54 protein-coding genes (1 of these 54 running past the window's edge) are annotated in these 57671 nt (G+C 57.2%); 22 read left to right on the top strand and 32 right to left on the bottom strand.

Features of this window, described 5'->3' with window-relative positions:
* Both ACMWJS_RS10200 and xapA read right to left on the bottom strand, forming a co-directional pair.
* Positions 1–1062, bottom strand: partial view of a nucleoside permease gene (locus ACMWJS_RS10200; protein WP_223539336.1) — the 5' portion only. Its footprint begins 195 nt before the window's first position; 1062 of the gene's 1257 nt are visible here — the first part of the coding sequence; its start codon is at positions 1060–1062; the stop codon falls past the left edge of the window.
* Between the two features lie 51 nt (positions 1063–1113).
* Positions 1114–1938 carry a xanthosine phosphorylase gene (gene xapA / locus ACMWJS_RS10195; RefSeq protein ID WP_167211827.1) on the bottom strand — a complete coding sequence of 275 codons (825 nt, stop codon included), beginning with the start codon at positions 1936–1938 and terminating at the stop codon, positions 1114–1116.
* Between the two features lie 206 nt (positions 1939–2144).
* Here xapA and ACMWJS_RS10190 point away from each other — a divergent pair, with 206 nt between their 5' ends.
* The gene (locus ACMWJS_RS10190) at positions 2145–2483 is read left to right on the top strand and encodes a FlxA-like family protein (RefSeq protein ID WP_045909442.1); all 339 of its coding nucleotides are present in this window, start codon (positions 2145–2147) and stop codon (positions 2481–2483) included.
* On the opposite strand, the gene ACMWJS_RS10185 is transcribed toward ACMWJS_RS10190, so the two are convergent.
* Positions 2480–3415 (bottom strand): LysR family transcriptional regulator, encoded by a 936-nt coding sequence (locus ACMWJS_RS10185; protein ID WP_414747019.1) that lies wholly within the window; start codon positions 3413–3415, stop codon positions 2480–2482. The two genes, ACMWJS_RS10190 and ACMWJS_RS10185, sit on opposite strands and share 4 nt — an antisense overlap.
* Positions 3416–3504: 89 nt before the next feature.
* On the opposite strand from ACMWJS_RS10185, the gene ACMWJS_RS10180 reads away from it, so the two are divergent.
* Complete coding sequence (locus tag ACMWJS_RS10180; protein WP_045909444.1) at positions 3505–4500, top strand: bile acid:sodium symporter family protein; 996 nt, start codon at positions 3505–3507, stop codon at positions 4498–4500.
* Here ACMWJS_RS10180 and ACMWJS_RS10175 read toward each other — a convergent pair.
* The 3 genes from ACMWJS_RS10175 to zipA all read right to left on the bottom strand — a co-directional run bounded on the left by ACMWJS_RS10175 (position 4497) and on the right by zipA (position 7782).
* Complete coding sequence (locus ACMWJS_RS10175; RefSeq protein ID WP_003861328.1) at positions 4497–4712, bottom strand: DUF3820 family protein; 216 nt, start codon at positions 4710–4712, stop codon at positions 4497–4499. The two genes, ACMWJS_RS10180 and ACMWJS_RS10175, sit on opposite strands and share 4 nt — an antisense overlap.
* Position 4713: 1 nt before the next feature.
* Positions 4714–6729, bottom strand: coding sequence for an NAD-dependent DNA ligase LigA (gene ligA / locus ACMWJS_RS10170; protein WP_414747018.1), 2016 nt, complete (start codon positions 6727–6729; stop codon positions 4714–4716).
* Positions 6730–6798: 69 nt separating this feature from the next.
* Positions 6799–7782, bottom strand: coding sequence for a cell division protein ZipA (gene zipA / locus ACMWJS_RS10165; RefSeq protein ID WP_196346751.1), 984 nt, complete (start codon positions 7780–7782; stop codon positions 6799–6801).
* Positions 7783–8012: 230 nt separating this feature from the next.
* Here zipA and cysZ point away from each other — a divergent pair, with 230 nt between their 5' ends.
* The 5 genes from cysZ to crr all read left to right on the top strand — a co-directional run bounded on the left by cysZ (position 8013) and on the right by crr (position 12806).
* Positions 8013–8774, top strand: coding sequence for a sulfate transporter CysZ (gene cysZ / locus ACMWJS_RS10160; protein ID WP_048226154.1), 762 nt, complete (start codon positions 8013–8015; stop codon positions 8772–8774).
* Between the two features lie 163 nt (positions 8775–8937).
* Positions 8938–9909 (top strand): cysteine synthase A, encoded by a 972-nt coding sequence (gene cysK / locus ACMWJS_RS10155; protein WP_045909448.1) that lies wholly within the window; start codon positions 8938–8940, stop codon positions 9907–9909.
* 317 nt (positions 9910–10226) lie between these two features.
* The gene (ptsH, locus tag ACMWJS_RS10150; protein WP_045909449.1) at positions 10227–10484 is read left to right on the top strand and encodes a phosphocarrier protein Hpr; all 258 of its coding nucleotides are present in this window, start codon (positions 10227–10229) and stop codon (positions 10482–10484) included.
* A 44-nt stretch (positions 10485–10528) separates the two neighbouring features.
* Positions 10529–12256: a phosphoenolpyruvate-protein phosphotransferase PtsI gene (ptsI, locus tag ACMWJS_RS10145; protein WP_023332954.1), complete on the top strand. Its 1728-nt coding sequence runs from the start codon at positions 10529–10531 to the stop codon at positions 12254–12256.
* A 40-nt stretch (positions 12257–12296) separates the two neighbouring features.
* Positions 12297–12806 carry a PTS glucose transporter subunit IIA gene (gene crr / locus ACMWJS_RS10140; RefSeq protein WP_003861316.1) on the top strand — a complete coding sequence of 170 codons (510 nt, stop codon included), beginning with the start codon at positions 12297–12299 and terminating at the stop codon, positions 12804–12806.
* 44 nt (positions 12807–12850) lie between these two features.
* On the opposite strand, the gene pdxK is transcribed toward crr, so the two are convergent.
* The 10 genes from pdxK to ACMWJS_RS10090 all read right to left on the bottom strand — a co-directional run bounded on the left by pdxK (position 12851) and on the right by ACMWJS_RS10090 (position 21191).
* Entirely contained in the window at positions 12851–13687 is an 837-nt protein-coding gene (gene pdxK, locus ACMWJS_RS10135) for a pyridoxine/pyridoxal/pyridoxamine kinase (protein ID WP_048226156.1), read from the bottom strand.
* A gap of 5 nt (positions 13688–13692) precedes the next feature.
* On the bottom strand, positions 13693–14604 hold the full coding sequence (cysM, locus tag ACMWJS_RS10130) for a cysteine synthase CysM (RefSeq protein ID WP_414747017.1): 912 nt from the start codon (positions 14602–14604) through the stop codon (positions 13693–13695).
* Positions 14605–14717: 113 nt separating this feature from the next.
* Positions 14718–15812, bottom strand: coding sequence for a sulfate/thiosulfate ABC transporter ATP-binding protein CysA (gene cysA, locus ACMWJS_RS10125; RefSeq protein WP_008501607.1), 1095 nt, complete (start codon positions 15810–15812; stop codon positions 14718–14720).
* Positions 15802–16677 carry a sulfate/thiosulfate ABC transporter permease CysW gene (cysW, locus tag ACMWJS_RS10120; RefSeq protein ID WP_045909450.1) on the bottom strand — a complete coding sequence of 292 codons (876 nt, stop codon included), beginning with the start codon at positions 16675–16677 and terminating at the stop codon, positions 15802–15804. The genes cysA and cysW overlap by 11 nt, the downstream gene beginning before the upstream one ends.
* A complete protein-coding gene (gene cysT / locus ACMWJS_RS10115; protein WP_004123378.1) occupies positions 16677–17510 on the bottom strand; it encodes a sulfate/thiosulfate ABC transporter permease CysT in 834 nt (277 codons plus the stop codon). Before cysT ends, cysW begins: the two co-directional genes overlap by 1 nt.
* Positions 17510–18523, bottom strand: coding sequence for a sulfate ABC transporter substrate-binding protein (locus tag ACMWJS_RS10110; RefSeq protein WP_414747016.1), 1014 nt, complete (start codon positions 18521–18523; stop codon positions 17510–17512). The genes cysT and ACMWJS_RS10110 overlap by 1 nt, the downstream gene beginning before the upstream one ends.
* Before the next feature lie 175 nt (positions 18524–18698).
* Positions 18699–19598, bottom strand: a complete 900-nt coding sequence (locus ACMWJS_RS10105; protein WP_414747015.1) for a Dyp-type peroxidase — start codon at positions 19596–19598, stop codon at positions 18699–18701.
* A gap of 92 nt (positions 19599–19690) precedes the next feature.
* Entirely contained in the window at positions 19691–20266 is a 576-nt protein-coding gene (locus ACMWJS_RS10100) for an RpoE-regulated lipoprotein (protein ID WP_045909453.1), read from the bottom strand.
* Between the two features lie 63 nt (positions 20267–20329).
* A complete protein-coding gene (locus ACMWJS_RS10095; protein ID WP_334756028.1) occupies positions 20330–20779 on the bottom strand; it encodes a DUF2919 domain-containing protein in 450 nt (149 codons plus the stop codon).
* Positions 20766–21191, bottom strand: coding sequence for a GNAT family acetyltransferase (locus ACMWJS_RS10090; RefSeq protein ID WP_008501614.1), 426 nt, complete (start codon positions 21189–21191; stop codon positions 20766–20768). Before ACMWJS_RS10090 ends, ACMWJS_RS10095 begins: the two co-directional genes overlap by 14 nt.
* A 212-nt stretch (positions 21192–21403) precedes the next feature.
* Here ACMWJS_RS10090 and amiA point away from each other — a divergent pair, with 212 nt between their 5' ends.
* A complete protein-coding gene (gene amiA, locus ACMWJS_RS10085; protein ID WP_045325904.1) occupies positions 21404–22279 on the top strand; it encodes an N-acetylmuramoyl-L-alanine amidase AmiA in 876 nt (291 codons plus the stop codon).
* The gene (gene hemF, locus ACMWJS_RS10080; protein WP_045909456.1) at positions 22279–23178 is read left to right on the top strand and encodes an oxygen-dependent coproporphyrinogen oxidase; all 900 of its coding nucleotides are present in this window, start codon (positions 22279–22281) and stop codon (positions 23176–23178) included. Before amiA ends, hemF begins: the two co-directional genes overlap by 1 nt.
* A 79-nt stretch (positions 23179–23257) precedes the next feature.
* Here hemF and maeB read toward each other — a convergent pair whose 3' ends face one another.
* Entirely contained in the window at positions 23258–25537 is a 2280-nt protein-coding gene (gene maeB, locus ACMWJS_RS10075) for an NADP-dependent oxaloacetate-decarboxylating malate dehydrogenase (RefSeq protein ID WP_045406103.1), read from the bottom strand.
* A 289-nt stretch (positions 25538–25826) separates the two neighbouring features.
* On the opposite strand from maeB, the gene tal reads away from it, so the two are divergent.
* The gene (gene tal / locus ACMWJS_RS10070) at positions 25827–26777 is read left to right on the top strand and encodes a transaldolase (RefSeq protein WP_045909457.1); all 951 of its coding nucleotides are present in this window, start codon (positions 25827–25829) and stop codon (positions 26775–26777) included.
* Positions 26778–26796: 19 nt separating this feature from the next.
* The gene (tkt, locus tag ACMWJS_RS10065) at positions 26797–28785 is read left to right on the top strand and encodes a transketolase (RefSeq protein WP_414747014.1); all 1989 of its coding nucleotides are present in this window, start codon (positions 26797–26799) and stop codon (positions 28783–28785) included.
* A gap of 318 nt (positions 28786–29103) precedes the next feature.
* Here the strand turns inward: tkt and ACMWJS_RS10060 are convergent, their stop codons facing one another.
* The 3 genes from ACMWJS_RS10060 to aegA all read right to left on the bottom strand — a co-directional run bounded on the left by ACMWJS_RS10060 (position 29104) and on the right by aegA (position 32888).
* A complete protein-coding gene (locus tag ACMWJS_RS10060; protein ID WP_414747013.1) occupies positions 29104–30147 on the bottom strand; it encodes a DUF1176 domain-containing protein in 1044 nt (347 codons plus the stop codon).
* Between the two features lie 101 nt (positions 30148–30248).
* Positions 30249–30842 (bottom strand): GDP-mannose pyrophosphatase NudK, encoded by a 594-nt coding sequence (nudK, locus tag ACMWJS_RS10055; protein ID WP_048029618.1) that lies wholly within the window; start codon positions 30840–30842, stop codon positions 30249–30251.
* Positions 30843–30908: 66 nt separating this feature from the next.
* Entirely contained in the window at positions 30909–32888 is a 1980-nt protein-coding gene (aegA, locus tag ACMWJS_RS10050; protein ID WP_414747012.1) for a formate-dependent uric acid utilization protein AegA, read from the bottom strand.
* Between the two features lie 152 nt (positions 32889–33040).
* Between aegA and narQ the strand changes: the two genes are divergently transcribed.
* Together narQ and acrD are read left to right on the top strand one after the other, a co-directional pair.
* Positions 33041–34735, top strand: a complete 1695-nt coding sequence (gene narQ, locus ACMWJS_RS10045; protein WP_414747011.1) for a nitrate/nitrite two-component system sensor histidine kinase NarQ — start codon at positions 33041–33043, stop codon at positions 34733–34735.
* A gap of 142 nt (positions 34736–34877) precedes the next feature.
* Positions 34878–37991, top strand: coding sequence for a multidrug efflux RND transporter permease AcrD (gene acrD, locus ACMWJS_RS10040; RefSeq protein WP_008501624.1), 3114 nt, complete (start codon positions 34878–34880; stop codon positions 37989–37991).
* Positions 37992–38100: 109 nt separating this feature from the next.
* Here the strand turns inward: acrD and ypfM are convergent, their stop codons facing one another.
* Positions 38101–38160: a protein YpfM gene (gene ypfM, locus ACMWJS_RS10035; RefSeq protein ID WP_015572204.1), complete on the bottom strand. Its 60-nt coding sequence runs from the start codon at positions 38158–38160 to the stop codon at positions 38101–38103.
* Between the two features lie 387 nt (positions 38161–38547).
* On the opposite strand from ypfM, the gene ACMWJS_RS10030 reads away from it, so the two are divergent.
* The 3 genes from ACMWJS_RS10030 to ACMWJS_RS10020 are packed head-to-tail and all read left to right on the top strand — an operon-like array spanning position 38548 to position 40258.
* The gene (locus tag ACMWJS_RS10030; RefSeq protein ID WP_023294259.1) at positions 38548–38898 is read left to right on the top strand and encodes an ArsC family reductase; all 351 of its coding nucleotides are present in this window, start codon (positions 38548–38550) and stop codon (positions 38896–38898) included.
* 10 nt (positions 38899–38908) lie between these two features.
* The gene (dapE, locus tag ACMWJS_RS10025) at positions 38909–40036 is read left to right on the top strand and encodes a succinyl-diaminopimelate desuccinylase (protein ID WP_262781403.1); all 1128 of its coding nucleotides are present in this window, start codon (positions 38909–38911) and stop codon (positions 40034–40036) included.
* Positions 40037–40060: 24 nt separating this feature from the next.
* Positions 40061–40258, top strand: coding sequence for a YpfN family protein (locus ACMWJS_RS10020; RefSeq protein ID WP_008501627.1), 198 nt, complete (start codon positions 40061–40063; stop codon positions 40256–40258).
* A 38-nt stretch (positions 40259–40296) separates the two neighbouring features.
* On the opposite strand, the gene ypfH is transcribed toward ACMWJS_RS10020, so the two are convergent.
* The 6 genes from ypfH to dapA form a co-directional block, all read right to left on the bottom strand.
* Positions 40297–40992 carry an esterase gene (ypfH, locus tag ACMWJS_RS10015; RefSeq protein ID WP_045908585.1) on the bottom strand — a complete coding sequence of 232 codons (696 nt, stop codon included), beginning with the start codon at positions 40990–40992 and terminating at the stop codon, positions 40297–40299.
* Between the two features lie 73 nt (positions 40993–41065).
* Entirely contained in the window at positions 41066–43012 is a 1947-nt protein-coding gene (locus ACMWJS_RS10010) for a tRNA(Met) cytidine acetyltransferase TmcA (protein WP_414747010.1), read from the bottom strand.
* On the bottom strand, positions 43012–43878 hold the full coding sequence (locus ACMWJS_RS10005) for a neutral zinc metallopeptidase (RefSeq protein ID WP_126289279.1): 867 nt from the start codon (positions 43876–43878) through the stop codon (positions 43012–43014). Before ACMWJS_RS10005 ends, ACMWJS_RS10010 begins: the two co-directional genes overlap by 1 nt.
* A 120-nt stretch (positions 43879–43998) precedes the next feature.
* The gene (gene purC, locus ACMWJS_RS10000; RefSeq protein ID WP_008501631.1) at positions 43999–44712 is read right to left on the bottom strand and encodes a phosphoribosylaminoimidazolesuccinocarboxamide synthase; all 714 of its coding nucleotides are present in this window, start codon (positions 44710–44712) and stop codon (positions 43999–44001) included.
* Between the two features lie 109 nt (positions 44713–44821).
* A complete protein-coding gene (gene bamC, locus ACMWJS_RS09995) occupies positions 44822–45856 on the bottom strand; it encodes an outer membrane protein assembly factor BamC (RefSeq protein ID WP_048029613.1) in 1035 nt (344 codons plus the stop codon).
* A 16-nt stretch (positions 45857–45872) separates the two neighbouring features.
* Positions 45873–46751: a 4-hydroxy-tetrahydrodipicolinate synthase gene (gene dapA, locus ACMWJS_RS09990; RefSeq protein ID WP_008501633.1), complete on the bottom strand. Its 879-nt coding sequence runs from the start codon at positions 46749–46751 to the stop codon at positions 45873–45875.
* Positions 46752–46896: 145 nt separating this feature from the next.
* Here dapA and ACMWJS_RS09985 point away from each other — a divergent pair, with 145 nt between their 5' ends.
* Positions 46897–47466 carry a glycine cleavage system transcriptional repressor gene (locus ACMWJS_RS09985; RefSeq protein ID WP_023325845.1) on the top strand — a complete coding sequence of 190 codons (570 nt, stop codon included), beginning with the start codon at positions 46897–46899 and terminating at the stop codon, positions 47464–47466.
* On the top strand, positions 47466–47936 hold the full coding sequence (gene bcp / locus ACMWJS_RS09980; protein WP_008501635.1) for a thioredoxin-dependent thiol peroxidase: 471 nt from the start codon (positions 47466–47468) through the stop codon (positions 47934–47936). Before ACMWJS_RS09985 ends, bcp begins: the two co-directional genes overlap by 1 nt.
* Positions 47937–48019: 83 nt before the next feature.
* On the opposite strand, the gene ACMWJS_RS09975 is transcribed toward bcp, so the two are convergent.
* A complete protein-coding gene (locus ACMWJS_RS09975; protein WP_045908583.1) occupies positions 48020–49084 on the bottom strand; it encodes an AI-2E family transporter in 1065 nt (354 codons plus the stop codon).
* A 221-nt stretch (positions 49085–49305) separates the two neighbouring features.
* Between ACMWJS_RS09975 and bepA the strand changes: the two genes are divergently transcribed.
* Both bepA and arsC read left to right on the top strand, forming a co-directional pair.
* Entirely contained in the window at positions 49306–50769 is a 1464-nt protein-coding gene (gene bepA, locus ACMWJS_RS09970; RefSeq protein ID WP_045908582.1) for a beta-barrel assembly-enhancing protease, read from the top strand.
* Between the two features lie 18 nt (positions 50770–50787).
* Complete coding sequence (arsC, locus tag ACMWJS_RS09965) at positions 50788–51144, top strand: arsenate reductase (glutaredoxin) (protein WP_032675303.1); 357 nt, start codon at positions 50788–50790, stop codon at positions 51142–51144.
* Between the two features lie 84 nt (positions 51145–51228).
* On the opposite strand, the gene ACMWJS_RS09960 is transcribed toward arsC, so the two are convergent.
* The 4 genes from ACMWJS_RS09960 to ACMWJS_RS09945 all read right to left on the bottom strand — a co-directional run bounded on the left by ACMWJS_RS09960 (position 51229) and on the right by ACMWJS_RS09945 (position 55674).
* Entirely contained in the window at positions 51229–51930 is a 702-nt protein-coding gene (locus tag ACMWJS_RS09960) for a DnaA inactivator Hda (RefSeq protein ID WP_213014348.1), read from the bottom strand.
* Between the two features lie 95 nt (positions 51931–52025).
* Positions 52026–53315, bottom strand: a complete 1290-nt coding sequence (gene uraA / locus ACMWJS_RS09955) for a uracil permease (RefSeq protein ID WP_032675304.1) — start codon at positions 53313–53315, stop codon at positions 52026–52028.
* A gap of 86 nt (positions 53316–53401) precedes the next feature.
* On the bottom strand, positions 53402–54028 hold the full coding sequence (gene upp, locus ACMWJS_RS09950; RefSeq protein WP_008501641.1) for a uracil phosphoribosyltransferase: 627 nt from the start codon (positions 54026–54028) through the stop codon (positions 53402–53404).
* Positions 54029–54243: 215 nt separating this feature from the next.
* Positions 54244–55674 carry a 6-phospho-beta-glucosidase gene (locus ACMWJS_RS09945; protein ID WP_234084905.1) on the bottom strand — a complete coding sequence of 477 codons (1431 nt, stop codon included), beginning with the start codon at positions 55672–55674 and terminating at the stop codon, positions 54244–54246.
* A 266-nt stretch (positions 55675–55940) separates the two neighbouring features.
* On the opposite strand from ACMWJS_RS09945, the gene purM reads away from it, so the two are divergent.
* Both purM and purN read left to right on the top strand, forming a co-directional pair.
* A complete protein-coding gene (gene purM, locus ACMWJS_RS09940) occupies positions 55941–56978 on the top strand; it encodes a phosphoribosylformylglycinamidine cyclo-ligase (protein WP_025758936.1) in 1038 nt (345 codons plus the stop codon).
* Complete coding sequence (gene purN, locus ACMWJS_RS09935; RefSeq protein ID WP_021241814.1) at positions 56975–57616, top strand: phosphoribosylglycinamide formyltransferase; 642 nt, start codon at positions 56975–56977, stop codon at positions 57614–57616. The genes purM and purN overlap by 4 nt, the downstream gene beginning before the upstream one ends.
* Positions 57617–57671 lie beyond the last annotated feature (55 nt).

Here is a 57671-nt window from a genome sequence, read left to right as displayed (position 1 = left end):
GTTAACGGTTGTCATAAACAGCCCCTGTGCGCTGGCGCGGATATCGGCGCTCACCTCCTGTTCGACAAACACCGAGCCGGAAATATTGAAAAAGTCGAACGCGCAGCCGTAGACAATCATTGAGAGCATGAGCAGCACAAAGCCTGTTGCAGACGGATCGCCAAAGGCAAACAGCCCAAACCGCAGCATCCAGGCCACCATGCTCATCAGCATGACCGTTTTAATACCAAAGCGTCCGAGGAAGTACGGAATGGTCAGAATGAAGAACACTTCAGAGATTTGCGAAACGGAGAGCAAGATGGACGGATATTTGACGATAAAGCTATCGGCATACGCCGGATTACGCGCAAAATCATGCAGGAAGGGGCTGCCAAACGTGTTAGTTATCTGCAGCACGGCCCCCAGCAGCATCGCGAATAAAAAGAACACCGCCATGCGGGGCTGTTTAAACAGGACAAACGCATTGAGGCCCAGCTTGCTGGCCAGCGACGGAGACGTTTTTGTTTTCGCCACCGGAATGGCTGGCAATGTCAGAGAATAGAGCGCCAGCAGCACGGACGCGGCAGCCGCCATATAGAGCTGCAGGTTGCTCAGCTCTGCCCCCATCAGGCTTATGGTCCACATCGCGGCAATAAAGCCCACGGTGCCATACACCCGCACTCGCGGAAAATGGCTCACCGTATCCAGCCCTGCCCGTTCAAGACAGGAGTAAGAAATCGTATTCGACAGCGCAATCGTGGGCATAAAGGCCATCGCATTCACCAGCATGACCCAGAACATCAGGCCCGGCTCATTGACCTGTGCGGCATAGCAGAGCGCGACGGCGCAAACGAGATGACAAATCACGTAGGCGCGGTCTGCTCGCAGCCATTTGTCGGCAATAATTCCCACCAGCGAGGGCATAACAATCGCGGCAAGTCCTTTGGAGCTGTACACCATGCCCACGTCGGAGCCGGTAAAATGTAGGGTGTTAATCATGTAAGCGCCGAGGGTAACCAGCCAGCTCCCCCAGATAAAATATTGCATAAAGGACATCATCTTTAAGCGAGTCGTGATGCTCATAACCCATTCCTTATAGCAGTGTGGCCCTCACGGGCCACTTTATTGTTTTACTCAGGCAATATGGCGAAGAAAACCGCAGATAAGATTGATAAAGTTCTGGCGGGAAAGCTCAGCGGCAGCGAGGGTTTGTTCATGCGAGAGTTTGATATCGCCCAGCCCTTCCGCGAGATTGGTAATCGCAGAAACGGCCACGACCTTCAGGCCGCAGTGACGCGCGGAAATCACTTCCGGTACTACGGACATGCCCACCACATCGCCGCCGATAATTTGCATCATGCGGATCTCGGCCGCCGTCTCGAAGTTCGGACCGGGATAAGAAACAAACACCCCTTCATGGAGCGGGAAGCCGGCTTTCGTCGCCACGGTTTGCAGAATGGCGCGGTAATCCGCGTCGTAAGCATTGGCCAGCGAGAAGAAACGCTCGCCAAAGCGCTCATCGTTCAGCCCTACCATCGGCGTGCCCGGCATGGTGTTAATATGGTCGCTCAGAGCAACCAGGCTGCCTGGCTGAACGTCCGGGCGCAACGAGCCCGCCGCATTGGTGCTAAACAGCAGTTCGCACCCCAGCAGCTTAAAGGTACGGATCGCATCGGTCATGATGGCCATCCCTCGCCCCTCATAGAAATGGCCGCGCCCCTTCATGCAGGCAACCGGCACCCCGGCAAGATGCCCGAGCACCAGCTCCCCGGCATGGCCATGCACGGTGCTCACCGGGAAGCCAGGCAGCGTTTCGTAGCTCAGGGAAACGGCGTCATCAATCTGGTCGGCAAGGGCACCCAGGCCAGAGCCGAGAATAAACGCCACGCGAGGCGTGAAGTTCGGCTTAGCGGCGCGAATGATGTCGGCGCAGTACCACGGATTATTCGAGAGGGTCATAGAGGCTCCTTAAGGATGAAGATCGCGATGCGGGGATCGCATGACTTACGTCTTATATCCGCAGCCTGCCGGTGACATCCAATACACTTTCACCGCACCATCAATACTGATTGTGTATCGATGCAACTCCCTGCCAGATATGGCAGTTTTGCTCAAGCTAATCCCGTCGGTGCCGATACCTCTGTTTTATAACGCGAGGAAAAAGTATGACGACCATTCAGGCTTCAACCCAACAGATACAAACCAGCGGCGCGAGTGGCACTTCGAGCAGTAACGATATCTCTGCGCAAATCACCCGCATTCTCGACAAGATCAAAAAGCTGACCCAGCAGTTAAAAGAGCTGTCGAACAGCCCCATCAGCACCGATGAAAAGAAAAAGCAGCAGGAACTGATTCAGACCCAGATCAAAGTGCTGCAGGCGCAGCTCGCCGCGTTGCAGCGCCAGCAGGCCGAAGAGGCCCAGAAGAAGCAGGAACAAAAACTGGGCAAAGTGGAAGGCGTGAATAGCCCGTCAGACACTAATCAGATTGATATCTACATTTAATCTTCTGATGCGTTAAACAGTGGATCGCGTATGCGGGCCTCGGTTAATCGCTGTGCCTGGATACGCACCACTTCCCAGATAGCCTGCGCCGCCCCCGAGAGTGAACGATTTTTTCGCCGCACCAGCATTAGCTTTCGCTCGACAACGGGCGTCAACCGCTTCACGGCCAGTCGACTTCCCTGCGGCAGGGGAAGCGCCAGGGCGGGCAATACGCTGATGCCAATGCCGGCTTCCACCATAGGAAACAGCGTTGCCGGGTGACCAATCTCCTGCACGATTGCTGCCTTGACCCCCTGATCCACCAGCGCGGAATCAATCAAAGGACGGCTGCCCGAGGCATAATCCTGTAAAACCAGGTTCGCGCCCTGCAGTGACTGCCACCTGACCTCCAGTAACGCGGCCAGCGGATCGTCGTCACGGCAGAGCAGCAAAAAGGGCTCTGAAAGTACGCTTTCGCACTCCAGATCGCTCACCTGGCCGGGATCGATAACAATACCAAAATCGACATCTCCCTGGCGGATGCTCTCCAGCACCCACTGTTGCGGTCTGTCATGCAGCACAAAATCAATGTCCGGGTAGCGATGGCTTCCCTCGGCAATACACTGCGGGATAAGGTGCGCAGAGATCGTCTGGCTGGCCGCAACCCGCACGGTACCCGAAAGCTGCTGGCCCAGTCTCCCTACGTCTCTGAGCGTGCTGTTCAGCTCATCCAGCAGCCGTTCAAGGCGCAGAGCCAGCTGCTGTCCGGCTTCGGTCAACACCACTTCGCGCGTGGTACGATCGAGTAATCTTACCCCCGTCTGATTCTCCAGCTCTTTCACGCTGTGGCTGACCGCCGACTGGCTCAGGCCAATCATCTCCCCTGCCCGGCTAAAGCTGCGGGCATGGGCGACGGTGACGAAAATACGAAGCTGGCGTAAGGAATAATTCATCTGTTTAATTCATGAATGGATGCAATAAATCAATTTTATTTCTCAAATGGAAAAAAGCACAATAGCGACATCTGTTTTCAGGAGTCATTATGAAACTATTTCGTATTGTTGATCCGTTTACGCTCACCCTGGTGGTTACCGTTTTACTGGCCTCGTTCTTTCCCGCTCGCGGCGGGTTCGTCCCGTTCTTTGAAGGACTGACGACGGCCGCCATCGCGTTGCTGTTCTTTATGCACGGCGCAAAACTCTCCCGTGAAGCCATCATCGCGGGCGGTAGCCACTGGCGACTGCACCTCTGGGTGATGTGCAGCACGTTTATTCTGTTCCCGATCCTCGGGGTGCTGTTTGCCTGGTGGGCGCCGGTTAACGTCGACCCGGCGCTCTACACCGGCTTCCTGTATCTCTGTATTCTTCCGGCCACGGTGCAGTCCGCCATTGCCTTTACCTCTCTCGCGGGAGGGAACGTGGCGGCCGCGGTCTGCTCGGCATCAGCCTCCAGCCTGCTGGGGATTTTCGTCTCGCCGCTGCTGGTGGGCCTGCTGATGAACATGCACGGTGCGGAAGGTAACCTTGAGCAGGTGGGCAAAATCTGTCTGCAGCTGCTGCTGCCCTTTGTCCTGGGTCATCTCTCCCGTCCGTGGACCGGCGCATTTGTGGCGAAGCACAAAAAGTGGATCTCAAAAACCGACCAGACCTCGATTCTGCTGGTGGTTTACTCCGCCTTCAGCGAAGCGGTCGTGAACGGGATCTGGCACAAGGTGGGGGCAGGCTCGCTGCTGTTTATCGTGGTGGTCAGCATTGTCCTGCTGGCGATTGTAATAGCGGTAAACGTCTTTGTGGCACGCAAATGCGGCTTCAACAAAGCGGATGAAATTACGATTGTGTTCTGCGGTTCGAAGAAGAGCCTGGCGAACGGCATCCCGATGGCCAACATTCTGTTCCCGACCTCGGTGATTGGGATGATGGTGCTGCCGCTGATGATTTTCCATCAGATCCAGCTGATGGTCTGCGCGGTGCTGGCGCGTCGCTACAAACGCCAGACCGAAAAACTGGCGCAGGAAGCGACCCGCGCCGCGAAGGCTTAAGGACGTTTCAGGGGCTGCACCAGTTGGGTCAGCCCCTCGGTTTTGATCAGTAACGTTATCGCCATCAGCTCGCCCAGTCGCCCTGCCGGAAATTCATCCTTACGGGCAAACCACAGCAGATACTCCTCCGGCAAATCAATCAGCCTGCGGCCCTTGTATTTACCGAACGGCATCTCGGTATTGGCGATCTCAACGAGCTGCTCTTTCTCCACGTTACTCTCCTAACAGACGCATCATTTCCGCTTCGTCGATAACCTCAATGCCGAGCTCCTGAGCTTTCGCCAGCTTCGAACCCGCCGCTTCTCCGGCAATAACCAGGTCGGTTTTCTTCGACACGCTGCCCGCCACTTTTGCACCCAGCGCCACCAGACGGGCTTTGGCGTCGTCGCGTGAAAGCTGGCTCAGGCTACCGGTTAGCACCACGGTTTTACCGGCAAATGGGCTATCAATTTCTTCGGCGTTGACCACCACCGGCGCAGGCCATTTAATGCCCTCTTCCAGCAGCTTGCCGATGACCTCGCGGTTGCTCTCTTCGGCAAAGAAGTTAAAGACGTGCGTGGCGACGACGATGCCGACGTCCGGCACTTTCTGCAGCTCGTCGATGCTTGCCTTTTCCAGCGCCTCCAGCGTACCAAAGTATGCGGCTAAACCTGCCGCCGTCGCTTCGCCGACTTCGCGAATGCCCAGCGCGTACAGGAAGCGGGCGAAGGTGGTCTCTTTGGCGGCTTCCAGCGCGTTAACCACGTTCTGGGCTGACTTCGGCCCCATGCGATCCAGACCGGTCAATTTGCCCGCCGTGAGCCTGAACAGATCCGCTGGCGTATGGACATACTCTTTCTCAACCAGCTGATCGATAATCTTGTCACCCATGCCGTCCACGTCCATTGCGCGACGGGAAACGAAGTGCTTCAGTGACTCTTTACGCTGTGCGCCACAGATTAAGCCCCCCGTACAGCGCGCCACGGCTTCACCTTCCACACGCTCAACGTCCGAGCCACACACCGGGCAATGGGTTGGGAAGACAACCTCGCGCGTATCGTCAGGACGTTCTGACTCCACAACGTTAACCACCTGCGGGATCACGTCCCCCGCGCGGCGAATCACCACTTTGTCACCAATACGCAGGCCCAGGCGGTCGATTTCATCGGCGTTATGCAGCGTGGCGTTACTCACCAGCACGCCCGCCACCTGCACCGGCTCCAGACGGGCGACCGGGGTAATGGCCCCCGTACGTCCCACCTGGAACTCCACGTCGCGGACGAAGGTCATCTGCTCCTGAGCCGGGAACTTAAACGCCACCGCCCAGCGCGGCGCGCGCGCCACGAAGCCCAGCTGCTCCTGCAGCGCCAGTGAATTCACCTTGATGACCACGCCATCAATATCAAAGCCGAGCGTCGGACGATCCTCTTCCACCTTGTGGTAGAACGCCAGTACCGCTTCCGGCGAGTCGCAGAGCTGAACGCGGTTGCTCACCGGCAGTCCCCACGCCTTAAACTGCAGCAGACGCCCAAGATGGGTATCCGGCAGCTCGCCGCCCTCCAGAATACCGACACCGTAGCAGAAGAAAGTAAGCGGTCGCTTCGCAGTGATGCGAGGGTCAAGCTGACGCAGCGAGCCCGCCGCCGCGTTACGCGGGTTAGCAAACACTTTCCCGCCGGTGCGACGCGCCTCTTCGTTAATTTTCTCGAAGCCCGCCTGCGGCAGGAACACCTCGCCGCGCACTTCCAGACGCGCAGGAATGTTGTCACCCTGAAGCTTCAGCGGGATCGCGCGGATGGTACGCACGTTAGTGGTGATGTCTTCACCCGTCGTGCCGTCGCCACGCGTCGCGGCACGCACCAGCACGCCGTTTTCATAGAGAAGGCTGACGGCCAGGCCATCCAGCTTCAGCTCGCAGCACCAGGTGAGCGCGTCGCTGCTTTTCAGGCGATCCTGCACGCGCTTGTTAAACGCGAGGAAGCTCTCTTCATCGAAGACGTTATCCAGCGACAGCATTGGCACTTCATGCCGCACCTGGCTGAAGGCCCCCAGCGGCTCTGCGCCGACGCGCTGGGTGGGGGAATCCGGCGTGATGAGTTCTGGATGCTGCGCCTCTAATTCGCGCAGCTCGCGCATCAGGCGGTCATACTCCGCATCCGGGACTTCCGGTGCGTCCATAACATGATAGAGATATTCATGATGGCGAAGCGTGGTTCGCAGTTCAGTGAGTTGTTGTTCGATTGAGTCCATATCACACCATCAATGAGAAAAAACCCCCGACATGCGGGGGTTGAGGAGGAGTTGAAGTCAACGCGGCGATTACGCGTTAGCTTCCTTAACTTCGCGGATGCGGTCCTGATACTCGCGCAGTTTCTGCGGGGTCATCATTCGACGCTGATCGTCGAGCACCACACCACCGACTTCGTCAGCGATATGCTGAGCGGACTGCAGCATCAGCTTAAAGTTTTGCAGTTCGTCGCCATAAGACGGCACCTGCATAAAGATAGTGACGCCAGGCGTAACGAAATCACCGGTCATGTCCGGATCAAAGGTACCTGGGTTAACCATGTTGGCCAGGCTGAACAGCGCCGGGCCGCTACCGTCAGGACTCAGGTGACGATGGAAAATGTTCATATCGCCAAACTTGAAGCCTGCCTGTTGAATACTGTTGAGCAGAACGTCACCGTTGAGATGGCTACCGTGATGCGCGGCCACGTTCATGATGATCACCGCTTCTTTACGCTGCGGTTTTTCAACAACCGGTTCTGGCTCTGCTACGGGCTCAGGCTCAACGTGCGGGGCTGGCGCGGGCTGCGGCGCAGGTTGAACATGAACAGGCTGCTGCGGTTGTGGTACCGGCTGTGCAGGCTGCTGTTGCATGGGCTGCTGCAGCGGTTGCTGTTGAACCGGCTGTGGCGCAGCAGGCTGCTGATAGACAGGCTGTTGCGGCGGCTGGCGCACCGGTTCTTCCACAGGCTGCGGCGCTGGCTGGCGCGGCTGTGCAGAAGCATACGGCGGTTGATACTGGTGCTGCGAAGGACGAGGCGCTTCATGCTCCCCATGGCCTACGCCGGGCGCAGTATTGACCCGATGAACACGAACTTCACCCACGCCGTCGTCGTCGCTTCCATCGATGTCATCTTCACTGTCATCGTCGTCACGACTGGACTTCATGCGCTTCAGTGGGCGATCGCGAAACATCGAGGAACGCTCTTTACGGCTGGTCCAGAAACCATGTACCAGTAAAGCGATTATGGCGATCGCGCCAACAATGATTAATATCAGACGCAAATCCTGCATCATTATATTCTCTGTTGTTCTAACACCTTGCCACCACGGCAAACATTTACTCACTAAGAGTATTTGCCGTTTACGTCAAGTGCAAGTGTGTGCAGAGCATTCACAGCATAAAGATGAAGGAAATCGTGCTTTTTGCTGGTTTTTCGAACATTTCCGAACTGGTCATTGGTCCGTAAGTGGATAATATAGGCGGGCAATTCCACTGGTTGTGTAAAAAGGAGTACAGCCTGGCTATGGTTTCAACATCTTCTTCCCCCCCGCGCAGCGGCGTCTGGTATTTTTCTCAGGGCTGGAAACTGGTCTCCCTGCCGGGTATTCGACGCTTCGTCATCCTGCCGCTGTTAATTAACATAATTCTGATGGGCGGCGCGTTCTGGTGGCTGTTCACAAAGCTGGAGAGCTGGATCCCGTCGCTGATGAGCCATGTGCCAAACTGGCTGCAGTGGCTTAACTACCTGCTCTGGCCGGTGGCGGTGATCTCCGTGCTGCTGGTGTTTGGCTACTTCTTCTCGACGATTGCCAACTGGATAGCCGCACCGTTTAACGGTTTGCTGGCGGAACAGCTGGAAGCGCGCCTTACCGGCGCAACACCGCCGGACACGGGCATATGGGGGATCATGAAAGACCTCCCTCGCATTATGAAGCGTGAATGGCAGAAGTTTGCCTGGTACCTGCCCCGCGCGATTGTGCTGCTTATCCTCTATTTTGTGCCCGGCATTGGCCAGACGGTGGCACCGGTGCTGTGGTTCCTGTTCAGCGCCTGGATGCTGGCCATCCAGTACTGCGACTATCCGTTCGATAACCACAAGGTGCCGTTTAAAGAGATGCGCACCGCCCTGCGCAGCCAGAAGGTTGCCAATATGCAGTTTGGTGCGCTGACCAGCCTGTTTACCATGATCCCCTTCCTGAATCTGTTCATTATGCCGGTTGCCGTCTGCGGCGCGACGGCAATGTGGGTGGACTGCTATCGTGCTAAGCACGCGTTATGGAAATAATGCAAAAATGTGTAAAGCAGGGGTGGCTTATGCCGCCCCTTATTCCATACTGATCCCCATTATTTCCTTGCAGTATATAGATATGCGAATTCCTTACTTCCCCCTACCTGCTTAGCAGGTATGCTGGGTCGGTATCCCAATTTCATACAGTTAAGGACAGGCCATGAGTAAGATTTATGAAGACAACTCGCTGACTATCGGTCATACGCCCCTGGTTCGACTGAACCGTATCGGTAATGGACGCATCCTGGCGAAGGTCGAATCACGTAACCCGAGCTTCAGCGTAAAATGCCGCATCGGTGCAAACATGATTTGGGATGCTGAAAAACGTGGCGTACTGAAGCCTGGCGTTGAGCTGGTGGAACCGACCAGCGGCAATACCGGGATCGCTCTGGCCTATGTTGCTGCCGCGCGCGGCTACAAGCTGACGCTGACCATGCCTGAAACCATGAGCATCGAGCGTCGTAAGCTGCTGAAAGCGCTGGGCGCGAACCTGGTGCTGACCGAAGGCGCGAAGGGCATGAAAGGTGCCATTCAGAAAGCCGAAGAGATTGTGGCCAGCGATCCGGCGAAATACCTGCTGCTGCAGCAGTTCAGCAACCCGGCAAACCCGGAAATTCACGAGAAGACCACCGGCCCGGAAATCTGGGAAGATACTGACGGCCAGGTTGACGTCTTTATCTCCGGCGTGGGTACCGGCGGTACGCTGACCGGCGTGTCACGCTATATTAAAGGCACGAAGGGTAAAAAAGATCTGATTACCGTTGCCGTTGAGCCGACTGACTCACCGGTTATCACCCAGGCGCTGGCCGGGGAAGAACTCAAACCTGGCCCGCACAAAATTCAGGGTATTGGCGCAGGCTTCATTCCGGGCAACCTGGATCTGAAGCTGATCGATAAAGTGATCACCATTACGAACGAAGAAGCCATCTCTACCGCGCGTCGCCTGATGGATGAAGAAGGTATTCTGGCGGGTATCTCTTCCGGTGCGGCCGTTGCGGCAGCGCTCAAGCTTCAGGAAGATGAAGCCTTTACCAATAAGAATATTGTGGTTATCCTTCCTTCCTCGGGTGAGCGTTACTTGAGCACCGCGCTGTTTGCCGATCTCTTCACTGAAAAAGAGCTGCAACAGTAGTGCCAGCATGTTAATAACGCGTAAAAAAGCACCTTTTCAGGTGCTTTTTTGTGGCCTGCTTCAAACTTTTACCCCTCCTGGCATTGCTTCACCCCGAAGGGTCTGGTATTTAAACCAGCAATTATTTTGATGCGTGAAATTAATCAGCGAACGAAATAGCCTTGCTGAATCGATTTTATGATTTGGTTCAAGTCTTGCTTTCGCTGCATAATGTTTAATGACGATCGAAACGTCAGCGCTAACAATACAGGCTAAAGTTCAGTCGCCAGGCTAGACTTTAGTTCCACAACACTAAACCTATAAGTTGGGGAAATACAATGTTCCAGCAAGAAGTTACCATTACCGCTCCGAACGGTCTGCACACCCGCCCTGCTGCTCAGTTTGTTAAAGAAGCAAAAGGCTTTTCTTCTGAAATCACTGTGACTTCCAACGGCAAAAGCGCGAGCGCAAAAAGCCTGTTCAAACTGCAGACTCTGGGCCTGACTCAGGGCACCGTAGTCACCATCTCTGCGGAAGGTGAAGACGAGCAGAAAGCAGTTGAGCATCTGGTAAAACTGATGGCTGAGCTCGAGTAAGTTTCCGGGTTCTTTTAAATATCAGTCACAAGTAAGGTAGGGTTATGATTTCAGGCATTTTAGCATCCCCGGGTATCGCTTTCGGCAAAGCACTGCTGCTGAAAGAAGACGAGATCGTCATCGACCGGAAAAAAATTTCTGCCGACAAGGTTGATCAGGAAGTTGAACGTTTTCTGAGCGGTCGTGCCAAGGCATCTGCGCAACTGGAAGCAATCAAAACTAAAGCTGGCGAAACTTTCGGTGAAGAAAAAGAAGCCATCTTCGAAGGGCACATCATGCTGCTCGAAGATGAGGAGCTGGAGCAGGAAATCATAGCCCTGATTAAAGATAAAGGCATGACGGCCGACGCGGCTGCGCATGAAGTTATCGAAGGTCAGGCAACTGCCCTGGAAGAACTGGATGATGAATACCTGAAAGAGCGTGCGGCTGACGTACGTGACATCGGTAAGCGCCTGCTGCGCAACATCCTGGGTCTGGCCATCATCGACCTGAGCGCAATTCAGGATGAAGTGATCCTGGTTGCTGCTGACCTCACCCCGTCTGAAACCGCACAGCTGAACCTGAAAAAGGTCCTCGGTTTCATCACCGACGCAGGCGGCCGTACCTCCCACACCTCTATCATGGCGCGTTCTCTGGAACTGCCTGCCATCGTGGGTACCGGTAGCGTCACCTCTCAGGTTAAAAATGGCGACTATCTGATTCTGGATGCCGTAAACAATCTGGTTTACGTCAACCCAACCAATGAAGAGATCGATAAACTGCGCGCGGTTCAGGAGCAGGTTGCGACTGAAAAAGCGGAACTCGCTAAGCTGAAAGACCTGCCAGCCATCACCCTGGACGGCCATCAGGTTGAAGTGTGCGCAAACATCGGTACCGTCCGCGACGTTGATGGCGCTGAGCGCAACGGTGCGGAAGGCGTCGGTCTCTATCGTACTGAATTCCTGTTCATGGACCGCGACGCGCTGCCTACAGAAGAAGAGCAGTTTGCCGCGTATAAAGCCGTGGCTGAAGCGTGTGGCTCTCAGGCGGTTATCGTCCGTACCATGGACATCGGTGGCGACAAAGAGCTGCCGTACATGAACTTCCCGAAAGAAGAGAACCCGTTCCTGGGCTGGCGTGCAATCCGTATCGCAATGGATCGTAAAGAGATCCTGCGTGACCAGGTTCGCGCGATCCTGCGTGCCTCTGCGTTCGGTAAGCTGCGCATCATGTTCCCAATGATCATCTCTGTTGAAGAAGTGCGTGCACTGAAGAAAGAGATCGAAATCTACAAACAGGAACTGCGCGACGAAGGTAAAGCGTTTGACGAGTCAATCGAGATCGGCGTGATGGTGGAAACACCAGCGGCGGCGACCATTGCGCGTCATTTAGCCAAAGAAGTTGATTTCTTTAGTATCGGTACCAATGATTTAACGCAGTACACCCTGGCAGTTGACCGTGGTAATGATATGATTTCACATCTCTACCAGCCAATGTCACCGTCCGTACTGAACTTGATCAAGCAAGTTATTGATGCTTCTCATGCAGAAGGTAAATGGACTGGCATGTGTGGTGAGCTTGCAGGCGACGAACGTGCTACACTTCTGTTGCTGGGTATGGGTCTGGACGAATTCTCTATGAGCGCCATTTCCATCCCGCGCATTAAGAAGATTATCCGTAACACGAACTTCGAAGATGCGAAGGTGTTAGCAGAGCAGGCTCTTGCTCAACCGACAACGGACGAGTTAATGACGCTGGTTAACAAGTTCATTGAAGAAAAAACAATCTGCTAATCCACGAGATGCGGCCCAAATTACTGCTTAGGAGAAGATCATGGGTTTGTTCGATAAACTGAAATCTCTGGTTTCTGATGATAAGAAAGACTCCGGAACTATTGAGATTGTTGCTCCGCTCTCCGGCGAGATCGTCAACATCGAAGACGTGCCGGATGTAGTGTTTGCTGAGAAAATCGTTGGTGATGGCATTGCTATCAAACCAACTGGCAACAAAATGGTTGCTCCAGTTGACGGCACCATCGGTAAAATTTTTGAAACCAACCATGCGTTCTCTATCGAATCTGATAGCGGTATCGAACTGTTCGTTCACTTCGGTATCGACACCGTTGAACTGAAAGGCGAAGGCTTCAAACGTATCGCGGAAGAAGGCCAGCGTGTGAAAGTTGGCGACCCGGTGATTGAATTCGATCTGCCACTGCTGGAAGAAAAAGCCAAGTCTACCCTGACTCCGGTTGTTATCTCCAACATGGACGAAATCAAAGAACTGATCAAACTGTCTGGCAGCGTCACCGTGGGTGAAACCCCGGTTATCCGCATCAAGAAGTAATTCTTGCCGCACAGTAAAATGGCGCCTTCGGGCGCCATTTTTGTTTATGCCGGCAGGATAAGCTCGTCGTAGCCTTTCGACTGGGTATAGAGCATCACGTCCGTCACCCTATCGCCAGCCATGCGAATGGCATCGGCAACGGTTTTCCCCTCAACAATGCCGCTCACCAGTTCTGAACAGAACAGATCGCCCGTCCCTTTCAGATCGGTTTCTACCCGCGGATGCGCACTGACGGTAACGCCTTCATTCGTCACCAGCACCACGTGGATGTTTTGCGGGTCGTCAGCGACAGGCGCACTGGTGATCGCCACCCATTTCAGGCTGTCAGAGAGCAGTCCCTGTGCCGCCGCGATGGCGCTTTCCGGCGTGCGGCACGGTTTGCCGCTTAGCACTTCCAGCTCATAGACGTTTGGCGTAATCCCCTGCGCCAGCGGCAGCAGGTGCTCCCGATACGCCTCGGGGATCTCGGGCTTCACGTACATCCCGCTGTCGATATCGCCTATAACCGGGTCGACCAGCACCAGCAGGTCAGGATGCTGCGCTTTGACCGCCTTCAGCCACTGCGCCAGCAGGGCGATCTGGCTGGCATTTCCCATATATCCGGTAGTGACCGCCTTAAGCTCGCGCAGGATCTCGCGCTCTTCCAGCGCCTTCAGGTAGCCGCTGAACCACTCATCGGGGATCACGCCGCCGTAGAACGTGTCATAGTGTGGCGTGTTGCTGAACAGTACCGTTGGCACGGCGGTGACGTTCAGCCTGTGGGTTCGAATATTCGGCACCGCGATGCTGTTTCCCACGCTGCCGTACACCACCTGCGACTGCACCGCGACAATATCGGTTTGCTGCGCCCGGGTATTATCCCGGAATAGAATCATCTCCATGACGCTTAAATCCCCGCCCCCTGCGAATAACTCTCTTCACCAAAGACGCCGGTAGACAGATAGCGATCGCCGCGATCGCAAATAATCGCCACCACCACCGCGCCCGGGTTTGCCTGCGCCACCCGAATCGCGCCCGCTACCGCGCCGCCCGAGCTGACGCCGCAGAAGATGCCTTCGCGCACGGCCAGCTCACGCATGGTATTTTCCGCCTCGCGCTGGTGAAGATCCAGCACCTGGTCCACAAGCTGCGCATTAAAGATGCCGGGCATATACTCCGCCGGCCAGCGGCGAATGCCCGGAATGCTGCTCCCCTCTTCCGGCTGCAGGCCGACAATGGTGACGGCTTTATCCTGCTCGCGCAGAAAACGCGATACCCCGGTAATGGTGCCGGTGGTGCCCATGCTGGAGACAAAATGGGTGATTCGCCCGTCGGTTTGCTGCCAGATTTCCGGGCCGGTGGTGGTGTAGTGGGCGTACGGGTTGTCCGGGTTATTAAACTGATCGAGCAGTTTACCTTCACCGCGCTCGGCCATTTCTAACGCCAGGTCGCGCGCGCCTTCCATCCCCTGCTCTTTGGTCACCAGAATCAGATCGGCTCCGTAGGCACGCATCGCGGCGCGGCGCTCCTGGCTCATGTTATCCGGCATCAGCAGCTTCATGCGGTAGCCTTTCAGCGCCGCAATCATGGCCAGGGCGATACCCGTGTTGCCGCTGGTAGCTTCAATCAGCACGTCGCCCGGCTTAATCTCGCCGCGCTTTTCGGCCTGGACGATCATCGATAGCGCGGCACGGTCTTTCACCGACCCCGCCGGGTTATTGCCTTCGAGTTTGACCCAGATTTCGCTGCCGTTGTCTGGCCCCATGCGCTGAAGCTTGACCAGAGGCGTGTTGCCGATGGTCTTTTCTAAGGTATTCATGATCGCTGTCCAATAAAAAGCCCGGTGGCGCGCATCGCTCCGGGCCTACATACGTCATATTGTAGGCCGGGTAAGCGCAGCGCCACCCGGCAAAACTACGTAATCCTAACCTATCAGGCTGACTCCGCCAGAGCAATATCCTCGCGCGTCTCGATGCGTTCCTTGCCGTGATAAATACGGGCATGCTGCAGACCGACAAACAGGCGTTCTCCCCGATGCGGCGGGACGTCGTCGCGCATGACCACCGTCAGCGGCTCGGTATACCAGCCCAGCGGCTGTACCACCAGTTGGGTATAGTGCCCTTTAGGGCTCGCTTCCAGCACCTGCACTGGCAGCGGTGAATCCAGGCTGGTTCGACGGCTCACGTCCACTTCCCACGGACGCAGGAACAGATCGACCGGTCCCTGGTGGGCGGAGGTATAGCCCAGCGGCCAGCGGTGCGCGCCCACGTGGAACTGTCCGCCGCGAATGGTGCCCTGCAGACGGTTCACCTCGCCCATAAACTCCAGCACGAAGCGGGTCGCCGGTTCACGCCAGAGCTGTTCCGGCTCGTCAACCTGCTCAATGTTGCCCTGACTCATGACCACCACGCGATCCGCGACTTCCATCGCCTCTTCCTGGTCGTGAGTCACGAAGACGCTGGTGAATTTCAGCTCTTCATGCAGCTGACGCAGCCAGCGGCGCAGCTCTTTACGGACCTGTGCATCCAGCGCGCCAAAGGGTTCATCCAGCAGCAGAATTTGCGGCTCAACGGCCAGCGCGCGCGCCAGCGCCACGCGCTGTTTCTGCCCGCCGGACAGCTGGGCCGGGAAACGGTCCGCCAGGTGAGCCAGCTGCACCATCTCCAGCAGTTTGGTCACTTTCGCTTTAATGGTTGCCGCATCCGGGCGTTCGCGACGCGGCAGCACGGTGAGGCCAAACGCAATGTTGTCAAACACGGTCATGTGGCGGAACAGCGCGTAGTGCTGGAACACAAAGCCCACTTTACGATCGCGGGCGTGCAGGCGGCTCACGTCGGTACCGTGGAAGCGGATGTGCCCGCTGGTCTGATGCTCAAGCCCGGCGATAATACGCAGCAGTGTGGTTTTGCCGGAGCCAGACGGTCCCAGCAGCGCCACCATTTGTCCGGAAGGGATATCCAGCGAGATATCATTCAGCACCTGGGTGCGACCAAAAGACTTCTTAATATTGGCAATCTCAATGCTCATGATTTCCCTCCTGATGCAGACGTTTTTCCTGATTTTCTAAACGCCACTGCACCACACTCTTCAAAAACAGGGTCAAAATAGCCATCAGCGTCAGCAACGCTGCGGCAGTAAAGGCGCCGATGGTGTTGTAGTCCTGCTGCAGCAGTTCAATCTGGAGCGGCAGCGACAGGGTTTCACCGCGAATGGATCCGGAAACAACGGAAACAGCACCGAACTCGCCAATCGCGCGGGCGTTGGTCAGCACCACGCCGTAAAGCAGTGCCCAGCGAATGTTCGGCAGCGTCACGCGACGGAACATTTGCCAGCCTGAAGCCCCCAGCAGCACCGCCGCTTCGTCTTCGTTGCTCCCCTGGCTTAACATCACCGGCACCAGCTCACGCACCACGAACGGACAGGTCACGAAGATGGTAACCAGCACCATGCCTGGCCAGGCGAACATGATCTGCAGGTTATGCGCATCCAGCCAGCCGCCCAGCGGGCCGTTGGAGCCGTAGAAGAGCAGGTACACCAGACCGGCCACCACAGGCGACACGGCAAACGGAATATCCAGCAGGGTCAGCAGCAGCTGACGTCCCGGGAAGTTAAAGCGCGTCACCAGCCACGCCAGCAGGGTACCGAACACCAGGTTCACCGGAACGGTAATCAGGGCAATCAGCACGGTCAGCCAGATGGCGTGCAGCATATCCGGGTTCGCCAGGTTTTCCAGCGCGGGCATCAGGCCCTTGCTGAACGCCTGAACGAAGATATAAATCGTCGGCACGACGAGAATGAGGGCGGACACCAGCACGCCCGCCCCAATCAGAAACCATTTACCCCAGTTGATGCGGGGCGCATCGTATCGCTTCAATTGCGTAACTTCCGCCATCAGTGACCTACCACACGTCGACCAAAGCGACTTTGCAGAGTGTTAATCGAGTACAGCAGCAGCAGCGAGGCCGCGAGGATCACCGAAGCAATCGCGCTCGCCGCCGGATAATCAAACTCCTGCAGGCGAATGAAAATCATCAGCGAGGTCACTTCCGTTTTCCAGGCGATGTTCCCGGCGATAAAAATCACCGCGCCGAACTCCCCGAGGCTGCGGGTAAACGACAGCGCGACGCCCGCCATCAGCGCCGGAGACAACTCCGGCAGCACCACCTTGCGGAAGCTCTGCCAGCGCGTGGCGCCCAGCGTTTCCGCCGCTTCTTCGTATTCCGGACCTAACTCTTCCAGCACCGGCTGCACGGTACGCACCACAAACGGGATGCTGGTAAAGGCCATCGCCACCGCGATACCGAGCCAGGTATAGGTCACCTTGATGTCAAATTTCGCCAGCCACTCGCCGTACAGCCCGTTCACGGAGAAGAGCGAGGCGAGGGTTAAGCCGGCGACCGCCGTCGGCAGCGCAAACGGCAGATCCATCAGAGCGTCAAGCAGCGTGCGGCCCGGGAAGCGATAGCGGGTTAAAATCCATGCCATCAGCAGGCCGAACACGCCGTTAAAAATGGAGGCGACAAACGCCGACAGCAGCGTCACCTTATAGGCCGCCACCACCTGGGGGTTAGTGACCACGTCCCAGTACTGCGCCCAGCTCATCTGCGCAAGCTGCATCACCAGCGCGCTGAGCGGCAACAGCAGGATCAGGCAAACGAACAGCAGGCTGGTCCCGAGGCTTAAGGTAAAGCCCGGCAGCACGCGTTTAGTCGATACTGCAAACATTACTTATGCCCCGCCGCCAGCAGTTTGTCTAACTCACCGCCACTGGCAAAATGCGTTTTCATCACGTCTGGCCAGGAGCCAAAATGATCTTCCACGCGGAACAGCGCGGTCTGCGGGAATTTATCTTTCAGCTTGTCCATCACGTCCGGGTTGTTCACGCGGTAGTAGTAATCGGTAATGATGGTCTGCGCCTGAGGGCTGTACAGGTAGTTGAGATAGGCTTTTGCCGCTTTCTCGGTACCGTTTGCCTGCACGTTTTTATCCACCCATGCGACCGGGAATTCGGCCAGAATGTTGGTTTTCGGGATAACCACCTCAAAGCCATGCGCTTCATACTGTTTGCGAATGTTGTTCACTTCCGATTCAAAGCTGATCAGCACATCACCCAGGCCGCGCTCAGCGAAAGTCGTGGTCGCCCCGCGGCCGCCGGTATCAAACACTTCGACGTTTTTCAGGAACTGGGTCATGAACTGCTCGGTTTTGGCTTTATCGTTACCGTCAGCCTTGTCCGCCGCGCCCCACGCCGCTAAATAGGTGTAACGCGCGTTACCGGAGGTTTTTGGGTTCGGGAAAATCAGTTTCACGTCGGAACGCACCAGGTCGCTCCAGTCGTGGATATTCTTCGGATTGCCCTTGCGTACCAGGAAACCCATGGTGGAGTAGAACGGCGAGCTGTTGTTCGGCAGACGGCTCTGCCAGTCCGCCGGGATGAGCTTGCCTTTGTCATGCAGGATCTGCACGTCAGTGACCTGGTTGTAGGTCACCACATCCGCTTTCAGCCCCTGGAGAATGGCCAGCGCCTGCTTGGACGAACCGGCGTGGGACTGCTTGATGGTCAGCTTATCGCCGTTATTGTCTTTCGCCCACTGCTGTTCGAACGGGGGGTTAAGGGCGGCAAACAGCTCGCGGGAGACGTCATACGAACTGTTCAACAGTTCAGTCGCCTGCGCCTGTGCCACCAGCAGTAAACCTGCCAGCGCCAGAGTTCCTTTTTTCAGTACAGTAACGGCCATTGCGCACCCTTATAAATGTGATGACTATCTTATAGTCATAATATTTATAACGGGGATGAAAGGAGTAACGGTTTTATATACCGTTTGGTGATTTAGAAGCAGAAAAGGGAATAAGGGGCAGGGAAATTTGCCGGGTGGCGCTAACGCTTACCCGGCCTACGTATGGAGAGCGGTTTTACAGCGCCAGCAGACGCTCAACGGACGGCGCGAAGTAGTAGCCGCCGGTCACCGGTTTGGTGAAGCGCAGCATGGCGTCGCGCTTGCCGTCGGTATCGCCGAACATGCTCAGCAGCTGCTGTTCAATATTATACAGGCGCGCGCAGTAGGCGCAGAAGTAGAGGCCGTGCGTGCCGCTTGCCGTGCCGTACGGCAGGCTCTGGCGGACAATCTTCAGTCCTTTACCGTCTTCCTTGAGGTCAACGCGGGTCAGGTGCGAGGTGACCGGACGGTCATCACCGTCGATCTCTTCGTTGGCCTCTTTCGTACGGCCAATCATCATCTCCTGGTCGTGCACGCTCATGCGGTTAAGCTGCTTGAGGTTATGCTCCCAGCGCTGCACGAACACGTAGCTGCCGCCCGCGTCCACGCCGTCTTTGATTACCGCGACTTCACGACGCGTCTCTTCACCCGCCGGGTTTTCCGTTCCGTCGACGAAGCCGCTCAGATCGCGCTCTTCGACCCAGCGGAAACCGTGAACCTCTTCCTGCACCTCAATGCTGTCGCCAAAGGCCGTCACCGCCGCCTGGGCAACGGAGAAGTTCACGTCGTGACGCAGAGAAAGAATGTGGATCAGCACGTCGTACTGGGTCGCCGGAGCCAGGCCTTTGCCGTAAGGGATGAAGTCTTTCAGCTCTTCCGCCCCTTCCCCGCCGCTCAGTTGACGCCAGACGTTATTGCCAAACGCAACAACGGCGCCGAGGTGGGCTTCCGGGAATTTGGCCTGGAAGGTCGCCAGTTTATCAATAAACGCTTTGCTGGCCGCACGCAGGGCATCCACGTCCCCTTTGACATTGGCTTCAATCCAAATCGCCGCGCGGCAATGTTCTGGCAAAATGCCACTCTGAACCTGAGACATCGCTCCTCCTGAAATAAAGATGCCACGTCAGCGTGGCATTGATGGCGGCTATTATACCCGGATTTCAGCGAGGCGGTTTGTTCAGACGCAAATTACTGCTTCCAGAGTATTTTGCTCACTTTCCAGCTCTTCAGCGTGTCGTCAGACGGCATCAACCCTTCCGGGCCGCTCCAGGTGCCGGTAAAAACATAGCTGATGTGCTGGCTGCCTTCCGCCTTACACTCCACTGCAACCTTGTCGTCGGATGGCGCGCTGGAGCAGTTGCCAAAGGCCTGCTTATAAAGATCGCTAAACGGGGTCCCGACCTTCACGCCGCTGGCGGTCGGAATATCTTCATCCATGACGGCAATCCGGTTTACCGTGCCTTTGTCACCGTTGATCACCAGTGCCAGCTTGTCGCCCTTCAGCGCTTCGTAATAGCGCACTATATTGCCATTCTCTGTTTTCATGCCGCTGCGCAGGCGGTAATCGCTGCTGAGCGCATCCTGAATAGCATTCTGATCCAGCGCCGTCGCGGCGGTAATTTTCCCCACGCCCTGCTCGGTCACTTCCGTTGATGAGCCAAACCAGTTCCACGGATACGCAGCGGACCAGTTAATGGAGGAGAGCGTCGAACAGCCGGTCAATGCCAGCGGGAGAGCGCATAAGAGTAAACGCAGCGATTTCATTGAAACGTCCTTACGTGTTAAATCAACGCTTGTTGGAGTGCGACATCGGCAAAAAGTGCCGGATTAATCATCCTGCGGCGCAAAACAGGCGCGAAGGCGCGGGTTGGTCAGCAGCCACAGCAGCGCCACAATATCGGCAACCACCAGCGCAACGCCGATGCCCGTCAGCGGTTCACCGTACCACCAGAGTACCGGTTGCCAAAAGAGCAGCGCAATCTGGGCAAGGATCAGCAGCCCGCGAAGCGCGCGCCACAAACGCGGGATTGCATGCCGCCGGCCGCTGCATAAGAAAGCCACCACCGCCGGTACGCCCGGCAGCAAGCCGAGCCAGAAGGCATCGTGATCGGGATAAAAGAGCGTCAGCAGCGTGTCGCCCTGCCCGCGCGACGCGGCGGCCATCACGAACAGCACCCAGGTCCGGGCCTGAAGCAGCAGAACGCACCAGAATAAAATGGGCAGCCTGACGCGCCCCTGCGCATCATAGTCTGCCGGATGGATCTCAGTACTCTTCATCTTCGATGAGACGCTTTCCTAAATTCAGCACGTCAGCGTGTACGTAGCCCAGGCGTTCATACATGCCCAGCACCACGTCGTTATCTTCCCGCACCATGATCTGGATTTTCGGACAGCCGCGGGCGATCAGCTTCTTCTCGAGCCGGTTGAGCAGCGCATTGGCGATGCCGCGACCACGGTATTCCGGGTGCACGCCCAGATAATAGGCCGAGCCGCGATGGCCGTCGTAACCGCCCATGACCGTCCCCACGACCTCGCCATTGACTTCCGCGACCAGAAACAGACTGACGTCGTGATTCACCTTACGTTCGATATCCATTTCCGGATCGTTCCACGGACGCAGCAGATCGCAGCGCTCCCAAAGGGTGATCACCTCTTCGAAATCTTCCTGGCGAAAAACGCGTATCTCCATGGTATTAACCGCCTTTTCGGGTTTAAAAACAGTGATTATGGCGCGAACCACGCCTTTAGCCAATAACCGGGGAAAATCTCGCCAAAATTTGGCATAATGTCACTTTGTCACGTATTGAAATGAAAAGTAAAACAATTCTCACTATGGACTGTCGTAACGCTAAACGCGATACGATATAACACCAGGACCCCATTTTTTAGTATTCAGGCCGCATGAGCACATTCAAACCATTAAAAGCACTCACATCGCGTCGTCAGGTTCTCAAAGCGGGGCTGGCGGCCTTAACGTTAACGGGCATCGCAAAGCAGGCTCAGGCGAAAGACGAGAGCACGCTCAAAACCAGTAACGGACACAGCAAACCGAAAACGAAAAAGCCGGGCGCGAAGCGTCTGGTGATGCTCGACCCGGGCCACGGCGGTATTGATACCGGCGCCATCGGCAAAAACGGGTCAAAAGAAAAACACGTCGTGCTGGCGATTGCAAAAAATGTGCGGGCGATTTTACGCAGCAACGGCATTGACGCCCGCCTGACGCGCTCTGGCGACACCTTTATTCCGCTGTATGACCGCGTAGAGATCGCCCACCAGCACGGGGCGGATCTGTTTATGTCGATTCACGCCGACGGCTTTACCAACCCGTCAGCCGCCGGCGCCTCGGTGTTTGCGCTTTCCAACCGCGGCGCCAGTAGCGCCATGGCGAAATACCTCTCCGATCGCGAAAACCGGGCGGATGAAGTCGCCGGGAAGAAAGCCACGGACAAGGACCACCTGCTACAGCAGGTGCTGTTCGACCTCGTGCAAACGGATACGATCAAAAACAGCCTGACGCTCGGCTCGCATATTCTGAAAAAGATTAAGCCGGTGCATCGACTGCACAGTAAAGGCACCGAGCAGGCGGCGTTCGTGGTGCTGAAATCACCGTCCATCCCGTCCGTACTGGTGGAAACCTCGTTCATTACCAACCCGGAAGAGGAGCGACTCCTCGGCACCGCGGCATTTCGTCAGAAGATTGCCAACGCCATCGCTTCCGGCATTATCAGTTACTTCAACTGGTTCGATAACCAAAAAGCGCACTCCAGGAAACGTTGATGAAACCCAATGCTCAACTGGTCAAAACGTTCCTGCTGCAGCTGCAGGATGAGATTTGCCAGAAACTGGCCGCCGCAGACGGCGGAGAATTTCAGGAAGATACCTGGCAGCGCGAGGCCGGTGGTGGCGGACGCAGCCGCGTGCTGCGTAACGGCGGCATCTTTGAACAGGCCGGGGTGAATTTTTCCCACGTTCATGGCGACGCCATGCCCGCGTCTGCGACGGCACATCGTCCTGAGCTTGCAGGCCGCAGCTTCGAAGCGATGGGCGTCTCGCTGGTGGTGCATCCGCACAACCCGTTTGTGCCGACCAGCCACGCCAACGTGCGCTTTTTCATTGCCGAAAAGCCGGGAGCCGATCCGGTCTGGTGGTTTGGCGGCGGTTTCGACATGACGCCCTACTACGGCTTCGAAGAGGATGCCGTGCACTGGCACACCACCGCGCGGGACCTTTGTCTGCCGTTTGGCGAAGACGTTTACCCGAAATATAAAAAGTGGTGCGACGACTACTTTTACCTGAAGCACCGCGACGAGCAGCGCGGCATCGGCGGGCTGTTCTTTGACGACCTCAACACGCCTGATTTTGATACCGCGTTCAGCTTTATGCGCGCGGTGGGTGAAGGCTATACCGACGCCTATCTGCCCATCGTCGAACGCCGTAAAAACACCGACTACGGCGTGCGCGAGCGTGAGTTCCAGCTCTACCGCCGCGGGCGCTACGTGGAGTTCAACCTGGTGTGGGATCGCGGGACGCTGTTCGGCCTGCAGACCGGCGGGCGCACGGAGTCGATTCTGATGTCGATGCCGCCGTTGGTGCGCTGGGAATACTGCTACGAGCCAAAAGAAGGCAGCCCGGAGGCTGCCTTAAAAGAGTTTATTCAGGTGCGGGATTGGGTGTAACTGCCGGATGGCGCTGCGCTTATCCGGCCTACTCAACCCGTAGGTCGGGTAAGCGAACGCGCCACCCGACACGCAGTGATTACAGCGGCTGCGTCTGCGCCTCAACCACCGCCAGCGCCACCATATTCACGATACGACGCACGGAGGCAATCGGCGTTAACACGTGCACCGGTTTTGCCACGCCCATCAGCACCGGTCCTACGGTCACCCCTTCAGAGCTGGAGACGCGCAGCAGGTTATAGCTGATACGCGCCGCTTCCACGTTTGGCATAATCAGGATATTTGCCGATCCCTTCAGCGGGCTGTCCGGCATACGTTCGTTACGGATGCTCTCCACCAGCGCCGCATCGCCGTGCATTTCCCCGTCAATCATCAGCTCTGGCGCGCGCTCGCGCACCAGCGCCAGCGTCTCACGCATTTTGCACGCCGCCGCCGATTTAGACGAACCAAAGTTAGAGTGCGACAGCAGCGCCACCTTCGGTTCGATACCAAAGCGACGCACGGTCTCAGCGGCCATCACGGTGATCTCCGCCAGCTCGTCCGGGGTGGGATCGTCGTTAACGTAGGTATCGGCAATAAAGGTGTTGCCGCTTGGCAGCAGCAGGGCGTTCATCGCCCCGGCGGTGTGCACGCCGTCGCGATAGCCGAAGATCTCCTGCACCACGCTAAAGTGCTCGTGGTAATCGCCGATGGTGCCGCAGATCAGCGCATCCGCCTCGCCGCGATGAACCATGATCGCGCCGATCACCGTCGTGTTGCTGATGACGGCTTTCTGCGCCTGCTCCTGGGTGATCCCCCGACGTTTCATGATCGCGTAGTATTCGCTCCAGTACTCTTTGAAGCGCGGATCGGATTCGTTGTTGACGATCTCGAAGTCGACGCCCGGCTTAATCTGCAGGCCCAGCTTCTGGATACGCATTTCGATCACGCTCGGACGACCAATCAGAATCGGCTTCGCCAGGCCTAAGGTGATCAGCTCCTGGGTGGCGTGCAGCACGCGCGCCTCTTCCCCTTCCGCCAGCACCACGCGCTTCGCGTCGGCGCGCGCCTGGGAGAAGATCGGCTTCATGAACAGGTTCGTTTTATAAACAAACTCGGTGAGTTTATCGACGTAAGCGTCGAAATCCTCAATCGGACGCGTCGCCACGCCGGAATCCATCGCCGCTTTGGCCACCGCAGGGGCAATTTTGACAATCAGACGCGGGTCGAACGGTTTTGGAATGATGTAGTCAGGGCCAAAGCTCAGATCCTGATCGCCATAGGCTGAGGCAACCACTTCGCTCTGCTCGGCGTGGGCCAGCTCCGCGATGGCGTGCACGGCGGCCAGCTTCATCTCTTCGTTGATTGCCGTCGCGCCGACGTCCAGCGCGCCGCGGAAGATGAACGGGAAGCAGAGCACGTTGTTGACCTGGTTCGGGTAGTCGGAACGTCCTGTACAGATAATGGCGTCTTCACGCACCGCTTTCGCCAGCGGCGGCAGAATTTCCGGTTCCGGGTTGGCCAGGGCCAAGATCATCGGCGCGCGCGCCATCTTCTTCACCATCTCCTGGGTCAGCACCTTCGGACCCGAGCAGCCGAGGAAGATATCCGCGCCGTCGATCACGTCCTCAAGCGTGCGTTTACCGTCGTCTTCTACCGCATAGGCTGCTTTGGTTTCCGCCATGTTCGGCTCGCGGTCTTTGTAAATCACGCCCTTGGAGTCGCAGACCACGATGTTGTGTTTCTGCATACCCAGCGCCACCAGCAGGTTCATACAGGCGATGGCCGCGGCGCCTGCGCCAGAAACCACCATGCGCACGTCGGAGAGATTTTTCTCTACCACGCGCAGGCCGTTCAGAATCGCAGCGGTGCTGATAATGGCCGTGCCGTGCTGGTCGTCATGGAACACGGGAATGTTCATACGTTCGCGCAGCTTCTGCTCGATATAGAAACATTCCGGCGCTTTAATGTCTTCCAGGTTAATCCCGCCGAAGGTCGGCTCCAGCGCGGCCACCACGTTGATGAATTTGTCAGGATCGAGCTCGTCCACCTCGATATCGAACACGTCGATACCGGCGAATTTCTTGAACAGCACCCCCTTGCCTTCCATCACCGGCTTACCGGCCAGCGCGCCGATGTTACCGAGACCCAGTACCGCCGTGCCGTTAGAGATCACGGCAACAAGGTTGCCACGCGCGGTATATTTGTAGGCCGCCAGCGGATCTTTTTCGATTTCCAGACACGGGGCCGCCACGCCCGGCGAATAGGCCAGCGCCAGATCGCGCTGGGTTGCCAGCGGTTTGGTTGGGGAGACCTGAATTTTGCCCGGGACAGGGAACTCGTGAAAATCGAGGGCACTCTGTTTCAACTGCTCATCCATCTTATTTATCCTTTCACGTATCGGTCAAAAGGGTGACGAAAGCGATCCGGTTGCACACCCTGGTGTGCCGCCTAGTATCGCCTCAGACCGCCTCCTAAACTTTGAAGGCTGCCAAACTCTCACCATCACACATTAAAAATTGTTATCAATTTATAACAGCCATGTTACCCGTCTCAAAAGCAATGCCTCCCCCGTCTGCTATGCTTTTTTGTTAAGTCCATCATGATTTTTCCAGAAGTGTGAACTAACGCACTCATCTAACTCTTTTATTTCCAAGGAGTAATCATTTATGAACCAGCTAGACGGCATCAAACAATTCACCACCGTGGTAGCCGACAGCGGCGATATCGAGTCGATTCGTCACTACCAGCCGGAGGATGCGACCACTAACCCTTCGCTACTGCTCAAGGCAGCCGGGCTTGCCCATTTTAGTCATCTGATTGATGACGCCATTGCCTACGGTAAGCAGCGCGGGAAAACGCAGGAGCAGCAGGTCGCCGAAGCCAGCGACAAGCTGGCGGTTAATTTTGGTGCGGAAATTCTTAAAAGTATTCCGGGCCGCGTCTCGACCGAAGTCGACGCCCGCCTCTCGTTCGATAAAGAAAAGAGCATTAATAAAGCGCGTCGTCTGGTGGAACTCTACCAGGAGCAGGGGATCGATAAATCACGCATTCTGATCAAGCTGGCGTCGACCTGGGAAGGCATCCGCGCCGCAGAGGTGCTGGAAAAAGAGGGGATTCACTGCAACCTGACGCTGCTGTTCTCCTTTGCCCAGGCGCGCGCCTGTGCCGAAGCGGGCGTGTTCCTGGTATCACCGTTTGTAGGCCGCATCTACGACTGGTACCAGGCGAAACAGCCGATGGATCCGTACGTGGTGGATGAGGACCCGGGGGTGAAATCGGTGCGCAATATTTACGACTACTACAAACAGCATCGCTACGAAACCATCGTGATGGGGGCCAGCTTCCGCCGTACCGAGCAGATCCTTGCCCTGGCAGGCTGCGACCGCCTGACCATCTCCCCTAACCTGCTCAAAGAACTACAGGACAAAGAAGAGACGGTGATCCGCAAGCTGGTGCCAACCTCTACCGTTCTGCCAAAACCGAAAGCCATGACCGAAGCGGAGTTCCGCTGGGAGCACAATCAGGACGCAATGGCCGTGGAAAAACTGGCGGAAGGTATCCGTCTGTTTGCCGTCGACCAGCGCAAACTTGAAGATCTTCTCGCTGCCAAACTTTAACCTTGCCACGGAGTGAACTATGTCCCGTAAAGAGCTCGCCAATGCCATCCGCGCCCTCAGCATGGATGCCGTGCAGAAAGCCAATTCCGGCCACCCCGGCGCACCGATGGGCATGGCCGATATTGCCGAAGTGCTGTGGAACGACTTCCTGAAGCACAACCCCAACGATCCCACCTGGTACGACCGTGACCGCTTTATTCTCTCCAACGGCCACGCCTCGATGCTGCTCTACAGCCTGCTGCACCTGTCCGGTTACGATCTGCCCCTTGAGGAGCTGAAAAATTTCCGCCAGCTGCACTCCAAAACCCCGGGACACCCGGAGATCGGCTATACGCCGGGCGTGGAGACCACCACCGGGCCGCTCGGTCAGGGGCTGGCAAATGCGGTCGGGCTGGCGATTGCCGAACGAACCCTGGCGGCACAGTTCAACCAGCCGGATCACGAGATTGTCGATCACTACACCTACGTGTTTATGGGTGACGGCTGTCTGATGGAGGGGATCTCCCACGAGGTCTGCTCCCTGGCGGGCACCCTGGGGCTGGGCAAGCTGATCGGGTTCTACGATCACAACGGCATCTCTATCGACGGGGAAACCGAAGGCTGGTTCACTGACGACACGGCAAAACGCTTCGAGGCCTACCACTGGCACGTGGTGCACGAGATCGACGGCCACGATCCTGAGGCGGTGAAAAAAGCGATTCAGGAAGCGCAGAGCGTGAAGGACAAACCGTCCCTGATTATCTGCCGCACGGTTATCGGCTTCGGCTCACCGAACAAGGCGGGCAAAGAAGAGGCGCACGGCGCGGCGCTGGGTGACGAAGAAGTGGCGCTGACCCGCCAGAAGCTGGGCTGGAAATACCCGCCATTTGAAATCCCGAAAGAGATCTACAGAGCCTGGGATGCCCGTGAAGCGGGTGAAAAAGCCCAGCACGCCTGGAACGAGAAGTTTGCCGCCTACAAAAAAGCGTACCCGGATCTGGCCGCCGAGTTTTCCCGCCGCATGAGCGGCGGTCTGTCGGAGGACTGGGACGATAAAACTCAGGCGCTGATTGAAAATCTGCAGTCCAACCCGGCAAAAATTGCCACCCGTAAGGCGTCGCAAAACACCCTGAATGCGATTGGCCCTCTTCTCCCTGAACTGCTGGGCGGCTCGGCGGATCTGGCACCGAGTAACCTGACCATCTGGTCGGGCTCGAAATCGCTGAAAGAGGACATTGCCGGGAACTATATCCACTACGGCGTGCGCGAGTTCGGGATGACCGCGATCGCCAACGGCATCGCTCACCACGGCGGCTTCGTGCCCTACACTGCCACCTTCCTGATGTTCGTCGAGTACGCCCGTAACGCGGCGCGCATGGCAGCGCTGATGAAGGCGAGGCAGATTATGGTCTATACCCACGACTCTATCGGTCTGGGAGAAGACGGTCCCACCCACCAGGCGGTTGAACAGCTGGCGAGCCTGCGCCTGACGCCAAACTTCAGCACCTGGCGTCCCTGCGATCAGGTCGAAGCGGCGGTGGGCTGGAAGCTGGCGGTAGAACGCCATAACGGCCCGACGGCACTGATTCTGTCACGCCAGAACCTGGCGCAGATAGAGCGCACGCCGGAGCAGGTGAAAAACATCGCTCGCGGCGGCTATATCCTGAAAGACAGCGGCGGCAAGCCGGACGTGATCCTGATTGCGACCGGTTCAGAGGTGGAAATCACGGTGAAAGCGGCGGAGAAACTGACCGCCGAAGGCCACGCGGTGCGGGTCGTCTCCCTGCCTTCCACGGATATCTTTGACGCCCAGGACGAGGCGTACCGGGAATCGGTCCTGCCGTCCAGCGTCGCGGCGCGCGTGGCGGTGGAGGCCGGTATTGCCGACTACTGGTACAAGTATGTCGGGCTCAAAGGAGCGATTGTGGGCATGCGGGGCTACGGTGAGTCCGCCCCTGCCGATAAGCTGTTCCCGTACTTCGGCTTTACCGTTGAGAACGTGGTGGAGAAGGCGCTGAGCGTGCTGTAGTGCGGCCTGCGTTGCCGGGTGGCGCTATCGCTTACCCGGCCTACGGCAACGGTTTTTGTAGGCCGGGTAAGGCGAAGCCGCCACCCGGCACATTGCCACAGACCGCATGATTCGTAGGCCGGGTAAATCGAAGCCACCACCCGGCACATTGCCACAGACCGCAAGATTCGTAGGCCGGGTAAGGCAAAGCCGCCACCCGGCACATTGCCACAGACCGCAAGATTTGTAGGCCGGGTAAGGTGAAGCCACCACCCGGCACATTGCCACAGGCCGCAAGATTCGTAGGCCGGGTAAGCGACTGCGCCACCCGGCAAAAAGCTACCGCGTGATCCACAGCGTGGGCCAGGCGTCTGGCCCGTTCCAGTTATCGCAGCTGGGTTCCTCAGCATAACGCACCAGGCGGAAACGCTGGCCGTCAAACCGCCAGCGCGTCTGGAACCCACAGTCGCCCATACCGCGCCCCAGCGAGAGCGTGGTCAACTCGCGCGTCTTCTCATCAAAGCTGGCGTTCATCAACTCTATTTCGCTGCTGTCGCTTGACGGCGTAAACGGCAGACGCAGCCTGACGTTGCGGGCAGAGAACGGTTTCTTACGTGACACCAGCCACGCCAGATCGACGGTGTTATAGGCCCCCGCCTCGCAGCTGACGATCAGCAGCGCCTTGTCATCGGTCAACGCGGTGACGCGCACTTCCCGGCGGTTAGGATCCAGCGAGCACTGGCTGCTGTTCATCCTGCCGGTGCCATAATCCAGCAGGTCGTTCAGTTCGGCATGGGAAAGCGGTGTTGGGGTAGGATTAACGGTCGCCACCTTTTTCAGGGCGGGTGCGGGCGGTACGCTTAACGGCGGATCGTCACCTTTTCTGATCCACGCGGTTTCACTGCCCACGCGCTTTTGCTGCGCATCAATGAACAGCAGCGCGGCTTTCAGACCGCTCAGAGATATCACCTGCTTACCGCCGCGAAGGGTCAGGGCCTTCCCTTCCTGGATATTTTTCAGAAAGGCGGTGATGGTGGTCGCATCGTCCGTTTTCAGATGCCAGGGCGTGAGCTGCCAGCGCTGTTTGTCCAGCTTCAGGGGAACATTATCCAGCAGCAGTCGGGGGGCAATTTCAGGCTCTTTCACGGAAGGCGTATCAAGCCCGCCAAGATCGATACGCAACGTGGCATCCGTTTTCGCCCCGGCGCTTCGGGTGAGCGTCATGACCAGACCACGGTGTTCGCCCGTGTTGCGGGCAAGGCAAAAGTTCTGGTTATTGCAGGTCACCTGCCAGTCAGAAAAGGCTTGCTGCGCGGGAGCAGCCCGCACCTGCGGCGCGAGGAGCACATAAAACAGGGAAAATAAAAAAACGCTGTAGCGCATGAATGGCACAATCCCGGAACGAAAACGCGTAACTGGGCAGTATCTTCGTGTTCCCGCCGGGGTTGCTCAATCGGATTTATCAGATATACCCGAAAAACAGGCTATATCCGTTCGAAAGGGGTATTCATCAGCCCGGTCGTCTGTAAATACTGCAGTAATATCACCGCCTTACCATCCCTGATTTCGCCTGAACGCACCATCTCCAGCGCCCGGGCAAAAGGAAGCTCCAGCACTTCGATATCTTCATCTTCTACGCCGCCGCCCCGGTGAGTGCGCTGCGCGTCGCTGTATTCCGCGATGAAGAAATGGACGATTTCCGTCACGCCGCCCGGCGACATAAACAGCTCGAAGACCTTTTTGACCTCGCCCACTTCGAAGCCGGTCTCTTCGACGGCCTCTTTGCGGATGCAGACTTCCGGCTCATCGTCATCGAGCAGGCCCGCGCAGGTTTCAATCAGACGTCCGTCCGGGTTGCCATTGACCCATGTTGCCACCCTGAACTGGCGGATCAGCACCACGCTCTGCTTTTCACGATTATAGAGCAGGATAGTTGCCCCGTTGCCGCGGTCGTAGACCTCGCGCCTGTGGCGGATCACTTCACCGTTGTTACGCGTCAGATCGTAGGTGATGTTACGCAGGACAAAGTAGTTTTCAGAGAGAATTTTGTCTTTGATAACGTCTATTTTCAGGGTCATACGGGCTCCACGACACAATGAGTCGTCCTATACTACGCCGTGAATCCCGCTTTGTCGCCCGCCGGATTAATGATGCTGTGGCGCATTACCTCCCAGCCAGTCGAGTATTCCTTGCGCGGCATGACGTCCTTCCGCCATCGCGGTCACCACCAGATCCGCGCCGCGTACCGCATCGCCCCCGGCGAAGATCTGCGGGTTGGTCGTCTGGTAACTGTAGCGGCTTTCGACCGAGGCCACGATCCGTCCCCAGTCGTCGGTTTCAACCCCCTGCGCCTGCAGCCAGGGCATCGCGTGCGGATTAAAACCAAACGCCATGATGACCGCATCCGCGGCCATCACAAACTCGCTGCCCACCACCGGAACGGGCCGACGCCGTCCCTGCGCATCCGGTTCACCGAGCACGGTCCGCAGCATCCGGATACCGTTGACCTTACCGTTCGGATCCAGCGTCAGCTCAACCGGCTGAACGTTAAACTCAAACGCGGCCCCCTCTTCTCTGGCGTTCTTCACCTCTTTCTTCGAGCCTGGCATGTTGGCCTCATCCCGACGATAGGCGCAGGTGACGTTTGCCGCCCCGTGGCGTAACGCAGTGCGGACGCAGTCCATCGCGGTGTCGCCTCCGCCCAGCACCACCACGTTCATGCCACGGGTGTCGATGAACGTTTCGCTGGCCGTCGCCTCCAGCCCCATAACATGCCGCGTGTTGCCCACCAGGAAAGGCAGCGCGTCGTAGACCCCTGGCGCGTCCTCGTTCGGGATACCCGCCTTCATCGAACGATAGGTTCCCACCCCAATAAACAGGGCGTCGTAATCGTGCTTTAGCTGTGACATCGACACGTCCTGGCCCACCTCGCAGTTCAGCTCAAAGCGGATCCCCATCGCGGTAAATATCTCTCTGCGCCGCGCGAGCAGCGATTTGTCGAGCTTAAATGCCGGGATGCCAAAGGTCAGCAAACCGCCGATCTCCGGATGCCGGTCATAGACCGTCACGCTCACGCCGTGGCGCGCCAGCACGTCGGCGCACGCCAGCCCGGCGGGCCCCGCGCCGACAATCGCGACACGTTTACCTGACGGCGTGACGGCGGACATATCCGGCCGCCAGCCCATCGCCAGCGCCCGATCGGCGATATAGCGCTCAATGTTGCCGATGGTCACGGCGCCCGCCGCTTCACGCAGCGTGCAGGCCCCCTCGCATAGCCGGTCCTGCGGACAGACGCGGCCGGTAATTTCAGGTAAACAGTTGGTCTGATGAGAAAGCTCAGCCGCGCCGGTGATATCCCCCGCGTTGAGGCGCTCAATCCACTGCGGAATGTGGTTGTGTAGCGGGCAGGTCCATTCGCAAATGCTGTGCTCGCCGCACTTCAGGCAGCGCGACGCCTCGCGGGCGGCCTGTTCGGCCCGGAACGGCAGGTAAATTTCGCTAAAATGGCTCACGCGTTCGGCGGCAGCCAGCTTATCGGGCTCGCCGCGGGGCGCCGTCGCCTGCATCTGCTGCAGTTTGGTACGCGGCGCGTCCACGCTGACGGCCTCCGCATCATGCCAGGGTTGCGCCTCCAGGCAGGCCGTGCGCTGTCGGCGCGATTTCGCCAGATTATCCAGCACGGCAGGCGTCACCAGGGTGAGGACATCTGCGGGGCAATTTTCGATACAGGCCGGGCCGAGTGGACGCGTCAGGCAGAGATCGCATTTATTCGCCGAGGCCTTCACGCTGCCGTTGTCGAGCGGGGTGACGATAATCTCCATCGTGCCAAACGGGCAGGCCACCACGCAGGCCTTACAGCCGATGCATTTTTGTTGATTCACCTGTACGCTGTCATCGCATTTGCTGATGGCGCCGTTCGGGCAGCTTTGCGCGCAGGGTGCATTTTCGCAATGATGGCAGGTCACCGGGCGGCTCTTCTCGCCGGATCTCAGGACCGTGATACGGGGATGAAAATGGCGCTCGCTCAGGACATGCTGCTCATCGTTGTGCGCCATCACGCAGGCCACTTCGCAGGCGCGACACCCAATGCACTGCTGGCTGTTAGCCATAATAAAACGATTCATAACCACACCTGTTTTTGGTTCAATAACCTTTCTCTTTATAAGAGTATGGTATTTACGCATCACGGTGCGATCGGGCAATGTTCAAATGCCCTGAACGCCCAATTATTTCCAGTGAACCTGTGGCAGATCAATTTTATTCAGAGAGCCGTTCTGTGACCGTTAAACGACCCGTTTCCGGAAGCCTTGCCTGGGCTTTCTTTTCGATCATTGCCCTATCCGTGCTCAGCAGCACCGTCGCGCTGCTGACGCTGGCCAGCAGCCAGCGCGATGCCGAAGCCATTAATATCGCCGGTTCGCTGCGCATGCAGAGCTATCGTCTGGGCTACGAGATGCAGCGCAACAGCCATTCCCTTGCGGCACATCGCGAGAGCTGGCAACAGACGCTCGGCGCGCCTGCCCTGCAGAAGCTGAACCGCTGGTACGTCCCGGACAATGTGAAAGCACGCTATCAGCAGCTGCATGTGGCCTGGCTGGAGATGGATGCGCGCATCGCCCGCGGCGACAGCGCGTGGTATCAACGCAATATTGAAGATTTTGTCGGCCGCATTGATGCCTTTGTGCTCGCCCTCCAGCACTACACCGAACATAAAATTCAGACGGTCACCCTGCTCTCGCTGGCTGGCGCACTCGGGATCCTGCTGCTGACGCTGTTTACCCTGCGACGCATCCGTCGTCAGGTGGTGCTACCGCTGAATAACCTGGTGGCGGCCAGCGAACGCATTGAGCGCGGTGAGTTTGCCACTCCTGCGCCGGATAGCGCCCTGCCGAACGAGCTGGGCCAGCTTTCGCGCGCCTTTAACCACATGTCGGCCGAGCTCGATACGCTCTACCGTTCGCTCGAAGCCTCGGTTGCGGAAAAGACGCGGCACCTGCACGAAGCCCACCAGCAGCTCGACATGCTGTTCAAGTGCTCGCAGGCGCTCAATACCGGGCAGATAGACAGCCACTGTTTCCGGCATATCCTGCAGATTGTCCATGACTATACGCAGATGAATTATCTGGAACTGCGCACCAGCGACGACTGGCGGCTGTGTGAAGGGACGGAGGCTGAGGGTATCCCTCTGCAAAACCTGCCGGTACTGATGCAGGACACGCTCTACGGCGAGCTGCGCTGGCAAAGCAAGGCGGACAGTGTCCCCCTTCCGCTGATGAGAAGCGTGGCGACCATGCTCGGGCGCGGACTGTACTTTAACCAGGCGCAAAAGCATTACCAGCAGCTGCTGCTGATGGAAGAGCGCGCCACTATTGCCCGCGAGCTGCACGATTCGCTGGCGCAGGTGCTGTCGTATCTGCGCATTCAGCTTGCGTTGCTCAAACGCGCCGTGCCGGAAGAAAATACCCAAGCGCAGGCTATTATCACCGACTTCTCCCGTGAGCTGAACAACGCCTGGCAGCAGCTTCGCGAGCTGCTGACCACCTTCCGCCTGACGCTGAACCATGCGAATTTACCCGCGGCGCTGCAGGAGTCACTCGACGGGCTGCAGAGCCAGACGCAGGCGAAACTGCATCTCGACTGCCGCCTCTCCTCGCTGGCGCTGGACGCGCAAAAGCAGGTGCATTTGCTGCAGATCGTGCGTGAAGCCGTGCTGAACGCCATTAAGCACGCGCAGGCGAGCGAAATCACCGTCAGCTGCGTGACTGCAGCGGACGGTACACACAGCGTCAGCATTCGCGACAACGGCATCGGGATTGGCGAAGCCAGCGAGCCGCCGGGACATTACGGGCTGAACATCATGCGCGAACGCGCGCAGCGGCTTGGAGGAGTGCTGCACTTTTCACAGCCGCAAAACGGCGGCACGCTGGTCAGCGTGACGTTCCCGGCGCCTTTGCCGTTAACGGGTAAATAAGGGTAAAGAGGGAAGCGCAGGGAAAAGCGCATGATAATTTACACTATCTCCTTTATTTCTCCACGTTTGACCTGGGCCTTACCGCTAAAGTTATGCGGGCAATAAACAATAATGACGTGCAGCAAAACGAGGTCACACTTTCATGGCGAATTTTTTCATCGATCGCCCCATTTTTGCCTGGGTGCTTGCCATCCTGTTGTGTCTGACAGGCGTCCTGGCGATTACTTCACTTCCCGTTGAGCAATACCCCGACCTGGCACCGCCGAACGTGCGCGTCACCGCAAACTACCCCGGCGCGTCGGCACAGACGCTGGAAAATACCGTGACGCAGGTTATCGAGCAGAACATGACGGGTCTGGATAACCTGATGTACATGTCCTCGCAAAGCAGCGCCACGGGACAGGCGACGGTTACCCTGAGCTTTAAGGCGGGCACCGACCCGGACGAAGCGGTGCAGCAGGTCCAAAACCAGCTGCAGTCGGCCATGCGCAAGCTGCCCCAGGCGGTGCAGAACCAGGGCGTGACCGTGCGTAAAACCGGCGATACCAACATATTGACCATCGCCTTTGTCTCGACAGATGGCTCGATGGATAAACAGGACATCGCGGACTACGTCGCCAGTAATATTCAGGATCCCATCAGCCGGATCAACGGCGTCGGGGATATCGACGCCTATGGCTCACAATACTCCATGCGTATCTGGCTCGATCCCAACAAGCTGAACAGCTACCAGATGACGGCAACCGACGTGACGGATGCTATCAAAGCCCAGAACGCCCAGATTGCCGTAGGGCAACTGGGGGGAACGCCTTCCGTTGATAAGCAAGCCCTGAACGCCACCATTAATTCACAATCCCTGCTGCAGACGCCGGACCAGTTCCGCAATATCACCCTGCGCGTGAATCAGGACGGCTCGGAAGTGCGTCTCGGCGATGTCGCCACGGTGGAAATGGGGGCGGAGAAATACGACTACCTGAGCCGCTTTAACGGCAATCAGGCCTCCGGTCTGGGGATTAAGCTGGCCTCCGGCGCGAACGAAATGGCGACGGCGAAACTGGTATTAGACCGTCTGGATGAGCTGTCGCAGTATTTCCCGCACGGGCTGGAGTACAAAGTCGCCTATGAAACCACCTCCTTCGTAAAAGCCTCCATTGAGGACGTGGTGAAGACTCTGCTGGAAGCCATCGCGCTGGTGTTCCTGGTCATGTACCTGTTCCTGCAAAACTTCCGCGCGACGCTGATCCCCACCATTGCCGTCCCCGTGGTGCTGCTGGGGACCTTTGCGGTGCTCTACGCCTTCGGGTACAGCATTAATACCCTGACGATGTTTGCGATGGTGCTGGCAATCGGCCTTCTGGTGGATGATGCCATCGTGGTGGTTGAAAACGTCGAGCGCATCATGAGCGAAGAAGGGCTCTCTCCCCGCCAGGCGACGCGAAAGTCCATGGGGCAAATTCAGGGGGCGCTGGTCGGGATTGCGATGGTGCTGTCGGCCGTCTTTATCCCGATGGCCTTCTTTGGCGGCACCACCGGGGCGATTTACCGCCAGTTCTCGATCACCATCGTCTCGGCGATGGTGCTCTCCGTGCTGGTCGCGCTGATCCTCACCCCCGCGCTGTGCGCCACCATTCTGAAACCGCTGCACAAAGGGGAGCATCACGGGCAGAAAGGGTTCTTCGGCTGGTTTAACCGCATGTTCAACCGCAACGCCGCGCGGTATGAATCTGCCGTCGGTCGCGTACTGCACCGCAGCCTGCGCTGGATGATGATTTACGTTGTGCTGCTGGGCGGCATGGTCTGGCTGTTCCTGCACCTGCCCACCTCGTTCCTGCCGATGGAAGACCGGGGGATGTTCACCACCTCGGTGCAGCTTCCGAGCGGCGCAACGCAGCAGCAGACGCTGAAAGTGGTCCAGAAAGTGGAACAGTACTTCTTCACCAAAGAGAAAGATAACGTTGTCTCGGTCTTCTCCACCGTCGGCTCCGGCCCGGGCGGAAACGGACAGAACGTCGCCCGCATGTTTGTCCGCCTGAAGGACTGGGACGAGCGCGATACCCGGACGGGCACCTCGTTTGCCATTATTGAACGTGCGACAAAAGCCTTTGCGCACATCAAAGAGGCGCGCGTCTTTGCCAGCAGTCCGCCGGCGATAAGCGGGCTGGGCAGTTCCGCCGGGTTCGATATGGAGCTGCAGGATCACGCCGGTGCGGGCCATACGGCGCTGATGGCGGCACGCGATAAACTGTTAGCGCTGGCAGGCAACGATCCCGGCCTGACCCGCGTTCGCCATAACGGCCTCGACGACAGCCCCCAGCTTCAGGTGGATATCGACCAGCGTAAGGCGCAGGCGCTGGGCGTCTCGATCAACGATATCAACGACACCCTGCAAACGGCGTGGGGGTCGAGCTATGTGAATGACTTTATGGATCGCGGCCGCGTGAAAAAAGTGTATGTCCAGTCCGCCGCGCCGTTCCGCATGCTGCCGGATGATATTAACCGCTGGTTTGTCAGAAATAATGCTGGCGGCATGGTGCCGTTCTCCGCCTTTGCCAGTTCGCACTGGGAGAGCGGATCGCCACGCCTGGAACGCTATAACGGCTATTCTGCGGTTGAAATCGTCGGGGAAGCCGCGCCGGGCGTCAGCACCGGTACCGCCATGGACACCATGGAAAAACTGGTGCAACAGCTGCCCGCCGGTTTTGGTCTCGAGTGGACGGCCATGTCTTACCAGGAGCGTCTCTCAGGGGCGCAGGCCCCCGCCCTTTACGCGCTCTCGCTGCTGGTGGTCTTCCTCTGCCTTGCCGCCCTGTATGAGAGCTGGTCGGTCCCGTTCTCGGTCATGCTGGTCGTGCCCCTTGGGGTTATCGGTGCGCTACTCGCGACCTGGATGCGCGGCCTGGAGAACGATGTTTACTTCCAGGTGGGCCTGCTCACCGTCATTGGGCTATCGGCGAAAAACGCCATTCTGATCGTTGAGTTTGCCAACGAGATGAATGCCAAAGGCCACGAACTGATGGCCGCCACGCTGCACGCCTGCCGTCAGCGCCTGCGTCCGATCCTGATGACGTCGCTGGCGTTTATTTTTGGTGTGCTGCCGATGGCGACCAGCACCGGTGCAGGTTCCAGCAGCCAGCATGCCGTCGGCACGGGGGTGATGGGCGGCATGATTTCGGCCACCATCCTGGCCATTTACTTCGTTCCGCTGTTCTTTGTGCTGGTGCGTCGCCGCTTCCCGCTAAAGGAACGTCCTGAGTAAGTGGTTGAAATAAAAAAAGGCGGCTTTATCGGCCGCCTTTTTACTGTGTGATTAATTCACACTATGGTTATTTTACTTATTTTAGTGCTCTTGCAATTCTTACTGAATGTCATTTACGAAGCATGCCTTCGATAAAATCTTTCCAGTTCCCCAGTTCACGTTCAATCATAACAACCTCTCTTATTATTATGCGCATTCTACAAAAACGTACCATCATTGTGAAGACTATTTAACCAATTGCTGTGATTGTACCCCACGTCCTGCGGGGATTTATGATAAATATGAACGGAGAGCCCTCAATTTTTTGTGACGGCCAGCAATATTTTGAAATAACCCTACGAACGGGTGAGTTTTATTTTATTGGCTGAGTTTATTGGGTTTTTAAAGTTTATGGACATCTATGCTTAAATGATGAAAGAATATTCAGCGTACAGTTGTGAGTCGAATTAAGCAGGCGCATTAATCCAGACAATTCCTGAATGTGTTATATTCCACTTAAGGATATATCTTCGAATTTACTGAACATTTAATTATCAGAACATCAAAAGGATTCACCATGGTTGTGATGTACGGCATTAAAAATTGCGACACCATCAAAAAAGCCCGCCGCTGGCTGGACGCTAACAGCGTGGAGTACCGCTTCCACGATTACCGTGCCGATGGGCTCGATGCAGAATTTCTGCATAGCGCTATTCGCGAACTGGGCTGGGAAGCCCTGCTGAACACCCGCGGTACCACCTGGCGTAAACTGGACGACTCTCTGCGCGCCAGCATCAAAGATGCCGACAGCGCGGCAAAACTGATGCTCGAGATGCCGGCAATTATCAAACGCCCATTGCTCTGCGCGCCAGGGCAGCCTATGCTGCTGGGTTTCAGTGAAACCCTTTATTCCGACTTTTTTCGTTGAGGTGTAGTTTATGTCATGCCCGGTCATTGAGCTGACTCAGCAGCTTATTCGCCGTCCTTCCCTTAGCCCGGACGACGCAGGTTGTCAGGCTCTTATGATTGAACGCCTGCGCGCCATCGGTTTTACCGTTGAACGCATGGATTTTGGCGATACCCAGAACTTCTGGGCGTGGCGCGGACAGGGCGAAACGCTGGCCTTCGCCGGGCATACTGACGTCGTTCCCGCCGGTGACGCGGATCGCTGGATTAACCCGCCGTTTGAGCCGACCATTCGGGATGGCATGCTGTTTGGTCGCGGCGCGGCAGACATGAAAGGTTCTCTGGCGGCGATGGTCGTGGCGGCAGAGCGCTTTGTGGCGCAGCATCCGAACCACAAAAACCGCCTCGCGTTTTTGATCACCTCCGACGAAGAAGCCAGCGCGCACAACGGTACCGTGAAGGTTGTTGAAGCGCTGATGGCACGCAACGAGCGTCTCGACTACTGCCTGGTTGGTGAGCCGTCCAGCACCGAAGTGGTGGGTGACGTCGTCAAAAATGGACGCCGTGGCTCGCTGACCTGTAACCTGACCATTCACGGTGTACAGGGCCACGTCGCTTATCCGCATCTCGCCGATAACCCGGTCCACCGCGCCGCGCCAATGCTGAGCGAGCTGGTGGCGATTGAGTGGGATAAGGGTAACGAGTTCTTCCCGCCGACCAGCATGCAGATAGCAAACGTCAAGGCCGGGACCGGCAGCAATAACGTGATCCCGGGGGATTACTTCGTCCAGTTCAACTTCCGCTTCAGCACGGAACTGACCGATGAGATGATCAAGGCGCGCGTTATCACCCTGCTGGAAAAATATCAACTGCGCTACACCGTGGAGTGGTGGCTTTCCGGCCAGCCGTTCCTGACGCAGCGTGGCAAACTGGTGGATGCGGTGGTGAACGCCATCGAGCACTATAATGAAATTAAGCCACAGCTGCTGACAACGGGTGGCACCTCAGACGGACGCTTTATCGCCCGTATGGGTGCTCAGGTTGTCGAACTGGGGCCAGTGAACGCAACCATTCATAAAATAAATGAGTGTGTCAATGCGGCAGATTTACAACTGCTGGCCCGTATGTATCAACGTATTATGGAGCAAATCGTCGCCTGACGAACGCTCTGAGAGGAATAGCGAATGGATTGGCTTTCAAAGTACTGGTGGGTTCTGGTGTTGGTTTTTCTGGTCGGCGTACTGCTTAACGTGATTAAAGACCTTAAGCGCGTGGACCATAAAAAATTTCTCGCCAACAAACCGGATCTTCCCCCGCACCGTGATTTCAACGACAAGTGGGACGATGACGACGACTGGCCGAAGAAAGACCAGAAGAAGTAACCGGTCTGTATCCCCTCTCCTGTGGAGAGGGGATAACCTCACATAAACTCAACAATATCATCATTATCCGGCTTACCGCCGCTGAGCGCTTCATCAAAGTAGTGCTTCGGTACGGTATAGCGTAAACGATCGAGCGCAAACTGCATGCTGCGGTCGTCAATGGCGTGGCCCAGATCGTCAACGATATCCAGCGTCACATCCCCACCTTCCCGAATCAGCGCTTCCTGGGCAGCAACCGCATGCGAGAGTTCAATCACCCGGTCTTCACCGCCGTGGATTAAGTGGATCGTGGTCTGCGTGGTTGCGCTTGTCGGTAACGTCGCAAAACGGCCGTTAAACGCGATCACCCGTGACACCAGACCTGGCTGCGCCTTTACGCTTTCCAGCGACATGATTGACCCCTGCGAGAAGCCAATCAGCGCGGTCGCATCGGCTCCTACGCCGCTCTGCTGCTGCCAGTAGCGGACGACCTCGATAAAGGTCGGCATGATGGCATCAATGCGCGCCTGACGGTTCTCTTCCGTCACGCCCTGAACCGAGAACCACTGGCGCCCGTTCGGGCCGCATGGCTCTACGCCCCCGATGCTGACAATCAGCGCGTCGGGGAAAACGGGCGCAAACCAGCTGCCAATCTGACCCATATTGACGGCATTATCGCCAACCCCATGAAACAGAAGCAGTAACTGTTTAGCCGGTTTGTCAGGGCTTTGAACAACAAAATGGTCATGTTTCATGGTGGTCTCCTTAATAGATGACCTGGATTCTACGCCTCCCGGCGGGAATGACCATGCCACTTTACTGAAGAAGTCATTGAAAAAATTGCCATTGCAAAATGGCGTCCTTCAACTGCTGGCAGCGGGGATAATCAAGGCTTTCAAGCGCTTGCGCGGTTTCACTGCGCAGCTTGGCCAGCAACGCTTTTCGCCCGACCTCATCCGTTTTCCCTGCCATTTTCCCCCGCAGGGCCGGAAGCGGCATATCAACGGTGAGCAACAACCGCGTCAGCGCGGCAACCGAGGTTGAAAACGCGCGATGGGCAAAAGCAAACCCGGCCAGCTCCCGCCAGTCATCACTATTAAGGGTAGCTTCCCAGCCGTCGTCCACCGGGATCTTTTCACCGTTCCAGGCCGACAGGACGCGCATATCCCGGCACAAACGCTGATGTTCCTGCGCGCACAGCCGATGCCCTGCCTCGCTCAGCGGCAGCAGCGCCATCGCCGTGTAGCAGCCGCTGCTGGCTTCCCGATGGCTCCCCATCCGCACCAGCACAAACCCGCACCGCTGCCAGAAACGCCACAGTTCGTCGGTGTAGCCAAAACTCACCGACAGATAATCTTCCCCGCGGGCGCTACGGATAAGCCGTTGCCCGATGCCTTCCCGCTGGCGCAGGGGGTGAACCGCAATGCGGCTAACCCGTCGCCCTTTCAGCGTTGCCGCGAGCGGAGAGCCGCCGTGCGCCGCCAGCGACTGCGCCACGAGATTCCCGCGCGGACGCCGGTATCCCGCCCACACGGCGCGGCTAAGCTCGGGGGACAACCCGCCCTCTTCCACCAGCCAGAGCGCGCCTGCAATCTCTGCCTCCATCCCGGCAACAGCAAAGTGCTGGCCGGGCGCGTCCATCATCCGGCGTAAATCGAGCGGTGACGTGCGGTAGTGTGCCGCACACAGCAGTTCATAAACGCTTGCCACGCGTGCCGGGTCGCTCTCCCACATCCGCGGCGCCAGCGGCGTTATACGCACGTCGCCTTCCGGTTTGCGGTCGATAAGCGCATCATCAAATAACAGAGCATTCGCCACGAACCGCTCAAGCGGACATCCGGTAGCCCAGCGAATGGGGATCGATAAGGCATAATGCCGCAATCCGCTAAAACGGGCGCAAAACTTCAGCAGGAACCCCCTGCCCGTCCCTTCATAGCCCTGCACCGTGGTGGTTAACACTACGCGCGGAAAGCGCGTGACCAGCTTTTCCAGCAGCGGGCCCGGGATGGCAGCAGCTTCATCGACAATCAGCCAGTCGGCCTGCAACGTGGAGGCCAGCAGCGCATCCGGGGCCATAAAGTGGAAATGCTCGCCCGCAAAGCGCGCAATGACATCCGTTGCCCCTTTAGCCGGTGCCGTGACCACCGCACGCCCCTGAATGTTACTGAGCAGCATCCCCGCCAGCGCTGACTTTCCGCGCCCGCGCGGTGCCGTTACCGCGGCAATGCCCGCAGGCATGGTCAGAAGCACGTCGAGGATCTCCGCCTGCTCGCGCTGCGGTGCGCCGCTGGCAGGCTGCCAGGCGGGTAAATCCGGCGCAACGGGAACGGACAAGGGACGATGCTGCTGCCAGACAATCGCATCCGAATCGGCGGCAAGCGTCCGGCAGAAGTGGTGCACAAAGTGTGGAGTGGCGATCGGCTCCGCGCTGTCGCTCCAGCGCAAAGAATCGCTGTCTGGCCTGTCGGCCCAGTCAGCAAGCGGAGGAACCAGCAGTACAAGGAGGCTTCCGGCGCGCAGCGTTCCGCTGAGCGCGGCGAACGCTGAGACGTCAAACCCGGCGCGCGCGTCAAAGACAGCATGCCGATATTCGCGTCCCAGCAATCCGCTGAGGGCTTTAGAGGGATTATCATCCAGCCACAGCCAGTCTCCCGGCAGGGTATTACGCAGGTCAGTCGCCTGACTCAACGTCCACTGCGCCTCGCCGCTGAGCACCACCAGCCGACGATGGCCGGTGCGCTCAAGCTCACGTATCAGCTGATCAAACGCCAGCATTACATCGCTTTGCCGAAGGTATTACACTGCGCCGGGTCGCCGCTGTCGAAACCGCGTTTAAACCAGCTGTAGCGCTGCTGTGAGGTACCGTGGGTGAAGCTGTCCGGCACGACGCGCCCCTGGCTCTGCTGCTGAAGACGGTCGTCACCGATCGCCTGAGCGGCATTCAGCGCCTCCTCAAGATCGCCGGATTCCAGCACGCCCTGCTGCTGCATGCTGTGGCCCCAGACGCCCGCGAAGCAGTCCGCCTGCAGCTCCATTTTGACGGACAGGCGGTTCACTTCCGCCTGAGACGCATTTTGCTGCAGCTGGCGTACCTTAGGTTCAATCCCCAGCAGCTTTTGCACGTGATGGCCGACTTCATGCGCGATCACATAGCCCTGGGCAAAATCGCCGTCAGCGCCAAGCTTGCGTTTCATGTCATCGTAAAAGGAGAGATCGATATAGACGGTGCCGTCCGCCGGGCAGTAGAACGGCCCCATCACGGACTGTCCGGTACCGCATCCGGTGCGGGTTGCGCCCCGGTACATCACCAGCTTCGGCTGCTGGTAGGTACGCCCCATCTTCTCAAACAGCTGACCCCACGTATCTTCCGTTGTGGCGAGGATCACGGAGGTAAATTTGGCCGCTTCATCTTCATTCGGGCTGATGGAGCGCTGAGAATGCTGCTGTTGCAGCGGCTGACCGGTCATTAACCCGGTGAGATCGACGCCGTAATACCCCGCGACCAGCACCACTATCAGCAGGATAATACCGCCCTTGCCGCTGGGTAAGCGGAAGCCGGGTCCCCCCATGGAAGGACCGCCGCCGCCATCACTGCGTCTGTCTTCTACATTGTCACTTTCACGACGCCCTTGCCAGCGCATAACCACCTCGAACTATTCCATTTATAATAGCTATGATCGTAGGCGGTTAACGACAAGATTACCATAGGAAACAAAGGTAAGACGCCAAAGGATGCGAACATCCTTTGGCAAGTGAGGAAGTTAGTCGAGCTTAACGCCTAAACGGTGAGCAACCGCTTCGTAGGCTTCAATCAGACCACCCAGGCTCTGACGGAAACGGTCTTTGTCCATTTTATCCAGGGTTTCTTTGTCCCACAGGCGGCTGCCGTCCGGAGAGAACTCATCGCCCAGCACCACTTCGCCTTTGAACAGACCAAACTCCAGCTTGAAGTCGACGAGGATCAGGCCCGCGTCATCAAACAATTTTTTCAGCACGTCGTTGGCTTTGTAGGTCAGCTCTTTCATGCGCGCCAGGTTCTCTTTGTTCACCCAGCCGAAGGTTTCGCAGTAGGAATCATTGACCATCGGGTCGTGCATGGCGTCGTTTTTCAGGAACAGATCGAACAGCGGTGGATTCAGTTCGATACCTTCTTCAATGCCCAGACGCTTCACCAGGGAGCCCGCCGCACGGTTACGAATAACGCACTCAACCGGAACCATATCCAGTTTTTTCACCAGACATTCCGTATCGGACAGCAACGCTTCCATCTGAGTCGGGATACCCGCTTCGGCCAGTTTGGTCATAATGAAGTGGTTGAACTTGTTGTTCACCATCCCTTTACGATCGAACTGCTCAATGCGTGCGCCATCCCCTGCTGACGTATCATTGCGGAACTCGAGCACCAACAGATCCGGGTTTTCCGTGCTGTATACGGTCTTCGCTTTGCCACGATACAACTCAGCTTGCTTCTGCATCTTCATTACTCCTGGTGTGATGATTTGTGTTCAAAACTGGGGATATTATGCCACGCACACGTTTGCGTAGCACGAAAATAAAAAGGGCTGGATTCACCAGCCCTCGTATTTATTTGCTGAATGCTGCCTGGAAGACAGCGACCAGCGCATCGTTCTGCGACTGGGTCAGCGTGTGACCTTTTGGATCGATAAACTGCAGGCTACTGCGGTTATCAAGGTCACCGACCTGAATTTTGTAGTCACCGGAGGCAAGCTGAGGATCTTTTGCACCCAGTTCCTGCCATGCGCTGTCGGAGAGCGGCTTATAGGTTGCCGTCATGCTGCCGGTTGAGCGGGTGCTGTCAGTGACTTTCATGCCCACTTTTTCCAGCGTCGCAGGCAGACGCTGCCAGGTCTGGTTAAACGGTGCGCGCACCACCAGCATTGGCAGGCCGGTATCATCCGCGCCGCTCTGGACATCGAAGGTTACACCGTTGCGGCTCTGCGCGGCGTTGGCGGCATCGGTCGCAGTTTTATCCAGACCTGCGGCAATCACGTTCAGCATTTCGGTGCTGTAACGTTGCAGGGACGAGGCATCCGCAACCGGTTTACCCGCCTGCTCCAGGTTCAACAGCTTAACGTTGACCGCCTGCTGGTAACCCTGTGGTTTTACGGAGACTTGATAGCGACCGCGGTACTGCTGATCTTCATCCAGACGGTTCCATTCGATCCAGTCGGTGGTTAACGTCTGGCTGGCGTCATCGCGTTTATCGATGGTGTAGTTCTTCGACTGAATAACGCTGACAACCTGTGGCCACAGCGTGCTACCGCGCGCGCTCTCAACCATCAGAGACGCGGTATCACCGGTGAACTGGGTACGCGCCCCGTTAACCAGCGCCAGAGGCTGTGCTGGTGGACGAATATCAAGCGCTTTACCGACCAGGCCGCTGCCGTTGGTCACGGGAATATTATAATCGCCGTTCTGAATCGGCAGGATCATACCAGCCGGTGCGTGAAGTTCAGCAAGCGGGGTCGCATCCAGATAGGATTCATCACCGCTCACCTGGCGCTTGTAGCGCGAGTCTGAACTACAGGCAGCGAGCAGCATAACAAGCGAAACACTCGCAACCTTCGCCAGGCGCGACTTCTGTACTGAATAAGCCATCAAATCTCCCTAAACTCTACAGCAAACCGGCATGCTTCAGCGCTGCCCTGACGATATCACGACCGTGGTCGGTAATCGGTGTCATTGGCAGACGCAGCGTGTCGGTTGCTACAAGCCCCAACTCCTTACATGCCCATTTCACTGGGATCGGATTGGGTTCGACAAATAATTTATTGTGCAGCGGCATCAGACGCTGATTGATGACACGCGCTTCATCAAAGTGACCGGCCGCGGCCAGTTTGCACATTTCAGCCATGTCGCGCGCCGCAACGTTTGCCGTTACGGAGATCACGCCATGACCACCGAGCTGCATAAAGTCCAGCGCGGTCGCATCATCACCGCTCAACAGGATAAAGTCGTCTGAAACCAGCTCTTTGATCTGATGAACGCGGCTTAAGTTCCCTGTCGCCTCTTTAATACCGATAATATTTTTTACTTCCGAGAGACGGCCAACGGTTTCCGGCAGCATATCGCAACCAGTACGGGACGGCACATTATACAGAATTTGTGGCAAGTCAGTATGTTCAGCGATGGCTTTGAAGTGCTGGAACAAACCTTCCTGAGTGGGACGGTTGTAGTAAGGGGTCACCGTCAGACAGCCGACAATGCCGCTGTCGTTAAAACGTTTAGTCAGGCTGATCGCTTCTGCGGTGGCATTCGCGCCTGTGCCCGCGATGACCGGAATACGTCCGTCAGCCAGTTCCAGGGTCAGCATAACCACATCGCCGTGCTCGTCGTGGCTCAGCGTTGCAGATTCACCGGTAGTCCCTACCGAAACGATCGCCGAGGTTCCATTGGCGACATGGTAATCAATCAGCTTCTTCATGCTAGACCGGCAGACGTTACCTTTTTCATCCATCGGTGTTACAAGCGCGACAATACTTCCCGTGAACATGAGCCATCCTCTGTGCGAACAAGAGTCTCAATGGTACGTTTGGAACTGTAATAAAAGCAAGCGACCTGAGGCCCTCAGGCGGTTGTATGCATGTTTTTTTTATGCTTTCCTTAGGAAGACTTAACCATGCAAAGGAAGAACAGGTTTGACAACCTCATCACAACATTACCTGGTTATCACTGCGCTGGGTGCCGACAGGCCGGGTATCGTGAACACCATCACCCGCCACGTAAGCAGCTGCGGCTGTAATATCGAAGACAGCCGTCTGGCCATGCTCGGTGAAGAGTTCACATTCATTATGTTGCTTTCCGGGACATGGAACGCCATCACGTTGATTGAATCGACCCTGCCGCTGAAAGGCGCCGAGCTGGACTTGCTGATCGTCATGAAGCGCACCACCGCGCGACCGCGTCCGGCTATGCCTTCTACCGTCTGGGTGCAGGTTGAAGTGCCTGATTCTCCGCATCTGATTGAACGCTTCACCGCGCTGTTTGACAGCCATCAGATGAACATCGCCGAGCTCGTTTCCCGCACACAGCCGGGGGACGCAAGCACGGTTCCCACGCTCTTTATTCAAATTACCGCGCACAGTCCTGCATCACAGGATGCGTCAAATATCGAGCAAGCGTTCAAAGCCCTCTGTACAGAATTAAACGCGCAGGGCAGTATAAGCGTCGTCAATTATTCGCAGCACGAACAGGATGGAGTTGAGTAATGAATCCACTGAAAGCCGGTGACATCGCACCGAAATTTAGCTTACCGGATCAAGACGGCGAGCAAGTAAATTTGACCGACTTCCAGGGACAGCGTGTTCTGGTCTATTTCTACCCGAAAGCCATGACCCCCGGCTGCACCGTACAGGCCTGCGGCTTACGCGACAACATGGATGAGTTGAAGAAAGTCGGCGTGGAAGTGCTGGGTATCAGCACCGATAAACCAGAAAAGCTGTCACGATTTGCTGAAAAAGAGCTGCTGAACTTCACGCTGCTTTCTGATGAAGATCATCAGGTTTGCGAGCAGTTCGGCGTCTGGGGCGAGAAGACGTTTATGGGTAAAACCTACGACGGCATTCACCGCATCAGCTTCCTGATTGACGCTGACGGTAAAGTTGAACACGTGTTTGACGACTTCAAAACCAGCAACCACCACGACGTGGTGTTGAACTGGCTTAAAGAAAGTGCCTGAAAGTGAGTGTCGGGTGGCGGCTTCGCCTTACCCGACCTACAAGGATAAGTCGGCCGGGTAAGCGCAGCGCCACCCGGCAAAACTTACTGCTCTTCTACCGCCGGCACATCCGGCCACGCGTGGACGACTGCTTTAATCAGCGTTGCCAGCGGAATGGCGAAGAACACGCCCCAGAATCCCCACAGCCCGCCGAAAATCACCACCGATAAGATAATCACCAGCGGATGCAGGTTTACCGCTTCGGAGAACAGCACCGGTACCAGCAGGTTGCCGTCCAGCCCCTGAATAATCAGGTACACCGCGAAACAGCTCCAGAACTCGGTCCCCAGCCCAAACTGGAACAACGCCACGCCAACCACCGGAATGGTCACCACAAACGCGCCGATATACGGGATCAGGACCGATAACCCCACCAGCACCGCCAGCAGCAGCGAGTAGTTCAGGCCGAAAATCAGGAAGCCAATCCAGGTGGCGACCCCAACGACAATCATCTCCAGCACCTTGCCGCGAATGTAGTTGGTGATCTGCTGGTTCATCTCTTCCCAGACCTGCCCCGCCAGCCCACGGTTGCGCGGCAGAATACGGCGCACGGCGTTGAGCATCTGGTCTTTATCTTTCACCAGGAAGAAGACCATCAGCGGCACCAGCACAAGGTAGACCGCCAGCGTCAGCAGTCCGACCAGGGACGCCAGCGAGTACTTCACCACCGAATCGCCCATCGTCATGATGCGGGCGCGCATGTTTTCGGCCATCGCGTCGATAATCCCGGCATCCATCAGCGCAGGATAACGGCGTGGTAGCGTGGCGGCGAAATCAGACAGTTTGTTCAACATGCCGGGCATATCGCGGATCAGGTTGATTCCCTGTTGCCAGGCAACCGGCATCACCACAAAGGCCATCAGCAGCAGGATGCCGACAAACAGCACCAGCACGATGCTGGTCGCCCAGCGGCGGGAACAGCCGATATGTTCCAGGCGCGCCGTGGGCCACTCCAGCAGGTACGCCAGCACAATCGCCACCAGCAGAGGGGCGAGCAGACCGCTGAAGAAGAACAGGATACCGAACCCGGCAACCAGAATAACCAACAAAGCAATGGCTTCCGGGTCGCTGAAGCGACGCCGGTACCACTGCATTAACATTTCGAGCATACAACCCTTCCCTGAATCGAATGGCGGGAGTGAGACGGTGAATTGTATCTAACTGTCACAAAAAAGACTTTCGCTTTTTGTATCCCGATCGCAATCCGCAAAAGCCTGATGAATGGGATTTTCTTCATGCTACAACACGGCTACACTCGCAGGGCAGCAGAGATGAACGATATGCCGGTTCATCGGTCAAATTAGCACATCCAACATACAGGACAGTGGTTATGTTCAGGCAATTGAGAAAAACACTGGTTGCAACACTGATTGCCGCGGTGACGGTCGGTCAGGTGTTGCCCGCTTTTGCTGACTCGTCCGATACATTGCCGGACATGGGCACCACAGCAGGAAGCACGCTCTCTATTGGGCAAGAGATGCAAATGGGGGATTACTATGTTCGCCAGCTGCGCGGCAGCGCCCCGCTGATTAACGACCCTTTGCTGGTACAGTACATAAACGGGTTGGGAATGCGTCTGGTGGCGCACGCCGATTCGGTCAGAACCCCCTTCCATTTCTATTTAATCAATAACGACGAAATCAACGCCTTCGCCTTCTTTGGCGGTAACGTGGTGCTGCATTCGGCGTTATTCCGTTACTCAGACAACGAAAGCCAGCTGGCCTCGGTGATGGCGCACGAAATTTCGCACGTCACGCAGCGTCACCTGGCGCGTGCGATGGAAGACCAGAAACGTAACGCTCCCCTTACCTGGGTGGGCGCACTGGGATCGATTCTGCTGGCGATGGCCAGCCCGCAGGCCGGGATGGCAGCGCTGACCGGTACGCTGGCAGGAACGCGCCAGGGGATGATCAGCTTTACCCAACAAAACGAGCAGGAAGCGGACCGCATCGGCATTCAGGTGTTACAGCGTTCAGGCTTTGATCCGCAGGCCATGCCGAGCTTCCTCGAAAAACTGCTCGATCAGGCGCGTTATTCTTCCCGTCCACCGGAAATTTTGCTCACTCACCCGCTGCCTGAGAGCCGTCTGTCGGACGCGCGTAACCGTGCCAACCAGATGCGCCCGGTCGTGGTCCAGTCTTCGCAGGATTTCTACATGGCGAAAGTGAGAACGCTGGGGATGTACAATTCCGGGCGTAACCAGCTCACCAGCGACCTGCTGGATACCCTGGCGAAAGGCAACGTGCGCGAGAAGAACGCCGCGCAGTATGGTCAGGCGCTCCAGGCGATGGAAGCCAGTAAATACGACGAGGCACGTAAGGCGCTGCAGCCGCTTCTGGCTGCCGACCCAAACAACCCGTGGTACCTCGATCTGTCGACGGATATCGATCTGGGGCAGAAGAAGCCTGCCGATGCGATTAACCGCTTGAAAGGGGCAAAAGACGTCCGTACCAACCCGGTGCTGCAGCTTAACCTGGCGAACGCTTACTTGCAGGGCGGCCAGCCGGGTGAAGCAGCGACCATCCTGAACCGCTACACCTTTAATAATAAAGACGATCAAAACGGCTGGGATCTGCTCGCTCAGGCGGAAGCCCAGCTCGGCAACCGCGATCAGGAGCTGGCGGCACGCGCAGAAGGCTTTGCCCTGGTGGGGCGCCTCGATCAGGCCATTTCCGCGCTCAGCAGCGCCAGCTCGCAGGTCAAACTCGGCAGCCTCCAGCAGGCCCGATACGACGCGCGTATCGATCAGCTTCGCGGCCTGCAGCAGCGCTTTAAGCCGTACGAGAAGATGTAATCAAGGAGAATTCACGTCATGACAGACGCCGTAAAAATTTACCACAACCCGCGCTGCTCCAAGAGCCGCGATACCCTGAGCCTGCTGAAGTCTAACGGCGTGGAGCCGGAGGTGGTGCTGTACCTCGACACCCCACCGGACGCACAGACCCTCCGCCAGCTGCTGCATATGCTGGGCATGGGCAGTGCGCGGGATCTGATGCGCAAGAAAGAAGATCTGTATACGTCGCTTAACCTGGATGACAGCCGTCTCTCCGAGGCCCAGCTGATACAGGCGATGGTTGAAAATCCAAAGCTGATTGAGCGCCCGATTGTCGTGGCGAACGGCCAGGCGCGCATTGGACGCCCGCCGGAAGACGTGCTCGAGATCCTCTGATAGTTTCGCCCGGTGGCGCTGCGCTTAGCGGGCCTACGGGTGCCATATGTAGGCCGGGTAAGGCGCAGCCGCCACCCGGCACAACTATAGCTTCAGAATATCTTTCACAAACGGAATGGTCAGCTTGCGCTGGGCGGTAATGGAGGCGCGATCGAGCTGATCCAGCGTGTCAAACAGCGTACGCATTTCGCGATCCAGCCGCTTCAGCAGGAAACGGCCCACGTCTTCCGGCAGCTCAAAGCCGCGCTGCTTTGCGCGCAGCTGTAGCGCCTGAAGCTTATCTTCGTCCGACAGCGGCTGAAGCTTATAGATTTGGCCCCAGTCCAGGCGAGACGCCAGATCCGGCAGTCCCAGATTCAGCTGGCGAGGCGGACGATCGCCAGTGATCAGCAGCCGGGTTTTGCCCGATTCCAGAATGCGGTTGTAGAGGTTAAAGATCGCCATTTCCCACGGCTCATCCCCCGCCACGCATTCGATGTTATCGATGCAGACCAGGGAGAGATGTTCCATCCCCTCCAGCACGTCAGGGACAAACCAGGTTCGTTTATCCAGCGGCACATAGCCTACCGCATCACCGCGCGCAGAGAGCTCCGCGCAGGCGGCATGCAGCAGGTGGCTGCGCCCCGCGCCTTCGCGTGACCAGATATAGATGTATCCGCTGTGTTCCTGACGCAGCACGTTTTGCAGTGCAGCCAGTAAAGAGGGGTTATCACCCGGCCAGAAACTCGCAAACGTTTCGTCGTCAGGGAGATAGAGTGGCAGAGAGAGCTGTGCCGGTCCGTTCAGAAGTACCTCAACCAGATCTGACATAAAATCGGCATGGAGTTTAACACGGAACCTGCAAGGAGAGAACCGGGCGGATCGTCCGCCCGGTTATAGGATCAGTGTGACGCTTTTTCGTTTTCGTCAGCGTCCAGCACCACCTCTTCCGGACGGATCACGGAGATCAGCTTGAAAATCAGGCTCAGGCCCACGCCGACGATGGTTGCCAGCGCCATGCCTTTCAGCTCGGCCGCGCCGATGTGCACCTTCGCGCCGCTCACGCCGATAATCAGGATCACCGATGTCAGGATCAGGTTCTGCGCTTTGCTGTAATCCACTTTAGATTCAATCAGCACGCGAATACCGGAGGCACCAATTACTCCGTACAGCAGCAGAGACACGCCGCCCATCACCGGAACCGGGATGATCTGAATCGCTGCCGCCAGCTTGCCGACGCAGGAGAGCAGAATGGCGATGATCGCCGCGCCGCCGATAACCCAGGTGCTGTAAACGCGGGTAATCGCCATCACGCCGATGTTTTCACCGTAGGTGGTGTTTGGCGTAGACCCAAAGAAACCGGAGATGATGGTGGAGAAACCGTTCGCAAACATGGAGCGGTGCAGGCCCGGATCGCGGATTAAATCGCGCTTAACGATGTTCGCCGTTACCACCAGGTGGCCGACGTGCTCCGCAATCACCACCAGCGCCGCAGGCAGAATGGTGAAGATCGCAAACCATTCGAAACGCGGCGTGTAGAAGGTTGGCAGCGCGAACCAGTGCGCCTCGGCAATCGGGGTAGTATCCACCACGCCCATCACGAAGGAGAGCGCGTAGCCCGCCAGCACGCCGATCAGGATCGGGATAATCGCCATGAAACCGCGGAACAGCACGGAGCCAAACACCGTTACGCCCAGCGTTACCAGCGAGATGATAATGGTTTTGGAATCCGGTGACTGGCCGTCAGCAGGCAGCAGACCGGCCATATTCGCCGCCACGCCCGCCAGTTCGAGACCGATGACGGCCACTATGGCGCCCATCGCCGCTGGTGGGAACATCACGTCCAGCCAGCCGGTCCCGGCTTTCTTCACGATGAAGGAGACCAGGCAGAACAGCACGCCACACATGATAAAGCCGCCCAGCGCGACCTCATAACCCAGCGGCAGCAACAATAACACCGGAGAGATAAAGGCAAAGCTTGACCCGAGATACGCCGGGATTTTGCCTTTACAGATGAAGAGGTACAGCAGCGTACCGATGCCGTTGAACAGCAGCACGGTAGCCGGGTTAATGTGGAACAGGATTGGCACCAGCACGGTTGCGCCAAACATGGCGAACAGGTGCTGCAAACTAAGCGGGATAGTCTGTAAAAGCGGCGGTCTTTCACTCACCCCGATAGCACGGCGCGTCATAGTGTTTTCCTCTGAGTAGTATCGTTGTTGGTGTTTTATTCAAAAAAAAGCCGACTATCAAAGTCGGCTTATTTATCGTTATTCGATTATTTCGTACCAAAGATCTTATCGCCGGCATCGCCGAGCCCCGGGATGATGTACCCGTGCTCGTTCAGGCCCTGGTCGATAGAGGCGGTATACAGCTCAACGTCCGGGTGCGCTTTTTCCAGCGCCGCGATCCCTTCCGGTGCCGCAACCAGCACCAGCACTTTAATGCTGCTGCAGCCCGCTTTTTTCAGCAGGTCGATAGTGGCAATCATTGAACCGCCGGTTGCCAGCATCGGGTCAACCACCAGCGCCATACGCTCGTCGATGTTGGACACCAGCTTCTGGAAGTAAGGAACTGGCTCGAGGGTTTCTTCGTTACGGTAGATCCCCACCACGCTGATGCGCGCGCTTGGCACGTGCTCCAGCACGCCTTCCATCATGCCGAGACCGGCACGCAGGATAGGCACGACGGTAATTTTCTTACCTTTGATCTGCTCAACCTGTACCGGACCGTTCCAGCCTTCGATGGTGACTTTTTCCGTTTCCAGATCAGAGGTCGCTTCGTAGGTCAGCAGGCTGCCGACTTCAGAGGCCAGTTCGCGAAAACGCTTCGTGCTGATGTCATGCTCACGCATCAGGCCCAACTTGTGTTTAACGAGTGGGTGTTTCACTTCCACAATCTTCATTCTTTTTCTCCTCTGAATGGCATCCGCAAAAAAATCGCGGGATTATACCGCTTTTTTCGGATTAGGCCATACCCATGTTGCTTGATGTACATCAATCAAAAACAAAAAAGCCAGAGGCTGGGCTCCGGCTTGGGTGCGGGGTTCTGCCGGGTGGCGCTAACGCTTACCCGGCCTACACATCCCGTAGGCCCGGTAAGCGCAGCGCCACCGGGCAATTATAGCTGCTCCCCGTTGCTCGCGATCACCTGCTTATACCAGTCGAACGACTTCTTCTTGCTGCGGTTCAACGTGCCGTTTCCTTCATTGTCTTTGTCGACAAAGATAAAGCCGTAGCGTTTTTTCATTTCACCGGTACCGGCAGACACCAGGTCGATACAGCCCCACGGGGTATAGCCCATCAGGTCTACGCCATCTTCCACCACCGCTTTTTTCATCTCGCGGATGTGGGCGGCCAGGTAGTCAATGCGGTACTGGTCGTTCACCGTGCCGTCGCTCTCCTGCACGTCGATTGCGCCAAAGCCGTTTTCAACGATAAACAGCGGCAGCTGGTAGTGATCCCAGAACCAGTTGAGGGAGTAGCGCAGCCCCACCGGGTCAATCTGCCAGCCCCAGTCGGATTTCTGCACATACGGGTTGGAGACCAGGCTCTTGCTTTCGTCATAGTCCAGCTGCGGGTTGTCCGCCGTCGCCTTGGTGGCGAAGGACATATAATAGCTAAACCCGATGTAATCCACGCAGCCCTGCGTCAGCGCGGCTTTATCTTCTTCGGTGATATCCAGCGTGAAGCCGCGACGTTCGAAGTAGTTGAGCAGATGCTGCGGGTACTTGCCGCGCACGTGCACGTCGGTGAACCAGTAGCGGCGGTGCATGGCGTTCATCGCCATCATCATGTCGTCCGGCGCGCAGGTTAGCGGGTAGATTGGGCACATGGCAATCATGCAGCCGATCTGCAGGGACGGGTTAATCTCGCGCCCCGCCTTCACCGCCAGCGCGCTGGCCACCAGCTCATAGTGCGCGGCCTGGAACATCACCGGCTCACGGTCTTCGCCCGGCGCGTACTTCAGCCCGGAGTTGGTGAACGGCGCAAAGTCTTCATGGAAGTTGGCCTGGTTGTTGATCTCGTTAAAGGTCATCCAGTACTTCACTTTATGCTGATAGCGCTGGAAAACCACTTTTGCAAAACGAACGAAGAAGTCGATCAGCTTACGGTTGCGCCAGCCGCCGTATTCGGTGACCAGGTGGAAAGGCATCTCGAAGTGAGAGAGGGTAATAACCGGTTCGATACCGTACTTCAGGCACTCGTCGAACAGGTCGTCATAGAATTTCAGGCCAGCCTCGTTCGGCTCACGCTCGTCCCCTTTCGGGAAAATGCGCGTCCAGGCGATAGAGGTGCGGAAGCATTTGAACCCCATCTCGGCAAAGAGTTTGATGTCTTCTTTATAGCGGTGGTAGAAATCGATGGCATCATGGTTAGGGTAATTTTTCCCCGGTAGCACGCCGTTGGTGATTTCACGCGGCACGCCGTGCGCGCCCGCAGTCATGACGTCGGCTACGCTTACGCCTTTACCCCCTTCTTGCCAGCCGCCTTCCAGCTGGTGCGCCGCAACCGCACCGCCCCACAGAAAATCTGCTTTAAATCCTGACATTCGCTTTCCCTCATTCTGCGTTATTTTCTGCAAAAACAATTACAGAAACCGGTTTCAGTTGAATGATGTGCAAAGCCGTTTCGGGTTGCAAGGAGAATACCGAAACCGGTTTCATTTTCGTGAACAGACGCAAGTTTGGGCGCACTGGCAGGCTGCGCGTAAAAAAAGATCCTCTCGCCGAGAATAGGCTCGCAAACGTTTGCCTGGACTGTTAGAATTGCGCCGATTTTTCTTACTAGCTATGCAATCGCGTGGGGATTTAAGCCGTGACCAACAAAACTTCTCTCAGCTACAAAGATGCCGGTGTTGATATTGACGCAGGTAATGCGCTGGTTGACCGAATCAAAGGTGTGGTGAAAAAAACCCGCCGCCCGGAAGTGATGGGTGGTCTGGGTGGATTCGGCGCACTGTGCGCGCTGCCGCAAAAATATCGTGAACCTGTTCTGGTCTCGGGAACTGACGGTGTAGGCACCAAACTGCGCCTGGCGATGGATTTAAAACGTCACGACACGATCGGTATCGATCTGGTCGCGATGTGCGTGAATGACCTGGTGGTTCAGGGCGCAGAGCCGCTGTTCTTCCTCGATTACTACGCGACCGGCAAACTGGACGTGGATACCGCGGCAAGCGTCATTAATGGTATCGCCGAAGGGTGCCTGCAGTCTGGCTGTGCGCTGGTCGGCGGTGAAACCGCGGAAATGCCGGGCATGTATCACGGCGAAGATTATGACGTCGCGGGCTTCTGCGTCGGCGTAGTAGAAAAATCAGAAATTATTGACGGCAGCAAAGTGGCGGATGGCGATGTGCTGATCGCGCTGGCCTCCAGCGGCCCGCACTCCAACGGCTACTCGCTGGTGCGTAAAATCCTCGAGGTGAGCGGTTGCGACCCACAGACGACCGAGCTTGAAGGGAAACCGCTGGCTGACCATCTGCTGGCCCCAACCCGCATCTACGTGAAGAACGTGCTGGAACTGATCGAGAACGTTGACGTGCACGCTATTGCCCACCTGACCGGTGGTGGCTTCTGGGAAAACATCCCGCGCGTGCTGCCGGACAACACCCAGGCGGTGATCGACGAGTCCTCATGGCAGTGGCCAGCGGTCTTTAACTGGCTGCAGACCGCAGGCAACGTGAGCTCTCACGAAATGTACCGCACCTTTAACTGCGGCGTGGGCATGGTTATCGCCCTGCCGGCAAGCGAAGCGGATAAAGCGGTCAAACTGCTGACCGAGAAAGGTGAAAACGCGTGGAAAATCGGTACGATTAAAGCCTCCGATTCCGAACAGCGTGTGGTCATTGAATGAAAAACATCGTGGTGCTCATTTCCGGCAACGGAAGTAATTTGCAGGCCATCATAGACGCCTGCAAGCAGAAGAAAATCAACGGCACCATTCGGGCAGTATTCAGCAATAAGGCCGACGCGTTCGGCCTTGAGCGCGCGCGGGAAGCGAACATACCCGCGCACGCGCTGGAAGCCAGCCAGTTCGCCGGGCGTGAAGCCTTTGACCGCGAGCTGGTTCAGGAGATTGATGCCTACGCGCCGGACGTCGTGGTGCTGGCGGGCTATATGCGCATTCTGAGCCCGGCCTTTGTCGCGCACTACGCCGGACGTTTGCTGAATATTCACCCTTCTCTTCTGCCGAAATATCCCGGCCTGCACACCCATCGTCAGGTTCTGGAAAACGGCGATGAGGAGCACGGCACCTCCGTGCATTTCGTGACCGACGAGCTGGACGGCGGTCCGGTGATCCTGCAGGCCAAAGTCCCGGTCTTTGACGGCGACAGCGAAGAAGACGTGACCGAACGCGTGCAGACCCAGGAGCATGCCATTTACCCGCTGGTGGTAAGCTGGTTTGTTGACGGGCGTCTCGAAATGCGCGACGGCGCAGCCTGGCTGGATGGCGTGAAGTTACCCCCGCAGGGTCATGCTGCCGAAGAGTAGTCTCTTTGAATTGCCCGGCGGCGCTTCGCTTGCACGGGCCTACGGGCTCGTAGGT

The sequence above is a fragment of the Enterobacter sp. HK-058-C-ECC genome (assembly GCF_047531125.1).
GTDB lineage: Bacteria > Pseudomonadota > Gammaproteobacteria > Enterobacterales > Enterobacteriaceae > Enterobacter > Enterobacter quasiroggenkampii.
This window is presented reverse-complemented; position numbering and strand designations above follow the sequence as displayed.

Coding starts and splice junctions, on each gene's coding strand:
- ACMWJS_RS10060 (WP_414747013.1), bottom strand. CDS start 30,147: ATGCGCTACAGCGTTTTTTTATTTTCCCTGTTTTATGTGCTCCTCGCG.
- cysM (WP_414747017.1), bottom strand. CDS start 14,604: ATGAATACCTTAGAAAAGACCATCGGCAACACGCCTCTGGTCAAGCTT.
- xapA (WP_167211827.1), bottom strand. CDS start 1,938: ATGACCCTCTCGAATAATCCGTGGTACTGCGCCGACATCATTCGCGCC.
- zipA (WP_196346751.1), bottom strand. CDS start 7,782: ATGATGCAGGATTTGCGTCTGATATTAATCATTGTTGGCGCGATCGCC.
- ACMWJS_RS10010 (WP_414747010.1), bottom strand. CDS start 43,012: ATGCTGGCGTTTGATCAGCTGATACGTGAGCTTGAGCGCACCGGCCAT.
- bamC (WP_048029613.1), bottom strand. CDS start 45,856: ATGGCTTATTCAGTACAGAAGTCGCGCCTGGCGAAGGTTGCGAGTGTT.
- purN (WP_021241814.1), top strand. CDS start 56,975: ATGAAAAACATCGTGGTGCTCATTTCCGGCAACGGAAGTAATTTGCAG.
- cysK (WP_045909448.1), top strand. CDS start 8,938: ATGAGTAAGATTTATGAAGACAACTCGCTGACTATCGGTCATACGCCC.
- acrD (WP_008501624.1), top strand. CDS start 34,878: ATGGCGAATTTTTTCATCGATCGCCCCATTTTTGCCTGGGTGCTTGCC.
- ACMWJS_RS10105 (WP_414747015.1), bottom strand. CDS start 19,598: ATGTCTCAGGTTCAGAGTGGCATTTTGCCAGAACATTGCCGCGCGGCG.
- ACMWJS_RS10110 (WP_414747016.1), bottom strand. CDS start 18,523: ATGGCCGTTACTGTACTGAAAAAAGGAACTCTGGCGCTGGCAGGTTTA.
- ACMWJS_RS10180 (WP_045909444.1), top strand. CDS start 3,505: ATGAAACTATTTCGTATTGTTGATCCGTTTACGCTCACCCTGGTGGTT.
- ptsI (WP_023332954.1), top strand. CDS start 10,529: ATGATTTCAGGCATTTTAGCATCCCCGGGTATCGCTTTCGGCAAAGCA.
- ACMWJS_RS09945 (WP_234084905.1), bottom strand. CDS start 55,674: ATGTCAGGATTTAAAGCAGATTTTCTGTGGGGCGGTGCGGTTGCGGCG.
- cysW (WP_045909450.1), bottom strand. CDS start 16,677: ATGGCGGAAGTTACGCAATTGAAGCGATACGATGCGCCCCGCATCAAC.
- hemF (WP_045909456.1), top strand. CDS start 22,279: ATGAAACCCAATGCTCAACTGGTCAAAACGTTCCTGCTGCAGCTGCAG.
- bcp (WP_008501635.1), top strand. CDS start 47,466: ATGAATCCACTGAAAGCCGGTGACATCGCACCGAAATTTAGCTTACCG.
- ACMWJS_RS10090 (WP_008501614.1), bottom strand. CDS start 21,191: ATGGAGATACGCGTTTTTCGCCAGGAAGATTTCGAAGAGGTGATCACC.
- dapA (WP_008501633.1), bottom strand. CDS start 46,751: ATGTTCACGGGAAGTATTGTCGCGCTTGTAACACCGATGGATGAAAAA.
- uraA (WP_032675304.1), bottom strand. CDS start 53,315: ATGACGCGCCGTGCTATCGGGGTGAGTGAAAGACCGCCGCTTTTACAG.
- purC (WP_008501631.1), bottom strand. CDS start 44,712: ATGCAGAAGCAAGCTGAGTTGTATCGTGGCAAAGCGAAGACCGTATAC.
- ACMWJS_RS10030 (WP_023294259.1), top strand. CDS start 38,548: ATGGTTGTGATGTACGGCATTAAAAATTGCGACACCATCAAAAAAGCC.
- upp (WP_008501641.1), bottom strand. CDS start 54,028: ATGAAGATTGTGGAAGTGAAACACCCACTCGTTAAACACAAGTTGGGC.
- ACMWJS_RS10020 (WP_008501627.1), top strand. CDS start 40,061: ATGGATTGGCTTTCAAAGTACTGGTGGGTTCTGGTGTTGGTTTTTCTG.
- ptsH (WP_045909449.1), top strand. CDS start 10,227: ATGTTCCAGCAAGAAGTTACCATTACCGCTCCGAACGGTCTGCACACC.
- ligA (WP_414747018.1), bottom strand. CDS start 6,729: ATGGACTCAATCGAACAACAACTCACTGAACTGCGAACCACGCTTCGC.
- ypfH (WP_045908585.1), bottom strand. CDS start 40,992: ATGAAACATGACCATTTTGTTGTTCAAAGCCCTGACAAACCGGCTAAA.
- amiA (WP_045325904.1), top strand. CDS start 21,404: ATGAGCACATTCAAACCATTAAAAGCACTCACATCGCGTCGTCAGGTT.
- cysT (WP_004123378.1), bottom strand. CDS start 17,510: ATGTTTGCAGTATCGACTAAACGCGTGCTGCCGGGCTTTACCTTAAGC.
- aegA (WP_414747012.1), bottom strand. CDS start 32,888: ATGAATCGTTTTATTATGGCTAACAGCCAGCAGTGCATTGGGTGTCGC.
- crr (WP_003861316.1), top strand. CDS start 12,297: ATGGGTTTGTTCGATAAACTGAAATCTCTGGTTTCTGATGATAAGAAA.
- pdxK (WP_048226156.1), bottom strand. CDS start 13,687: ATGGAGATGATTCTATTCCGGGATAATACCCGGGCGCAGCAAACCGAT.
- cysA (WP_008501607.1), bottom strand. CDS start 15,812: ATGAGCATTGAGATTGCCAATATTAAGAAGTCTTTTGGTCGCACCCAG.
- ACMWJS_RS10005 (WP_126289279.1), bottom strand. CDS start 43,878: ATGCGCTGGCAAGGGCGTCGTGAAAGTGACAATGTAGAAGACAGACGC.
- ACMWJS_RS10185 (WP_414747019.1), bottom strand. CDS start 3,415: ATGAATTATTCCTTACGCCAGCTTCGTATTTTCGTCACCGTCGCCCAT.
- tkt (WP_414747014.1), top strand. CDS start 26,797: ATGTCCCGTAAAGAGCTCGCCAATGCCATCCGCGCCCTCAGCATGGAT.
- maeB (WP_045406103.1), bottom strand. CDS start 25,537: ATGGATGAGCAGTTGAAACAGAGTGCCCTCGATTTTCACGAGTTCCCT.
- ACMWJS_RS10100 (WP_045909453.1), bottom strand. CDS start 20,266: ATGAAATCGCTGCGTTTACTCTTATGCGCTCTCCCGCTGGCATTGACC.
- ACMWJS_RS10190 (WP_045909442.1), top strand. CDS start 2,145: ATGACGACCATTCAGGCTTCAACCCAACAGATACAAACCAGCGGCGCG.
- ACMWJS_RS09975 (WP_045908583.1), bottom strand. CDS start 49,084: ATGCTCGAAATGTTAATGCAGTGGTACCGGCGTCGCTTCAGCGACCCG.
- cysZ (WP_048226154.1), top strand. CDS start 8,013: ATGGTTTCAACATCTTCTTCCCCCCCGCGCAGCGGCGTCTGGTATTTT.
- arsC (WP_032675303.1), top strand. CDS start 50,788: ATGACAGACGCCGTAAAAATTTACCACAACCCGCGCTGCTCCAAGAGC.
- dapE (WP_262781403.1), top strand. CDS start 38,909: ATGTCATGCCCGGTCATTGAGCTGACTCAGCAGCTTATTCGCCGTCCT.
- bepA (WP_045908582.1), top strand. CDS start 49,306: ATGTTCAGGCAATTGAGAAAAACACTGGTTGCAACACTGATTGCCGCG.
- tal (WP_045909457.1), top strand. CDS start 25,827: ATGAACCAGCTAGACGGCATCAAACAATTCACCACCGTGGTAGCCGAC.
- ACMWJS_RS10095 (WP_334756028.1), bottom strand. CDS start 20,779: ATGAAGAGTACTGAGATCCATCCGGCAGACTATGATGCGCAGGGGCGC.
- nudK (WP_048029618.1), bottom strand. CDS start 30,842: ATGACCCTGAAAATAGACGTTATCAAAGACAAAATTCTCTCTGAAAAC.